This is a genomic window from Saccharopolyspora hattusasensis (assembly GCF_050972075.1).
GTDB classification, from domain to species: domain Bacteria; phylum Actinomycetota; class Actinomycetes; order Mycobacteriales; family Pseudonocardiaceae; genus Saccharopolyspora; species Saccharopolyspora hattusasensis.
On sequence record NZ_JBPCDC010000001.1, the window covers coordinates 6216289 to 6272688 of the forward strand.

52 protein-coding genes, 2 rRNA genes and 1 pseudogene (2 of these 55 cut by a window edge) are annotated in these 56400 nt (G+C 69.1%); 33 read left to right on the forward strand and 22 right to left on the reverse strand.

The annotated features are described in order from the left end of the window. The 6 genes from ACRXBZ_RS29800 to ACRXBZ_RS29825 all read left to right on the forward strand — a co-directional run. Nucleotides 1–1586 (forward strand): 23S ribosomal RNA (locus ACRXBZ_RS29800); it begins 1486 nt to the left of the window's first position. A gap of 120 nt (nt 1587–1706) precedes the next feature. Continuing rightward, a 5S ribosomal RNA gene (rrf, locus tag ACRXBZ_RS29805) occupies nt 1707–1823 on the forward strand. A 128-nt stretch (nt 1824–1951) separates the two neighbouring features. Next, complete coding sequence (locus ACRXBZ_RS29810) at nt 1952–2704, forward strand: type 1 glutamine amidotransferase (RefSeq protein ID WP_433884011.1); 753 nt, start codon at nt 1952–1954, stop codon at nt 2702–2704. 52 nt (nt 2705–2756) lie between these two features. Continuing rightward, the gene (locus tag ACRXBZ_RS29815) at nt 2757–5798 is read left to right on the forward strand and encodes a bifunctional [glutamine synthetase] adenylyltransferase/[glutamine synthetase]-adenylyl-L-tyrosine phosphorylase (RefSeq protein ID WP_433881891.1); all 3042 of its coding nucleotides are present in this window, start codon (nt 2757–2759) and stop codon (nt 5796–5798) included. Nucleotides 5799–5820: 22 nt separating this feature from the next. Further along, nucleotides 5821–6336 carry a GNAT family N-acetyltransferase gene (locus ACRXBZ_RS29820; RefSeq protein ID WP_433881892.1) on the forward strand — a complete coding sequence of 172 codons (516 nt, stop codon included), beginning with the start codon at nt 5821–5823 and terminating at the stop codon, nt 6334–6336. A gap of 226 nt (nt 6337–6562) precedes the next feature. Continuing rightward, nucleotides 6563–7423 carry an SMP-30/gluconolactonase/LRE family protein gene (locus tag ACRXBZ_RS29825; protein ID WP_433881893.1) on the forward strand — a complete coding sequence of 287 codons (861 nt, stop codon included), beginning with the start codon at nt 6563–6565 and terminating at the stop codon, nt 7421–7423. A gap of 84 nt (nt 7424–7507) precedes the next feature. On the opposite strand, the gene glnA is transcribed toward ACRXBZ_RS29825, so the two are convergent. Then, complete coding sequence (glnA, locus tag ACRXBZ_RS29830) at nt 7508–8932, reverse strand: type I glutamate--ammonia ligase (protein ID WP_168587241.1); 1425 nt, start codon at nt 8930–8932, stop codon at nt 7508–7510. Between the two features lie 219 nt (nt 8933–9151). On the opposite strand from glnA, the gene ACRXBZ_RS29835 reads away from it, so the two are divergent. Then, a complete protein-coding gene (locus ACRXBZ_RS29835; RefSeq protein ID WP_433881894.1) occupies nt 9152–9622 on the forward strand; it encodes an RDD family protein in 471 nt (156 codons plus the stop codon). A gap of 113 nt (nt 9623–9735) precedes the next feature. Here ACRXBZ_RS29835 and ACRXBZ_RS29840 read toward each other — a convergent pair whose 3' ends face one another. Both ACRXBZ_RS29840 and lipA read right to left on the reverse strand, forming a co-directional pair. After that, complete coding sequence (locus tag ACRXBZ_RS29840) at nt 9736–10464, reverse strand: DUF4191 domain-containing protein (RefSeq protein WP_433881895.1); 729 nt, start codon at nt 10462–10464, stop codon at nt 9736–9738. Between the two features lie 157 nt (nt 10465–10621). Then, nucleotides 10622–11623, reverse strand: coding sequence for a lipoyl synthase (gene lipA, locus ACRXBZ_RS29845; RefSeq protein WP_433881896.1), 1002 nt, complete (start codon nt 11621–11623; stop codon nt 10622–10624). Between the two features lie 115 nt (nt 11624–11738). Here lipA and ACRXBZ_RS29850 point away from each other — a divergent pair, with 115 nt between their 5' ends. The 3 genes and pseudogenes from ACRXBZ_RS29850 (at nt 11739) to ACRXBZ_RS29860 (ending at nt 13526) form a co-directional block, all read left to right on the forward strand. Continuing rightward, complete coding sequence (locus ACRXBZ_RS29850) at nt 11739–12188, forward strand: hypothetical protein (RefSeq protein WP_433881897.1); 450 nt, start codon at nt 11739–11741, stop codon at nt 12186–12188. 27 nt (nt 12189–12215) lie between these two features. Next, nucleotides 12216–12464, forward strand: a pseudogene (locus ACRXBZ_RS29855) (hypothetical protein); the annotation flags it as partial. A gap of 117 nt (nt 12465–12581) precedes the next feature. Further along, nucleotides 12582–13526, forward strand: coding sequence for an LLM class F420-dependent oxidoreductase (locus ACRXBZ_RS29860; RefSeq protein ID WP_433884012.1), 945 nt, complete (start codon nt 12582–12584; stop codon nt 13524–13526). 469 nt (nt 13527–13995) lie between these two features. Here ACRXBZ_RS29860 and lipB read toward each other — a convergent pair whose 3' ends face one another. The 4 genes from lipB to lpdA form a co-directional block, all read right to left on the reverse strand. Then, nucleotides 13996–14742, reverse strand: a complete 747-nt coding sequence (gene lipB, locus ACRXBZ_RS29865; RefSeq protein ID WP_168587246.1) for a lipoyl(octanoyl) transferase LipB — start codon at nt 14740–14742, stop codon at nt 13996–13998. Between the two features lie 43 nt (nt 14743–14785). Beyond that, nucleotides 14786–15673, reverse strand: coding sequence for a TIGR01777 family oxidoreductase (locus ACRXBZ_RS29870; protein WP_433881898.1), 888 nt, complete (start codon nt 15671–15673; stop codon nt 14786–14788). A 109-nt stretch (nt 15674–15782) separates the two neighbouring features. Continuing rightward, nucleotides 15783–17501, reverse strand: a complete 1719-nt coding sequence (gene sucB, locus ACRXBZ_RS29875; protein ID WP_433881899.1) for a 2-oxoglutarate dehydrogenase, E2 component, dihydrolipoamide succinyltransferase — start codon at nt 17499–17501, stop codon at nt 15783–15785. A 54-nt stretch (nt 17502–17555) separates the two neighbouring features. Further along, entirely contained in the window at nt 17556–18926 is a 1371-nt protein-coding gene (gene lpdA / locus ACRXBZ_RS29880; protein WP_433881900.1) for a dihydrolipoyl dehydrogenase, read from the reverse strand. A 264-nt stretch (nt 18927–19190) separates the two neighbouring features. On the opposite strand from lpdA, the gene ACRXBZ_RS29885 reads away from it, so the two are divergent. Next, nucleotides 19191–19535 (forward strand): oxidoreductase, encoded by a 345-nt coding sequence (locus ACRXBZ_RS29885; protein WP_433881901.1) that lies wholly within the window; start codon nt 19191–19193, stop codon nt 19533–19535. Between the two features lie 93 nt (nt 19536–19628). Here ACRXBZ_RS29885 and ACRXBZ_RS29890 read toward each other — a convergent pair whose 3' ends face one another. Together ACRXBZ_RS29890 and ACRXBZ_RS29895 are read right to left on the reverse strand one after the other, a co-directional pair. Beyond that, nucleotides 19629–20129, reverse strand: a complete 501-nt coding sequence (locus ACRXBZ_RS29890) for an OsmC family protein (protein WP_433881902.1) — start codon at nt 20127–20129, stop codon at nt 19629–19631. Nucleotides 20130–20479: 350 nt separating this feature from the next. After that, nucleotides 20480–21973 (reverse strand): leucyl aminopeptidase, encoded by a 1494-nt coding sequence (locus ACRXBZ_RS29895; protein ID WP_433881903.1) that lies wholly within the window; start codon nt 21971–21973, stop codon nt 20480–20482. 184 nt (nt 21974–22157) lie between these two features. Between ACRXBZ_RS29895 and ACRXBZ_RS29900 the strand changes: the two genes are divergently transcribed. Both ACRXBZ_RS29900 and ACRXBZ_RS29905 read left to right on the forward strand, forming a co-directional pair. Further along, the gene (locus ACRXBZ_RS29900; protein ID WP_433881904.1) at nt 22158–23405 is read left to right on the forward strand and encodes an APC family permease; all 1248 of its coding nucleotides are present in this window, start codon (nt 22158–22160) and stop codon (nt 23403–23405) included. Between the two features lie 8 nt (nt 23406–23413). Continuing rightward, nucleotides 23414–24088, forward strand: coding sequence for a ribonuclease FAU-1 family protein (locus ACRXBZ_RS29905; protein WP_433881905.1), 675 nt, complete (start codon nt 23414–23416; stop codon nt 24086–24088). 60 nt (nt 24089–24148) lie between these two features. Here the strand turns inward: ACRXBZ_RS29905 and ACRXBZ_RS29910 are convergent, their stop codons facing one another. After that, on the reverse strand, nt 24149–24445 hold the full coding sequence (locus ACRXBZ_RS29910; protein WP_433881906.1) for a hypothetical protein: 297 nt from the start codon (nt 24443–24445) through the stop codon (nt 24149–24151). A gap of 157 nt (nt 24446–24602) precedes the next feature. Between ACRXBZ_RS29910 and ACRXBZ_RS29915 the strand changes: the two genes are divergently transcribed. Continuing rightward, nucleotides 24603–25706, forward strand: a complete 1104-nt coding sequence (locus tag ACRXBZ_RS29915; RefSeq protein ID WP_433881907.1) for a branched-chain amino acid aminotransferase — start codon at nt 24603–24605, stop codon at nt 25704–25706. 142 nt (nt 25707–25848) lie between these two features. Here ACRXBZ_RS29915 and cobS read toward each other — a convergent pair whose 3' ends face one another. The 4 genes from cobS to ACRXBZ_RS29935 all read right to left on the reverse strand — a co-directional run bounded on the left by cobS (nt 25849) and on the right by ACRXBZ_RS29935 (nt 29020). After that, nucleotides 25849–26604: an adenosylcobinamide-GDP ribazoletransferase gene (gene cobS / locus ACRXBZ_RS29920; RefSeq protein WP_433881908.1), complete on the reverse strand. Its 756-nt coding sequence runs from the start codon at nt 26602–26604 to the stop codon at nt 25849–25851. Further along, nucleotides 26601–27695, reverse strand: coding sequence for a nicotinate-nucleotide--dimethylbenzimidazole phosphoribosyltransferase (cobT, locus tag ACRXBZ_RS29925; protein WP_433881909.1), 1095 nt, complete (start codon nt 27693–27695; stop codon nt 26601–26603). The genes cobS and cobT overlap by 4 nt, the downstream gene beginning before the upstream one ends. 33 nt (nt 27696–27728) lie before the next feature. Then, the gene (cobU, locus tag ACRXBZ_RS29930; protein ID WP_168587258.1) at nt 27729–28274 is read right to left on the reverse strand and encodes a bifunctional adenosylcobinamide kinase/adenosylcobinamide-phosphate guanylyltransferase; all 546 of its coding nucleotides are present in this window, start codon (nt 28272–28274) and stop codon (nt 27729–27731) included. Between the two features lie 107 nt (nt 28275–28381). Continuing rightward, nucleotides 28382–29020, reverse strand: coding sequence for a DUF3043 domain-containing protein (locus ACRXBZ_RS29935; protein WP_433881910.1), 639 nt, complete (start codon nt 29018–29020; stop codon nt 28382–28384). Between the two features lie 228 nt (nt 29021–29248). Between ACRXBZ_RS29935 and ACRXBZ_RS29940 the strand changes: the two genes are divergently transcribed. Beyond that, nucleotides 29249–29614: a HesB/IscA family protein gene (locus ACRXBZ_RS29940; protein WP_168587260.1), complete on the forward strand. Its 366-nt coding sequence runs from the start codon at nt 29249–29251 to the stop codon at nt 29612–29614. Between the two features lie 50 nt (nt 29615–29664). Further along, nucleotides 29665–30024: an amidohydrolase family protein gene (locus ACRXBZ_RS29945; protein WP_433881911.1), complete on the forward strand. Its 360-nt coding sequence runs from the start codon at nt 29665–29667 to the stop codon at nt 30022–30024. Nucleotides 30025–30138: 114 nt separating this feature from the next. Here ACRXBZ_RS29945 and ACRXBZ_RS29950 read toward each other — a convergent pair whose 3' ends face one another. Next, complete coding sequence (locus ACRXBZ_RS29950) at nt 30139–30351, reverse strand: RNA-binding S4 domain-containing protein (protein WP_433881912.1); 213 nt, start codon at nt 30349–30351, stop codon at nt 30139–30141. Between the two features lie 207 nt (nt 30352–30558). Here ACRXBZ_RS29950 and ACRXBZ_RS29955 point away from each other — a divergent pair, with 207 nt between their 5' ends. Continuing rightward, on the forward strand, nt 30559–31485 hold the full coding sequence (locus ACRXBZ_RS29955; RefSeq protein ID WP_168590215.1) for a carbohydrate kinase family protein: 927 nt from the start codon (nt 30559–30561) through the stop codon (nt 31483–31485). A gap of 356 nt (nt 31486–31841) precedes the next feature. Here ACRXBZ_RS29955 and mmuM read toward each other — a convergent pair whose 3' ends face one another. Both mmuM and asnB read right to left on the reverse strand, forming a co-directional pair. Next, nucleotides 31842–32741: a homocysteine S-methyltransferase gene (gene mmuM, locus ACRXBZ_RS29960; RefSeq protein ID WP_433881913.1), complete on the reverse strand. Its 900-nt coding sequence runs from the start codon at nt 32739–32741 to the stop codon at nt 31842–31844. Between the two features lie 208 nt (nt 32742–32949). Beyond that, nucleotides 32950–34878 carry an asparagine synthase (glutamine-hydrolyzing) gene (gene asnB / locus ACRXBZ_RS29965; RefSeq protein ID WP_168587262.1) on the reverse strand — a complete coding sequence of 643 codons (1929 nt, stop codon included), beginning with the start codon at nt 34876–34878 and terminating at the stop codon, nt 32950–32952. A 265-nt stretch (nt 34879–35143) separates the two neighbouring features. Here asnB and ctaC point away from each other — a divergent pair, with 265 nt between their 5' ends. The 3 genes from ctaC to ACRXBZ_RS29980 all read left to right on the forward strand — a co-directional run bounded on the left by ctaC (nt 35144) and on the right by ACRXBZ_RS29980 (nt 37121). Next, entirely contained in the window at nt 35144–36082 is a 939-nt protein-coding gene (gene ctaC / locus ACRXBZ_RS29970) for an aa3-type cytochrome oxidase subunit II (RefSeq protein WP_190817477.1), read from the forward strand. A gap of 42 nt (nt 36083–36124) precedes the next feature. Continuing rightward, a complete protein-coding gene (locus ACRXBZ_RS29975; RefSeq protein ID WP_010695317.1) occupies nt 36125–36523 on the forward strand; it encodes a cytochrome c oxidase subunit 4 in 399 nt (132 codons plus the stop codon). A gap of 313 nt (nt 36524–36836) precedes the next feature. Beyond that, the gene (locus ACRXBZ_RS29980; RefSeq protein WP_433881914.1) at nt 36837–37121 is read left to right on the forward strand and encodes an Lrp/AsnC family transcriptional regulator; all 285 of its coding nucleotides are present in this window, start codon (nt 36837–36839) and stop codon (nt 37119–37121) included. 124 nt (nt 37122–37245) lie between these two features. On the opposite strand, the gene trpD is transcribed toward ACRXBZ_RS29980, so the two are convergent. The 3 genes from trpD to ACRXBZ_RS29995 form a co-directional block, all read right to left on the reverse strand. Further along, on the reverse strand, nt 37246–38283 hold the full coding sequence (trpD, locus tag ACRXBZ_RS29985; protein WP_433881915.1) for an anthranilate phosphoribosyltransferase: 1038 nt from the start codon (nt 38281–38283) through the stop codon (nt 37246–37248). A 158-nt stretch (nt 38284–38441) separates the two neighbouring features. After that, nucleotides 38442–38849 carry a response regulator gene (locus tag ACRXBZ_RS29990; RefSeq protein WP_433881916.1) on the reverse strand — a complete coding sequence of 136 codons (408 nt, stop codon included), beginning with the start codon at nt 38847–38849 and terminating at the stop codon, nt 38442–38444. A 121-nt stretch (nt 38850–38970) separates the two neighbouring features. Beyond that, nucleotides 38971–39399, reverse strand: a complete 429-nt coding sequence (locus ACRXBZ_RS29995) for a hypothetical protein (protein ID WP_433884013.1) — start codon at nt 39397–39399, stop codon at nt 38971–38973. A 94-nt stretch (nt 39400–39493) separates the two neighbouring features. Here ACRXBZ_RS29995 and ctaE point away from each other — a divergent pair, with 94 nt between their 5' ends. The 5 genes from ctaE (at nt 39494) to ACRXBZ_RS30020 (ending at nt 44292) form a co-directional block, all read left to right on the forward strand. Next, nucleotides 39494–40105: an aa3-type cytochrome oxidase subunit III gene (gene ctaE / locus ACRXBZ_RS30000; protein WP_433881917.1), complete on the forward strand. Its 612-nt coding sequence runs from the start codon at nt 39494–39496 to the stop codon at nt 40103–40105. Between the two features lie 87 nt (nt 40106–40192). Beyond that, nucleotides 40193–40999 carry a cytochrome bc1 complex diheme cytochrome c subunit gene (gene qcrC / locus ACRXBZ_RS30005; RefSeq protein ID WP_168587267.1) on the forward strand — a complete coding sequence of 269 codons (807 nt, stop codon included), beginning with the start codon at nt 40193–40195 and terminating at the stop codon, nt 40997–40999. Then, on the forward strand, nt 40996–42123 hold the full coding sequence (gene qcrA, locus ACRXBZ_RS30010) for a cytochrome bc1 complex Rieske iron-sulfur subunit (RefSeq protein WP_168587268.1): 1128 nt from the start codon (nt 40996–40998) through the stop codon (nt 42121–42123). The genes qcrC and qcrA overlap by 4 nt, the downstream gene beginning before the upstream one ends. Next, nucleotides 42120–43772 carry a cytochrome bc1 complex cytochrome b subunit gene (gene qcrB / locus ACRXBZ_RS30015; protein ID WP_168587269.1) on the forward strand — a complete coding sequence of 551 codons (1653 nt, stop codon included), beginning with the start codon at nt 42120–42122 and terminating at the stop codon, nt 43770–43772. The genes qcrA and qcrB overlap by 4 nt, the downstream gene beginning before the upstream one ends. Nucleotides 43773–43866: 94 nt before the next feature. Next, nucleotides 43867–44292 carry a PPOX class F420-dependent oxidoreductase gene (locus tag ACRXBZ_RS30020; protein WP_168587270.1) on the forward strand — a complete coding sequence of 142 codons (426 nt, stop codon included), beginning with the start codon at nt 43867–43869 and terminating at the stop codon, nt 44290–44292. Nucleotides 44293–44335: 43 nt separating this feature from the next. Here the strand turns inward: ACRXBZ_RS30020 and ACRXBZ_RS30025 are convergent, their stop codons facing one another. Beyond that, nucleotides 44336–46054 (reverse strand): DEDD exonuclease domain-containing protein, encoded by a 1719-nt coding sequence (locus ACRXBZ_RS30025; protein WP_433881918.1) that lies wholly within the window; start codon nt 46052–46054, stop codon nt 44336–44338. A gap of 620 nt (nt 46055–46674) precedes the next feature. Between ACRXBZ_RS30025 and ACRXBZ_RS30030 the strand changes: the two genes are divergently transcribed. From ACRXBZ_RS30030 to ACRXBZ_RS30040, 3 genes are all read left to right on the forward strand, one after another. Next, the gene (locus ACRXBZ_RS30030) at nt 46675–47988 is read left to right on the forward strand and encodes an NYN domain-containing protein (protein ID WP_433881919.1); all 1314 of its coding nucleotides are present in this window, start codon (nt 46675–46677) and stop codon (nt 47986–47988) included. Nucleotides 47989–48359: 371 nt separating this feature from the next. After that, on the forward strand, nt 48360–49412 hold the full coding sequence (locus ACRXBZ_RS30035) for a C40 family peptidase (protein ID WP_433881920.1): 1053 nt from the start codon (nt 48360–48362) through the stop codon (nt 49410–49412). Between the two features lie 96 nt (nt 49413–49508). Continuing rightward, a complete protein-coding gene (locus tag ACRXBZ_RS30040) occupies nt 49509–50810 on the forward strand; it encodes a basic secretory protein-like protein (protein WP_433881921.1) in 1302 nt (433 codons plus the stop codon). Between the two features lie 185 nt (nt 50811–50995). On the opposite strand, the gene ACRXBZ_RS30045 is transcribed toward ACRXBZ_RS30040, so the two are convergent. Continuing rightward, nucleotides 50996–52807 carry an AMP-dependent synthetase/ligase gene (locus ACRXBZ_RS30045; protein WP_433881922.1) on the reverse strand — a complete coding sequence of 604 codons (1812 nt, stop codon included), beginning with the start codon at nt 52805–52807 and terminating at the stop codon, nt 50996–50998. 242 nt (nt 52808–53049) lie between these two features. Here ACRXBZ_RS30045 and ACRXBZ_RS30050 point away from each other — a divergent pair, with 242 nt between their 5' ends. From ACRXBZ_RS30050 to ACRXBZ_RS30070, 5 genes are all read left to right on the forward strand, one after another. Continuing rightward, complete coding sequence (locus ACRXBZ_RS30050) at nt 53050–53838, forward strand: metallophosphoesterase family protein (protein ID WP_433884014.1); 789 nt, start codon at nt 53050–53052, stop codon at nt 53836–53838. 63 nt (nt 53839–53901) lie between these two features. Next, the gene (locus tag ACRXBZ_RS30055) at nt 53902–54345 is read left to right on the forward strand and encodes an SRPBCC family protein (protein ID WP_168587273.1); all 444 of its coding nucleotides are present in this window, start codon (nt 53902–53904) and stop codon (nt 54343–54345) included. Between the two features lie 38 nt (nt 54346–54383). Next, nucleotides 54384–55601, forward strand: coding sequence for an ArsA family ATPase (locus ACRXBZ_RS30060; RefSeq protein WP_433881923.1), 1218 nt, complete (start codon nt 54384–54386; stop codon nt 55599–55601). 3 nt (nt 55602–55604) lie between these two features. Continuing rightward, the gene (locus ACRXBZ_RS30065; protein WP_433881924.1) at nt 55605–55976 is read left to right on the forward strand and encodes a hypothetical protein; all 372 of its coding nucleotides are present in this window, start codon (nt 55605–55607) and stop codon (nt 55974–55976) included. Beyond that, nucleotides 55970–56400: the beginning of an ROK family protein gene (locus ACRXBZ_RS30070; protein ID WP_433881925.1), read on the forward strand. The gene runs 502 nt beyond the window's last position; 431 of the gene's 933 nt are visible here — the first part of the coding sequence; it begins with the start codon at nt 55970–55972; its stop codon lies off the right edge, out of view. Before ACRXBZ_RS30065 ends, ACRXBZ_RS30070 begins: the two co-directional genes overlap by 7 nt.

Sequence of the window (56400 nt, forward strand, 5' to 3'; positions counted from 1 at the left end):
CGTGTTGATGCGTCCATAGCGAAACCTTTGATACTAACCATCTTGGTGTGTGTTGATCCTTTGGGTGATATGCGTGCTGGCATGGGACCTGATGGGGCGGTAGTTAAGTGATGGGGTGACGCAGGAGGGTAGCTCTGCCAGTGAGTGGTTGTACTGGTGTAAGCCTGTAGCCCGGTGTGTAGGTAAATCCGCATGCCTTGTGGGTGAGGGGTGATGCGTAGCCGTTGTGGCGATGTGAGTGATCCCATGCTGTCGAGAAAAGCCTCTAGCGAGTGTCTTCACGGCCCGTACCCGAAACCGACACAGGTGGTCAGGTAGAGAATACCGAGGCGGTCGGGTGAACTGTGGTTAAGGAATTCGGCAAATTGCCCCCGTAACTTTGGGAGAAGGGGGGCCACTGCTGGTGAACCGACGTGCTTGGGGAGCTGGTGGTGGTCGCAGAGGCCAGGGAGAAGCGACTGTTTACTAAAAACACAGGTCCATGCGAAGCCGTAAGGCGATGTATATGGACTGACGCCTGCCCGGTGCTGGAACGTTAAGAGGACCCGTGAACCCTTTGGGGTGTAGCGGAGAATTTAAGCGCCAGTAAACGGCGGTGGTAACTATAACCATCCTAAGGTAGCGAAATTCCTTGTCGGGTAAGTTCCGACCTGCACGAATGGCGTAACGACTTCTCCGCTGTCTCGACCACAGGCCCGGTGAAATTGCAGTACGAGTAAAGATGCTCGTTTCGCGCGGCAGGACGGAAAGACCCCGGGACCTTTACTATAGCTTGGTATTGGTGTTTGGTTCGGCTTGTGTAGGATAGGTGGGAGACTGTGAAGCATTCACGCTAGTGGGTGTGGAGTCGTTGGTGAAATACCACTCTGGTCGTTCCGGGCATCTAACTCGGGTCCGTGATCCGGATCGGGGACAGTGCCTGGTGGGTAGTTTAACTGGGGCGGTTGCCTCCTAAAGGGTAACGGAGGCGCCCAAAGGTTCCCTCAGCCTGGTTGGCAATCAGGTGTTGAGTGTAAGTGTATAAGGGAGCTTGACTGTGAGACTGACGGGTCGAGCAGGTGCGAAAGCAGGGACTAGTGATCCGGCACTGGCTGGTGGAAGCGGTGTCGCTCAACGGATAAAAGGTACCCCGGGGATAACAGGCTGATCTTGCCCAAGAGTCCATATCGACGGCATGGTTTGGCACCTCGATGTCGGCTCGTCGCATCCTGGGGCTGGAGTTGGTCCCAAGGGTTGGGCTGTTCGCCCATTAAAGCGGCACGCGAGCTGGGTTTAGAACGTCGTGAGACAGTTCGGTCCCTATCCGCCGCGCGCGTAGGAGACTTGCGGAAGGCTGTCCCTAGTACGAGAGGACCGGGACGGACGAACCTCTGGTGTGCCAGTCGTTCTGCCAAGGGCGTGGCTGGTTGGCTATGTTCGGGAGGGATAACCGCTGAAAGCATCTAAGCGGGAAGCCTGTTCCTAGATGAGGTCTCCCACCCGTTGTGGGTTAAGGCCCCCAAGAGATGATTGGGTTGACAGGCCAGATATGGAAGCACGGTAACGTGTGGAGTTGACTGGTGCTGATAGGCCGAGGACTTGCTCACAAAGATTGCTACGCACCCACTATACGGTTCTGGGGCAACAACCAGAACCTTTGATAATTGAACATGTGTCATTCGTGTTCTGACGCCTGGTTTCCCGTCGTTTACGGCGGGGTGAGGGTTGTCGGTGGCGATGGCGGGGAGGGTCCGCCCGGTCCCATTCCGAACCCGGTAGCTAAGCTCCCCAGCGCTGATGGTACTGCACTCGACAGGGTGTGGGAGAGTAAGACACCGCCGACACACTATTTGAAAGGGGCCCCTTCTTCCGGAACGGAAGAAGGGGCCCCTTCTCATTTCCAAGGCGATCCGTCCGGTCTGCCTGCAGAAGTCGGTGGGCGTTCGGATTGCTGGCACGTACCCTCACGGGCATGGGTGGTGTGCGGATTCTCGTTGTCCAGCCGTCGAAGTCGGATCCCCCGGGCGAGCTCGGCGAATGGCTTCTCGCCGCGGGTGCAGAACTCGACGTTGTGCTTCCGTCGGAGCAGCGGCTCCCGGACGGCTTCGACGGCCATCAGGGCGTGGTCGTGCTCGGCGGTGAAATGGGTGCGTACGACGACGCGGAAAACCCTTGGCTGGCTGGCGTTCGCGCGCTGCTGAGCAAGGCCGTGGGCGAGCGGGTTCCGGTGTTGGCGATCTGCTTGGGCGCTCAGCTGCTCGCCGCCGCTACCGGTGGCCAGGTGCATGCCGCTCGGAAGGGACCGGAGGTCGGCACCCTGTTGGTGGCGAAGCGGGATGCCGCGGCCGAGGATCCGCTGTTCGGCCCAGTACCGCTGACGCCTGACGTGTTGCAGTTCCACACCGACGAGATCACGGCCCTGCCGCCGTCTGCGCGGTTGCTCGCTTCGTCGCCGAAGTGCGACAACCAGGCCTTCCGGGTCGGGGACTGCGCGTACGGATTGCAGTTCAACATCGAGACGACCCCGGACACGGTGTTGGAGTGGGTCAGGATGTCGCCGGATGTCGCCGCCGCGGCCCGTCCGGGGCAGCTGGAACCCGAGCACCTGCGGGAGTTCCACGCCGATCTCGCCGAGACGTGGCAGCCGGTCGCCGAACGCTTCGTGCGGTTGGTCGCCATTCCCCCGGAGGAGCGCAGTACCAGCAGGTTCTTGCCCCTGGCGTGATTGTCGTCAGGTTGGGTCTTCACCGGCATCGGATGCGGACTACGGTTCGAACATGGCGAACAGCAACTCGTCCCGATCGGGTTCGGTGCCGTCCACCGCGCGTTACGGGTTCAGCGACGCGTCACGTGCCGAGGCCCAGTTGAGGCGAGTCGGCTGGTGGTCGGATGCCGGCCCGGTGCAAGCCGAGCCGATCGTCGCTGCGCTTTCCCGCGCACCAGATCCGGATCTCGCGCTGCTCGCCCTCGACCGCTTCCAGGAGTTCGCAGGCCCTTCCTGGGCGGAGTTGTCGCAGGCACTCGCGGACGACGTGGGGCTGCGCGGGCGTTTGTTCGGTGTGCTCGGCGATTCCACGGCATTCGCCGATCACCTGGTGGCGAATCCGGCGGACTGGCGTCGGCTGCGGTCGGATGCCGTCCAGCCGAGCACCCTAGAGGAGCGCACCTCGGTGCTGCTGACCTCGGTCGGAGCGGACGGTGACGGGGTGCCGGGCACACCGGGAGGCCCGGTTGCGCAGCTGCGCGGACCCGATGCGGTTAGCGCTCTGCGGAGCACTTACCGGGGGTTGTTGCTAGACGTCGCCGGCAACGATATGGCTAGCGTTTCGGAGCCGTCGTTGCCGGCGACGTCGTATGAGGACGTTGCTGCCGACCTGTCCGACGTGGCGGTCGCGGCGCTGCGGGCGGCGCTGGCGGTCGCCGTCGCGGAGCTGCCGCGGTCCGGCGTAGACGAGGTGCCGAGCCTCGCGGTGATAGCGATGGGCAAGTGCGGTGGGCGGGAGCTGAATTACGTCAGCGACGTCGACGTCGTGTTCGTCGCCGACAGCGAGTCGGATATCCCGGCCGCGACACGGTTGGCCAGCCTCATGATGCGTGTGGCGAGCCCAGCGTTCTTCGAGGTCGATGCAGCGCTGCGTCCGGAGGGCAAGGCCGGGGCCTTGGTGCGGACGCTTGATGGCCACCTCAGCTACTACCGGCGGTGGGCCCGAACCTGGGAGTTCCAGGCGTTGTTGAAGGCGCGCCCGGTGGCCGGGGACGAGGAGCTCGGTGCTCGCTACCTCGAAGCGGTGCAGCCGCTGGTGTGGACCGCCGCGGAGCGCGAGGGTTTCGTCTCGGATGTGCGATCGATGCGGCGGCGGGTCGAGGACCACGTTCCGTCGGAGTTGGTCGAGCGCGAGCTGAAGCTCGGCCGCGGGGGCTTGCGGGACGTCGAGTTCGCCGTGCAGCTGCTGCAAATGGTGCACGGTCGCAGCGACGACTCGCTCCGTTCGAAGTCCACATTGGATGCTTTGCTGGCGTTGGGCGAGGGCGGATACGTGGCCCGCACCGACGCCGCGGACCTGGTGGACTCCTACCGCTTCCTGCGCACGGTGGAGCACCGGCTGCAGCTGCGACAGCTGCGCCGCACCCATCTGTTCCCGCCCTTCGACGACAACGACGCGCTGACGGTGCTCGCCCGCGCGGTCGGCCTTCGCTCCAGCGGCCGGAACACTGCGGCCCAGGCCTTGGTCGCGGAGTTCCGCAGGCACGGCAACAGGGTTCGGCGCCTGCACGAGAAGCTCTTCTACCGCCCGCTGCTGGAAGCGGTCGCGAAGGTCCCCACCGCGGCACTGCGGTTGACCACCTCTGCCGCCGTCGCGCGACTGGCCGCGCTCGGCTACACCTCCCCGGAAGGGGCGTTGCGGCATATCGGGGCGTTGACGTCCGGGGTGTCGCGGCGGGCCAGCATTCAGGGCACCTTGCTGCCGATGCTGCTGGATCTGCTGGCGAACACGCCGGATCCCGATGGCGGGCTGCTCGCCTACCGCAAGGTGTCGGAGGCGTTGGCCGAAACCCCTTGGTACCTGCGGTTGCTGCGGGACGAGGGCGTGGTCGCCGAACGGCTGGCCCAGCTGCTGGGCACTTCGAAACTGGTTCCGGAATTGCTGGTGCGGGCGCCGGAAGTGCTGCGACTGCTCTCGGATACGGCAGCACTCGCCGAGCGCGATCCGATGGAGGCAGCAACATCGTTGCGCAGCGCGGTGGCGCGTTATTCGGAGCCGCAGCGGGCGGTCTCCGCGGCGCGTTCGTTGCGGCGGCACGAGCTGCTGCGCATCGCTTCCGGTGACCTGCTTGGCCTGATGGAACCGACCACCGTTTTCCGGGCGCTGTCGAACATCTGGGTCGCAGTGCTGGAATCCGCGTTGGATGTGTCCATGCGGGACGTGGCCAGCCGGTCGGAGGGCGAGATCCCGGCGCGGATCGCCGTGATCGGGCTGGGACGCCTGGGCGGCGCCGAGTTGGGTTATGGCTCCGATGCCGACGTGATGTTCGTGTGCGAACCCATCGACGGTGCCGACGAGCGGACTGCCGTCCGGTTCGCCACTTCCGTCGTCGAGCAGGTTCGCCGCTTGCTCGGTGCACCGAGCCAGGATCCGCCGTTGGAAGTCGACATCGACCTGCGGCCGGAGGGGCGGCAGGGCGCGCTGGTGCGGACCCTGGACTCTTACCTGGCGTACTACCGGCGTTGGGGCGAGGCATGGGAGGCGCAAGCCCTGCTGCGAGCGCAAGCCGTTGCGGGCGATCACGACCTGGGGGAGCGGTTTTGCCGGGCCATCGATTCGGTCCGCTATCCGGAAGGCGGGCTGGACGAGGCAAAGGTCAGGGAGATCCGCCGGATCAAGGCGAGGGTCGATTCCGAGCGGCTGCCGCGGGGGGCCGATCCCGCCACCCACACCAAGCTCGGGCGCGGCGGCCTGGCCGACGTGGAGTGGACGCTTCAGTTGCTTCAATTGCAGCATGCGCATGAGTTCGCCGAACTTCGAACCACATCGACGGTGGACGGGTTGCGCGCCGCGGCCTCGGTCGGTGTGCTGGAAGCCAGTGATACCGATGAGCTCGTCGAGGCGTGGACGCTGGCGATGCGCGTGCGCAACGCGGTGATGCTGGTGCGCGGCAAGCCCGATGACCAGCTTCCCAAGCACTCCCGGGAATTGAGCGCGGTGGCGGCGGCGTTGGGCTATCCGGCCGGAGTGGACACCGGTGAGGTCGTCGATGACTACTTGCGGGTGACCCGGCGCGCTCGCGCCGTCGTGGAACGGGTCTTCTACGGTTCCTGATCGTTGCGCCTAGGGTTGGGTCATGACCGATGGGTTGCGCCAGGCCGAAGAGACTGACCATCCGCGGATCGTGGCGGCGATCGAGTCGTGGTGGACGGATTCCAGAAGTCCGGCCGCAGCCCGTGAATTGTCCTTGTTGGTGCCGCGGTTGTTCTTGCAGCATTTCTCCGGTACGAGCCTCGTGGCCGAGCGGGGTGGTGAAATGCTGGGATTCCTGATCGGATTTCTGTCCGCCGACCGCCCCGAGGACGCCTACATCCACTTCGTCGGTGTAGATCCGGCGCGGCGCCGCGGCGGACTCGCGCGCCGGTTGTACGCCGAATTCTTCGATACCGCGTCCAGCGCCGGGCGCAGCCGGGTCCGCTGCATCACCTCCCCGGCCAACACCGGTTCTATCGCGTTTCACCGGCGCATGGGGTTCGAGCTCGTTCCCGGCGATACCGAAATCGACGGGATTCCAGTGCACCGGGATTACGACGGGCGCGGGCACGACCGGGTTTGCTTCGTCCGGGAAGTCTCGCCCGCTTCCGGTAGCTGATCGGACGACACATGCAATGTGGACTATTCGGGCCGCACCCGGCAGATTGTTCGATTGCGTGAATCGGCGGTAATCGAGTAGTCCGGATGACGTATCGCGGCGCAATGTGATCCGGCATCCTCATTGGACTTATTCCGGGGAAAACCCGGTCGGCGGTCCCGTATTGCCGAATTCGCCAGTAGCCTCGGCGAGCAGGGCAGGCGTGGTTCGGGATGGGGGACTTTCGATGTCCGAGGACTTCGAGCTGCTCGTCGACCGGCAGGCGCTGTGCGGGACGGGCCCGCTGTGGATGTCGGCGCTCAATTGCGTGCATTGGGTGGACTTGCTGCGCAACGAATTGCACACCTATCACCGGGATTCCGGTGCCGACGAAGTGCGGGTGCTGCCGGGCGTGGTGACGGCGCTGGGTGCTACCCGGCACGGGCAGTTGATCGCTGCCGCGGGGAACGGCTTCGCACGGGTGTACCTGGGGCGTGCCGCGCTGGAGCCGGTCGTGCAGGTGCGCAACGGCGACCGGATGAGCGTTGGTGCCTGCGACCCAGCCGGGCGATTCGTGGCCGGAACCCTGACGCACGCCCGCGACCTGCGCGCAAGCGCGCTGTACGTGCTCGACGGCGACCGGGCGCGGTTGCTGGTCGAGGGGGTGACCGGCGTCGGCGGCCTGGCGTGGAGCCCGGATGGTACCCGGATGTACCTGGTCGACACGCGCACCATCTGGGTCTACGACTACGACGTGGACAGCGCGCGGGCGGTGTCAGGGCGGCAGTGGGTGGTGTGCGCGGAGTCCGAGGGCAGCCCGGAGGGCATCGCGGTGGACGCCGAGGGATGCGTGTGGGTGGCGATGCACTGGACCGGGCGGATCCACCGGTACGCGCCCAGCGGGGACCTCGAAACCGTGCTGTGGGCACCGACCCGGCGGATCACCAGCCTCGCCTTCGGTGGTTCGCGGCTGGAGGAGATGTACGTGACTTCGGCGTGCTTCGGCTACGACGAGCTCGGGCTGCGCGAAGACCCCTACGCGGGCGCGCTGCTGCGCTTCAAGCCCGGCACCGTTGGCATGCGACTCCCGCCCTGGCAGGGAATCTGACCCCTGTCGCTAATAACAGCAGCAAAAGCGAAGCGGGGTGGGGACCGCGAAGTCCCCACCCCGCTTCACCGGGCTGTCAGTCGATCACACGTCGAAATACAGCGAGAACTCGTGCGGGTGCGGGCGCAGGCGGATCGGGTCGATCTCGTCCTCCCGCTTCAGGTTGATCCAGGTCTCGATCAGGTCGGGGGTGAACACGCCACCCTCCAGCAGGAAGTCGTGGTCGGCTTCCAGGTTGTCGATGACCTTGGCCAGGCTGTCCGGCACCTGCGGGACGTTCTTGGCCTCTTCCGGCGGGAGCTCGTAGAGGTCCTTGTCGATCGGCTCGGCCGGCTCGATCTTGTTCTTGATGCCGTCCAGGCCGGCCATCATCATCGCGGCGAACCCCAGGTACGGGTTGCCGGACGGGTCCGGGCAGCGGAACTCGACGCGCTTGGCCTTCGGGTTCGCACCGGTGATCGGGATGCGCATGCAGGCCGAGCGGTTGCGCTGCGAGTACACCAAGTTCACCGGGGCCTCGTAGCCCGGCACCAGGCGGTGGTAGGAGTTCACCGTCGGGTTGGTGAAGGCTAGCAGGCTCGGGGCGTGGTGCAGGATGCCGCCGATGTAGTAGCGCGCCATGTCCGACAGGCCGGCGTAGCCCGTCTCGTCGTAGAACAGCGGGCTGCCGTCCTTCCACAGCGACATGTGGCTGTGCATGCCGGAACCGTTGTCACCGAACAGCGGCTTGGGCATGAATGTCACGGTCTTGCCGTGCTGCCATGCGGTGTTCTTGATGACGTACTTGAACAGCTGCAAGTCGTCCGCCGCGTGCAGCAGGGTGTTGAACTTGTAGTTGATCTCGGCCTGGCCGCCGGTACCGACCTCGTGGTGCGCTCGCTCGATGGTGAAGCCCGAGCCGATCAGCTGCTTGACCATCTGGTCGCGCAGGTCCGCGAAGTGGTCGTACGGGGAGACCGGGAAGTAGCCGCCCTTCAGCCTGGTCTTGTAGCCCCGGTTGCCGCCTTCCTCGTCGCGGCCGGTGTTCCACCAGCCCTCGATCGAGTCGACCTCGGCGAAGCTCTTGTTGGGGGCCTCGCCGAACTTGACCGAGTCGAAGATGTAGAACTCGGCCTCGGCGCCGAAGAACGCGGTGTCGGCGATGCCGGATTCGTTCAGGTACTGCTCGGCCTTGCGCGCGATGTTGCGCGGGTCGCGGCTGTACGGCTCCAGCGTGAACGGGTCGTGCACGAAGAAGTTGAGGATCAACGTCTTCTCCGCGCGGAACGGGTCCAGCCGGGCGGTATAGGGGTCCGGCAGGAGCAGCATGTCCGACTCGTGGATCGACTGGAAGCCGCGCACGGACGAGCCGTCGAAGGCCAGTCCCTCGGTGAATGCATCCTGGTCGAACGCGGTGGCGGGCACCGTGAAGTGCTGCATCACGCCCGGTAGGTCGCAGAACCGGACATCTACGAACTTCACGTCCTCATCGGCGATGAAGCGCAGGACCTCGTCAGGATTCTTGAACAACCTCGGTGGCTCCTTCACGCACTCGTACAACTCACCGACGCAACGCCAAAAGTTTCCACCGCCGGCTCAGGGTCCACGTTATGCCAGGGGTGTTGCCCCGTCGTCACCTGAATGTTTCGTGGGCGTTAACTGCCGCCTGTTCGGGTGGCCGGCGTTGCGCGCACCGGCCGGGCGTGATGCTCCGCAGGCCGTACGGCAGGGGCACGTACCCTGGATGACGTGCGGAGAGTCATCGGTTCGTGGCTGGAGGGCCCGAAGAGCGCATTTAACCACGCGCGCGAGCAGGCCACCGAGGCGCGGCCCGACTGGCGCGGCGAGAAACTGGGCTTGCCCAAGGACGGCCCCGGTTCGGCGGCGCCGCCGGGCAAGCGCCTGCTGGCGTTCGTCATCGACATCCTGCTGGCGGCACTGATCACCGCCGCGTTCACCGCGCCGGAGTTCCCGGGCGACTGGAGCTTGCTGACCTGGTTCCTGATCACCGTCATCCCGGTGAGCTTTTTCGGCTTCACCCCAGGCATGGCGATGATGCGAATCTGGGTCGCCCGGATCGACGGCGCGGGGATGGTGGGGCCGCTGCGCGCGGTGCTGCGCTGCGGGCTGACGCTGCTGGTCATCCCGGCGGTGATGTGGAACTTCGACGGCCGCTCCTGGCACGACCGCGCCAGCAAGACCATCGTCCTCCGGCGCTGAGAACGACTGCGGACGACTGCGGACGGACGACTGCGGACGACTGCGGACGGACGACTGAGGGCGAAGAAAGCGGGCCCGGGGTTGCGCACCCGGGCCCGCTTTCTTCGTCTTGGTTACTTCGCGCGGCGGACGGCGCGTTGCACGTTCCGCATCTTGGCGCCCTGCGGCATGGGGCCCTTGGGCAGCGAGTTGCCGCGGCTGGCCAGCGCCGCCAGCCGGTTCTCGATCGCGTCGACCTGGCCCGGGCCGATGTTGCGCGGCAGCTTCATGATGCGCTGCTGCAGCTTGCTCAGCGGCACCTGGTCCTTCTCGTTGCCGACGGTGATCTCGTAGATCGGCGTCTCTCCGATCAGGCGGACGACGCGCTTCTTCTCCTGCGCCATCAGCGACTTGACCCGATGCGGGGAGCCCTCTCCGACTAGCACGACCCCGGGCCGCCCGATCAGCCGGTGCACGGCGTCGAGCTGGGCGGTGCCCGCCACGGCCTGGTTCAGCACCCAGCGGCCACGGAGGTTGTCCAGTGCCCACCCGGCGGCGCCGGGCTGGCCGTCGGCCTTGCGGTAGACGGTCGCCTGCACCCGCCGACCGAAGATGATCACCGCGGCCAGCAGGCCGAAGGCCAGGCCGACCGGGAGGAACACCCAGTGCAGCCCCCAGATGATGCCCAGCAGGAATACCACGACGGTCACGCCGAGGAACGCCCCGAGCATCAGCGGGAGGAGCAGCTTGTCCTCCCGGCGTTGCATCTTGAACGCCTCGAAGATCTGCTTGATGCGGCCCCGGGTTGCCTGGCGCCTTGCTTTGGCCGCCGCTTTCTTGGCGGCCTTGTCCTGCTTGGCCATGTTTTTCAGGATACGGCGCGGCCTCTGCCAGGTGCAGGTGCGGTCCGGGATGCGTCACCGACCCGTGAATTCCGCCCCGAAAAACGCGGTCGAGCGAAGCGCGAGGGCGCCGTCGACCGAGCAACTCGATCGACGGCGCCCCGCACCTCGGAGAGCATCACCGGGAGAGCAGGCTGGTGGCCTCTTGGGCGGCGGTGCCGGCCTTGGCTAGGTGGGCCAGGTTGTCCGGCAGCGGCATGCCACGGTGCACCGTGGCCTTGGCGTACAGGCGGCCGGCGCGGTAGCTGGAGCGCACCAGCGGGCCCGCCATCACACCGGGGAAGCCAATTTCCTCGGCGGCCTTGGTGTGCTCCACGAACTCCTCCGGCTTGACCCACCGGTCCACCGGGTGGTGCCGCGGGCTGGGCCGCAGGTATTGGGTGATGGTGATGATGTCGCAACCCGCGTCGTGCAGGTCCTGCAGCGCGGGGCGCACCTCCTCCGGGGTCTCGCCCATGCCCAGGATCAGGTTCGACTTGGTCACCAGCCCCGCCTCGCGGGCCTCGGCGATCACCTTCAGCGACCGCTCGTAGCGGAAGCCCGGCCGGATCCGGCGGAACACGCTCGGCACCGTCTCCAGGTTGTGCGCGAGCACCTCCGGGCGGGAGCTGAAGACCTCGGCCAGCTGGTCCGGCTTGGCGTTGAAGTCCGGGATGAGCAGCTCCACCCCGGTACCGGGGTTCAGCGCATGGATCTGCCGGACCGTCTCCGCGTACAGCCACGCGCCGCCGTCGGGCAGGTCATCGCGGGCGACGCCGGTGACGGTCGAGTAGCGCAGGCCCATCGCCTGCACCGACTCGGCGACGCGGCGCGGCTCCTCGACGTCCAGTTCGGCCGGCTTCCCGGTGTCGATCTGGCAGAAGTCGCAGCGACGCGTGCACTGGTCGCCACCGATGAGGAACGTTGCCTCCCGGTCCTCCCAGCACTCGAAGATGTTGGGGCACCCCGCCTCTTCGCAGACGGTGTGCAGGCCCTCGCGGCGAACGAGGCCCTTCAGCTCCGTGTATTCGGGTCCCATCCGTGCGCGGGTCTTGATCCACGACGGCTTCTTCTCGATCGGTGTCTGGCTGTTGCGGGCCTCCAGCCGCAGCAGCTTCCGACCCTCCGGCGCGACAGTCACGACGACAGGCTACGCCCCTGATCCCAGCCGGTCCGAAATGGTGAGAAGCGGTGCGGATTTGCCCAGTGGTCCGCCGGCCGGGGGAGGCATACTGCACAGCCGTGTCGGAAGATTCTTGGTCGGTCCACCTCCGGTGGGCGCCGCGCCTGCCCAGCCTGGTCCGGCGGGTGCCGGGGCCCGTCAGCCGAGCGCGTGGGCGCTCGGCCGGTGGTGCACGTACTCGATCACCGTGCTGTTGGCCCTGGCGGGCAGCCGGCGGCTGCAGGACTTGCTGGTGCCGGAGGAACGGTTCCTCTACGAGCCGTTCCTCCGGTTCCGGGCGCGCGCCGACCGGTTCCCCGGCGACGACGTCGTGGACCGGTTGCGGGAGCTGCGCCCCGACCTGGGGCACTGGTGGAGCTGCCGGGCGGTACGTGAGCTCGGCAGCTGGCCGGTCACGGTGCTGGTCGATGGCCGTCGATTGCGCTTCGAGTGCTCGCTGCTGCAGCCGGACGGGTCCGCATTGGTGCTGGTCGAGGCTCCGGCCGACGCGGCGACCCGGGAGTGGATGCAGCTACGCTCGTGACCGCTGGTTCGGGCATTTTGCTGCTCAATGCCGGTGAGTGCGTCGCGGTGCGACGGCACCCGGGAATGGTCGCGAGTGCTGGTCAGGCGGTATGCGTACCTAGAAGCTCGGGATGGGCTTGCGCAGCCGGCCACCGATGCACCGCCGGAACGGCTCCGGGGCGTGGTCGGGACGCTGGTCGATTCGGGGGAGATCGACCCGCTGCCGGTCGACGCGCTGACCCGCGTCGTGTTCGGCGCTCTGTTTGCGGGCGCCACCGCGATCGCCGGGCCGGGATCGCTTAAGCAGGCCCGCCTCGACATCGGCGAGTGCGTGGAACGGGTCCGCAACGGGTTGCGGCCCGATCGAGCGGGCGGTCGGCACGGCCCGAACCCCCTACTAGCCTCGGGGACCGTGAGCGAATACCTCAAGTTGCGGATCTTCACCGAGCCCCAGCAGGGCGCGACCTACGACGACTTGCTGCGCGTGGCCAAGCACGCGGAGCAGACCGGTTACGACGCGTTCTTCCGCTCCGACCACTACCTGAAGATGGGGTCGGTGTCGGGCGAGCCCGGCCCGACCGACGCCTGGGTGACGCTGGCCGGGTTGGCCCGCGAGACCAGCCGGGTGCGGCTGGGCACCCTGATGACGGCAGGCACGTTCCGGCTGCCCGGGCCGTTGGCGGTCGCGGTCGCGCAGGTTGACCAGATGTCCGGCGGGCGCGTCGAACTCGGCCTTGGCACGGGCTGGTACGAGGCGGAGCACACCGCCTACGGCATCCCGTTCCCGTCGCTTAAGGAGCGGTTCGACCGCTACGCCGAGCAGCTGGAGATCATCACCGGGCTGTGGGGCACCCCGGCCGGCGAGCACTTCCGGTACGACGGCGAGCACTACCAGCTGGCGGATTCGCCGGCGCTGCCCAAGCCGGTGCAGCAGCCCCGGCCGCCGCTGCTGATCGGCGGGCAGGGCAAGAAGCGGACGCCGGAGCTTGCCGCTCGCTTCGCCGACGAGTTCAACCTGCCGTTCGTCGACGTGGACACGGCCGCGAAGCAGTTCGAGCGGGTCGCCGAGGCGTGCACCGCGATCGGTCGGCCGCACCAGGAGATCGTGCGGTCCGCGGTTCTGGTGCTGTGCGTCGGCAAGAACGACGCGGAGCTCGCGCGCCGGGCCGACGCCATCGGCCGGGACGTCGAGGAGCTGCGCCTCAACGGCTTGGCCGGGACGCCGGACGAGGTCGTCGCCAAGATCGGGACGTGGCGGGAGCTTACCGGTATCACCCGCCTCTACCTCCAGGTCCTCGACCTCTCCGACCTGGACCACCTCGAGCTGGTCGCCGCCGAGGTGGCGCCCCAGCTCTGACTTCGCGGCGCAACGGGCGCCCCCGACCAGGCTCACACCCCCAACAGGTGGGTTCTTCCGCGATTTCAATGGAAATCGGAGGTCCAATTTCCATTGAAATCGCGGATCCCGATCGGATCGGATCGGATTCCAGTCGGATGACCTGTGAACGGGCACCTTTGCTCCGCCCGCCGCCCGACCGCTACCCCAGGGCGGCGGCCCGCGCCGCGGTGTCTTAGAAGCCGGGCACAGGTGTCCTTCGGTTCAGCGCGTTCCGAGTCGGCCGGCGATGTCGGAGGCAGCGGTGAGCACTGGTCAGCACCCGTGAGTGATTTTGGGTGCCATAGCGCCCGAAAACGCTCACGGCACCTGGCCAGCGGAAACGCTTATCCGAGGCGGCGGCCCAGGTAGTCGAGGGTCGAAGGGCCGGCCGGTGGAGCCCAGGACCGCCGCTTCCAGGAGTGAATTTCGATCTGTCAGCCGACCCCGATCAGCGCAGACTCGGGTCCAGCGAGAGCGTCACCCCGGCGGCGCTCGGCTGCTCGCGCGGGATGTTGCGCTCGCTGACCGGCAACTCGCCTTCAAGCGCGTCCAGCACGCCCTGCTGGACCAGCGGCATCGCCTCGGCGATGGCGACGGTCCGACCGGTCTCCGCGGTCAGCGAAGTGGTGCCCACGTCCCTGATGCCGCACGGCACGATCCGGTCGAAGTGGCTCAGGTCGGCGTTGCAGTTCAGCTCCAGCCCGTGCATCGTGATGCCCCGCTGCACCCGGATGCCGATAGCGGCGATCTTGCGCTCCGGAAGTCCGTCCGCTGCGGGCAGCCAGACGCCGCTGCGTCCCTCGACGCGGCCCGCCTCCAGCCCGAACTGGTCGCACACCCAGATCAGCGCCTGCTCCAGGCGGCGGACGTAGTCGACGACGTCGATCGGGTCGGCCAGCTTCAGGATCGGGTAGCCGACGATCTGCCCCGGGCCGTGCCAGGTGATCTTGCCGCCGCGGTCGACGTCGATGACCGGCGTCCCGTCCGTCGGGCGATCCTCCGGCGAGGTGCGCTTGCCCGCCGTGTAGACCGACGGGTGCTCCAGCAGCAGCAGGGTGTCCGGGTTCTGCTCCTCGGCGCGGCCGGTGGCCAGCTCGCGCTGCAGGTCCCAGGCGGAAAGGTAATCGATGGTTCCCAGGTCACGCACGGCCATCGGATCGGCGGATGCGCGGCACGAAGTATTGGCACGACTCACGCGGCCAGGCTACGCCCCGGGCCCAGCGACAACGGCCCAAGGCTCACCCCGAGACGGCCGCCGCCAGCGCCGCCCCGATAGACGGGTGCTGGAAGGTGAACCCATGCGCCTCCAGCACCGTCGGCACCGCGCGTTGCCCACCGAGGACCTGGTCGGCGAGCTCCCCGAGGACGATCCGGAGCGCGAAGCCCGGCACGATCCACGGCGCGGGCCGGCCCAGCGCCTCGCCCAGCGCGCGAGTGAACTCCGCGTTGGTGACCGGTGCCGGCCCGGTCAGGTTCACCGGACCGGAAACCTCGGGCCGCTCCAGCACGAACCGGATCGCGGCGACCTCGTCGTCCAGCGAGATCCACGGGAAGTACTGGCTGCCGTCGCCGAGCCGGCCGCCGAGCAGCAGCGAGAACAGCGGCCGGAGCTGCCCGAGCAGCCCACCGGACGGGGCGAGCACCAGCCCGCTGCGCAGCAGCACCACCCGGGCACCGGCCCGCGCGGCCGCGCCGGTGGCAGCCTCCCATTGGCGGCATAGGCCGGCCAGGAAGTCCGTGCCGGGCGCGGAGGTCTCGGTCACCGGTTTCGAGCCGGTATCGCCGTAGAAACCCACCGCAGACCCGTTCGCAAGCACCGGGACGCCCTTCGCGGCGATGGCCTCGGCGAGCACTTGCGTCGGCCGCACCCGGGAGTGCACGAGCAGCCGCTTGCGCTCCGGCGTCCACCGCTTGTCGCCGATACCGGCTCCGCAGAGGTTCACGACCGCGTCGGCACCGTCCAGCGCATCCGCGTCGAGCTGCCCGGTCTCCGGCTCCCAGCCCCGCTCGTCGGGGGCTTGGGGGAGGCGGCGGACCAGCCGGACCACGTCGTGCCCGGCCTGCCGCAACCCGGCGACCAGGGACGTGCCGATCAAACCGGACGAACCGGCGACAACCACGCGCATGCCCGGCATCGTCTCGCACCGGTCGGCGCGGTGCGAGCCGCCTGGAACTGGAACGAGTGAAAGGGGTCGCCCACCGATCGGTGGGCGACCCCTTTCACTCGTCGCTAGGTCACAGACCCAGGTCGGCCTCGAACGCGCCTTCCTCCAGCCGCTGCTTGAGCGTGGCCAGGAAGCGGGCGGCGTCCGCGCCGTCGACCAGCCGGTGGTCGTAGGTCAGCGCCAGGTAGGCCATCGAGCGGATCGCGATGGTGTCGCCACCGTTCTCGTCGCCGACCACCACCGGGCGCTTCACCACCGAGCCGGTGCCGAGCATGCCCACCTGCGGCGGGTTCAGGATTGGCGTGTCGAACAACGCGCCGCGGCTACCGGTGTTGGTGATGGTGAAGGTGCCACCGGACAGCTCGTCCGGCTTGATCTTGTTGTTGCGGGTCCGCGCCGCCAGGTCGGCGATCTTGCGGGCCAGCCCGCCGAGGTTGAGGTCCCCGGCGTCGTGGATCACCGGCGAGACCAGTCCGCGCTCGGTGTCCACCGCGATCGACAGGTGCTCGGCGCCGTGGTAGGTGACCTGCTTGCTCTCGTCGTCGATCGAGGCGTTCAGCTTCGGGTGCAGCTTCAGCGCTTCGGCGGCGGCCTTCGCGAAGAACGGCAGGAACGAGAGCTTGACGCCTTCGGATGCCTCGAAGTTCGCCTTGGCGCGCTCCCGCAGCCGGGCGATCCGGGTCACGTCGACCTCGATCACCGTCGTCAGCTGCGCCGCGGTCTGCAGCGACTCCACCATCCGGCGGGCCAGCAGCTGGCGCAGGCGGGACATCTTCTGCGTGGTGCCGCGCAGCGCCTTGGCCTCCGCCGACGGCTCCGCCACCGGCGCCGGAGCGCTCGGCGCCGCCGCAGCGGGAGCGGCCGGGGCGGTGGGCGCCGGGGCCTGCTTCGTGTCGATCGCGGCCTGCACGTCCTGCTTGCGGATCCGGCCGCCGACACCGCTGCCCTTGATCGCGGACAGGTCGATGCCGTGCTCGTTGGCCAGCTTGCGGACCAGCGGTGTCACGTACGGCGTGCCGGTGGTCGCCGTCGGCTCGGCCGGAGCCGCCGGGGCCGCGGGCGGGGCAGCCGGGGCAGGGGCGGGCGGCGCAGCCGGAGCAGGGGCCGGGGGAGCCGTCGGAGCAGGGGCCGGGGGAGCCGCGGGCGGCGCGGGCGGGGCAGCCGGGGCGGGAGCCGCGCCGGCTGCGCCGATCACGGCCAGCTTGGCGCCGACCTCGACGGTGTCGTCCTCACCTGCGGCGATCTCCAACAGGGTGCCGGCCACCGGCGATGGGATCTCGGTGTCGACCTTGTCGGTGGAGACCTCCAGCAGGGGCTCGTCGACCTCGACGGTGTCGCCGACCTGCTTGAGCCACCGGGTCACGGTGCCCTCGGTGACGCTCTCGCCGAGCGCCGGCATGTTGACGTCCGTGCCTGCCGCGCCACCAGCCGGAGCGGTCGAGGCAGCGGCGGGGGCCGTAGCCGCCGGCTGCGGCGGGGCGGGCTGCTCGGCGGCGGGCTCGGCCGGGGCCGCGGGTGCGGCCGGGGCCGGAGCGGGGGCCGCTGCTTCGCTGCTGTCGGCGATCACGGCGAGCTCGGCACCGATCTCGACGGTGTCGTCTTCCTGGGCGATGATGCGCTGGAGCACACCGGCGGCGGGCGATGGGATCTCGGTGTCGACCTTGTCGGTGGAGACCTCCAGCAGGGGCTCGTCGACCTCGACGGTCTCGCCCTCCTGCTTGAGCCACCGGGTGATCGTTCCCTCGGTGACGCTCTCGCCGAGTGCCGGCATCTGAACGGAGAAGGCCATGTCTTGCTGACTCCTCGTGGTGTGGCGGGGTGCTGGCTGACTGCGGAGCCGACGTCAGCCGTGCACGTGCAGCGGCTTGCCGGCCAGGGCGAGGTGCGCCTCGCCCAGGGCTTCGGTCTGGGTGGGATGGGCGTGCACCAGCGGAGCGACGTCCTCCGGCAGCGCCTCCCAGTTGTAGATCAGCTGCGCCTCGCCGATGAGCTCACCGACGCGGTCGCCGACCAGGTGCAGGCCGACCACCGGGCCGTCCGTGGCGCGGACCAGCTTGACCGCGCCCTGGGTCTTGAGGATCTGGCTCTTGCCGTTGCCGGCCAGGTCGTAGGTGAAGGTCTCCACCGAGCCGTACTGTTCCTTCGCCGCGGCCTCCGTCAGGCCCACCGAGGCGACCTCGGGGTGGCAGTAGGTCACGCGCGGGATGCCGGCCTCGTCGATCGTCTGCGGGTTGAGCCCGGCGATGTCCTCGGCGATGAAGATGCCCTGCTGGAAACCGCGGTGCGCCAGCTGCAGGCCGGGCACGATGTCGCCGACGGCGTAGACGCCCGGCAGGTTGGTGCGCAGCCGCTCGTCGGTAGGGACGAAGCCGCGCTCCATGTGCACCCCGGCGGCCTCGAAGCCGTGCCCTGCGGTGTTCGGGCCGCGGCCGACGGCGACCAGCAGCAGGTCGGCGTCGTAGGTCTCGCCGTTCTCCAGGCTCACCGAGACGCCGGAGGCGGTCTGGGTCGCGCCGGTGAACTTGACGCCGGTCTTGAACTTGATGCCGCGCTTGCGGAAGGCGCGCTCCAGGCGCTTGGAGGCGAACTCGTCCTCGTTGGGCACCAGGTGCGGGAGGGCTTCGACGATGGTCACGTCGGCGCCGAAGGAACGCCACACGCTGGCGAACTCCACGCCGATCACGCCGCCGCCGAGCACCACGACCTTCTCCGGGATGAAGTCGAGGTTCAGTGCCTGTTCGCTGGCGATGACCTTGCCGCCCAGCTCCAGGCCCGGCAGCGTCTTGGAGTAGGACCCGGTGGCCAGGACGACGTTCTTGCCGGTGTACCGGGTGCCGTTGACCTCGACGGTCTTGGCGTCGACCAACGTGCCGGCGCCCTCGACCAGGGTTACCTTGTGCGCCTTGGCCAGGCCCTGCAGGCCCTTGTACAGGCCGGCGACGATGCCGTCCTTGTACTTGTTGACGCCGTCGATGTCGATGCCTTCAAGGGCGGCGCGGACGCCGAACTGGTCGGCATCGCGGGTGGAGTCGGCGACCTCGGCGGCGTGCAGCAGCGCCTTGGTCGGGATGCAGCCTCGGTGCAGGCACGTCCCACCGAGCTTGTCCTTTTCGATAAGGACGACGGACAGGCCTAGCTCGGCCGCGCGGAAGGCGCAGGCGTAGCCGCCCGAACCGCCGCCGAGAATGACCAGATCGGCGGACGTGTCGGTCACTTCGCACTCCTCGACAGGCATCGTTGACTAGCTGATGGCGTCGCCGGAACGGGGGGTTCACGGTCGCCTGACAGCCATCTTGTCACCACACGACGGGCGTACGCGACGTGGGCTGGGTGATCTGTGCTGCACTGCCGAGGATCACAGCGACACCGTTGGAGCCGAGTGGCTGGAGTGAATGTTTTTCACGCGCACCCCATGCCGCCGGTGGCATCATCGAAAACAGCTGCTGTTCGACATCCGCTGCGACGGGAGGCGAGTCTGGTGGGCCTGTTCGCTCGGTTTCGTGGGAAGCGCTCGGGCGGGTTGCGCGGCGCGAGTTCGGCGGACGCCGAGCACTTGATCAACTGGGCCGCGCAGCGCCGAGGCGTCGAGGGATACCTGGAACCGCGCACGACGGTGACCGAGACGACGCTGATGCTCATCGCGCACGACGGCGAGTGGACCCGGCGGCGGGTGGACGGCCCGTCAGCCGCGCACCGGCTGACCCGCAAGATCGGCATCCCGCTCTACGAGGTGTCGAAGGTCGGCTACCCGCAGCGGATGCGGGACTACCAGGCCCGCCAGCGCATCCTCCGCGACCAGGCCCGCAGAGCAGCCGACGGCTAGGAGCGGCTCGAAGCCGCCGGTGTACGGGTGTCTCTTCGGAGCGGCGAAGCCGCTCGCCCCGGGGCGAGTTGAACCCGGAACAGTGTCGAATCGTCAGTTCGCGATGCGGGTGGTCGGGGTGCAGTTGACCGGGAAGGTCACCGACTTCGCGATGTAGCAGAGCTCGTGGGCACGTTCGTGCAGGGCTTCGGCCACGTCCACGCTCGCCCGGTCGGCCACCGTGACCTGGGGCGCGAGCCGCACCTCTTCGAACTGGCCGGAGCCGTCCGGGTTCTCGGTGAGGATGCCGCGCGCCTGGTCGTGGTAGCCGGTGACCACGACACCGCAGTCCGCGGCCAGGTGCAGGAACCAGAGCATGTGGCACTGCGACAGCGATGCGACCAGCAGTTCTTCCGGGTTGTAGCGGTCCGCGTCGCCGAGGAAGACCGGGTCCGCGGAGGCGTCGATGGCGTCCTTGCCCGCTGCGCGCACCTCGTGGGTGCGTTCGTAGCTGTGGTACGAGCTGGTGCCCTGCCCGGTGTTGCCGGTCCACACCACGTCGACCTTGTATCCGTGCCGTGCCGCGCTGGGCGCGGTCGGTGTCGTTTCGGTCATCGACCCATCGTGGCACTCCGGCACCGTGCTGTGGTGATCTTTTTGAGGTTCAGATCACAAATACGCCACTTCGGCGGAGTAGAACTACGCCCCGAGCGGGGGCCGTGAATCCGGCGGGCGGCTGTTGCAGGACGAAGGACTCACGGCCCCGGTCAGAGCCTGTTGGTGAATGGTCTGGGTGGGTGGTCGCTTAGCGGAACCTGAGAGAGTGCTCACCTGCCGGCGGCTACCAGACCCGAGTCTGCCCCACGGCCGACTCACGACTCATTAGGCTCCCCGGACTGCGGGTGCCCCTCCTTATGCATGTCCACGCGGACGGGATTCGCCGACAGGCTCCCAGGAAATTGTGCTCAGCCCCGGTCGGCGATGTCGGCCAGCACCGCCGCCATGGTGCGGACCGGGACGCCGGTGCCGCCCTTCGGGGTGTAGCCCCACGGCGCGCTCGTGTTGTAGGACGGGCCCGCGATGTCCACGTGCGCCCACTGCACGTCGTCGGCGACGAACTCCTCGATGAAGATGCCTGCCGCGAGCATGCCGCCCCAGCGGTGCCCGGTGATGTTGGCGAGGTCGGCGAGCTTGGAGTCCAGGTCACCGCGCAGCTCCTCGGGCAGCGGCATCGGCCAGCCGCCCTCGCCGACGGCCTGCGACAGCCGCGCCACCCGGTCGCGGAACTCCCCGCTGCCCATCACGCCGGGGGTGCGCTTGCCCAGCGCCACGACCTGCGCACCGGTCAGCGTGGACGTCTCGATCAGGTAGTCCGGCTCGTCCTCGCAGGCCCGCGTGATGGCGTCGACAAGGATCAGCCGGCCCTCGGCATCGGTGTTGAGCACCTCGACGGTCTTGCCGCCGTACATGGTCAGCACATCGCCGGGGCGGTAGGCGGTGCCCGACGGCATGTTCTCGGCCATCGGGACGGTCGCGGTGATGTCCAGCGGGTAGTTGAGCCGCGCGGCCAGCAGCATGGTGGCGATTACGGCGGCGGCCCCGGACATGTCTGAGGTCATGTCCTCCATGCTCGCGGCGGGCTTGATCGAGATGCCTCCCGTGTCGAACGTGACGCCCTTGCCGATCAGCGCGACCTTCTTGGCCGCCTTCGGGCCCTTGTGCCGCAGCCGCACCAGGCGCGGCGGGCGGGCGGAACCGGCGCCGACGCCGAGGATGCCGCCGAAGCCCTGCTTGCGCAGCGCGTTGTCGTCGAGAACCTCGACCTCCAGGCCCGCGGCGCGCCCGAGTTCGGCGGCGCGCTCGGCGAAGGACGCCGGGTACAGGTCGTTGGGCGGGGTGTTGATCAGGTCGCGGGCGGTGTTGACCGCCTCGCCAATCGCGGTGGCGCCCTTCAGCGCGTGCGCGTTCGCATCCGCCTTGGCATCGCCGACCACGAAGTCCACCTTGGACAGCGGGCCGTCGCCGGACTGCGACTTGTACGAGGTGAACGCGTAGGCGCCCATCACCGTGCCCTGCACCGCCGCCGACAGGTCCACAGCGGACAGCGTGGTGGCGGCCTGCTCGACGCCGCTCAGCGACCGGGCCGCAGCGCCGGAGGCCCGGCGCACCGCCTCGCCGGACACCCCGCCGTTCGCCGCGGGCTTGCCCAGCCCGACGGCGACCAGCACGTCGGCCCGCAGCTTTCCGCCAGCGGGCAGCTTGACGACCTCGTCCGCCTTGCCCGTCGCGCCCAGCGAGGTGAGCACCTTCGCCAGGTCTCCGTCGTACGCGGTGGCGACCTGGTCGGCACCGGGCGCGAGCTGCAGGCCGTCGGCGCCCTGGACGGTTCCGACGACGAGCGCGTTCGCGGTCAGCTTGGCCACCGTTGTGTCGGTCAGGGCGAGTTTCGGGGTCGTCACGTGGTCATCCTCCGGGTCACTGCGTCAACGCTGCGGTGTCAGCAAAGCTTCTTCGCACTCTAGAACGCTCGGCAACTGCGAATTCGCTCGGAGTGGCGGTCCGTTCGGGCTCTCGCCCCTGCCTACCTGTGCGTCAGCCGACAGGCGGCTGCACGCATCGACATTCGTCTGTAAGGGTGGTGCCGTGCCCCAAGAGGTTGAATCGCGCGGTCGGCTCGCGTCTGGCAGTGACGGCATCCCGCTCGCGCTCGGCGGGATGCTCGGTGCCGGCGTGTTCGTGGGGCCGGCGCCCGCCGCCGCGGCAGCCGGGCCGTGGCTGCCGCTCGGGCTGCTGGTCGCGTTCTTGGCCGCGGCATGTGCCGCGTCGGCGACCGCGCACCAGTCCGAGGCCTACTGGGGCCCAGGCGCGGCTTACGCGTGCGTGCGGGCGTGGGTGGGCGTGCTGCCGGCGCGGATCGGGGCCAGCGCGCACCTCGCCGGACAGGTCGCCGGGATGGCCGTGATCGCGCGGGTGCTGGGCGATTTCTTCCTGCCGGCCGCCGCTCCGCAGGTCGCCGCGGTGGCGCTGCTGCTGGTCGTGCTCGCGGCGACGGTGGGGTTGCGGATCAGGGGCGGTGCCGCCTGGATCTGGCTCGCGCTGACCGTCGCGGTGCTCGGGCTCGTGGTGGTCACCTGCTTCGCGATAGAACCGGTGCCGCCTATCCCGACCGGGCGCCCGCTGGCCGACAGCGCGGTGGGCATCACCGGGGCGGCCGGCGTGCTGTTCTTCGCTTTCATTGGCTTCGAACGGCTGACCGCGCCTGCCGTCGAGCAGGACCGGTTCGCCTGGTCGGCGATGAAGCGCGGCACCGTGGTCTCGCTGGTCGCACTCGCGGTGGCGTTATCGGTGGTGACCGCGGCGCTGGTCTACCAGCTGGGATGGTCGCGGCTGGCGCTTTCACCAACGCCGATCCGCGAGGTGCTGACCGCCGCCGCGGCCGCGAACCTCGCACCGCTGGTGGGCGTCGGCGCGGCGGTGGCGCTGCTGCCGGTGCTGCTGGGTGCGCTGGAGTCGTTCCGGTCGACGGCGCTGGCGCTCGTGCAGGACCGGGACTTGCCGCGCTTCATGGGGCGCACCAGCAGCGCCGGGACGCCCTATGTGCTCGATATGGCCGCTGGTGTCGCCGCTGTGGCGGTCGCGGTGCTGGTCGAGCCGGTTCCGGCGATGGCCTTCGCGGCCTGCTGCCTGCTCGTCCACTACGCATTCACGAATGCCGGTGCGCGACTGCTGCTTTCGGAGGGGCACATCTGGCCGATGCGCGCAGCGTGCCTGGGCATGGGGTTGTCGGTTTTACTCGCAATGAGCATGCCGATTTCTGCGATGCTTGCGACGCTTGTTGTCGTTGTTGTCGGTCCTTTGGCGACGGGAGGGGTGTCCCGTCGCTGGAGATGAGGCGGGTCATGCTCAAGACGAGTGTTGCCAACATTCCCCTGAAATCCACTGGTGAGTCCCTGGCGTGGGAGCCCGGCGAGGAAGTGCTCTACAGCTTCTGGCGGCTGGACGGATCGCTGGGCACCGTCCATCCGGCACGGGTGGTCGAGGACGACGGAGACCACCTGCTGTGCTGGGTCCTGGACGGCACACCGATCCGGATCACCACCTCCCCGGACGGCCGGTCGCCGCGCCAGATGCCGTTGTCCGAACGCTTCAACGGGCCCCGGGTCCCCGCGAAGTCGACCTGGCGCGGTACCTCGACGCTGCGCCTGGTGTTCGAGAACTGCTGGGCGTCGGTCTGGTGGTTTTTCGAGCCCGAGGGCACTTTCCGCAACTGGTACGTCAACCTCGAAGTCCCGCTGGGCAGGGATGCGACCGGCGTCCGGCGTGTCGACGGGGTGCTCGACGTCGAGGTGTACCCCGACGGGTGCTGGTCCTGGAAGGACGAGAACGAGGTGGCCGATGCGTTGGCCGCCGGCCGGTTCGACGAGCGCCACCTGACCCGACTGCAGGCCGAGGGCGAACGCATGATCGCCTTGGCCGAGGCGGGTCGGTTCCCGTTCGACGGCACCTACTGCGATGCCCAGCCCGATCCGAAGTGGGCACTTCCGTCCCTCCCGGAGGGACTGCTGCTCATCTGAGGAGCCGGGGCCGTGAGTCCGTCGGCAGCCCGAAGGACTCACGGCCCCGTGCTGCCAGGGTCAGAGCGAGACGAAAAGCAGGAAGACGATGACGGCGACGATCCCGCCGATCCCGCCGACCGAGCCACCGCGCAGGTCCTTGGGGAAGAACGTCTTGTGCTTGTTGCGCCACCAGAACGCCCATCCGGCGGCACCGGCCAGGCCCAGGATCGCGCCGAAGATTCCGATCCACGCGTAGCCGAGCATCACCAGCAGGCCGCCGCCCAGCGGCATCAGCGCCGCCAGGGTTGCGGCCAGCGCGTCCTGCGACGTCGTCGTGGGCCCCGCGGGGACCGGGGTGTTGTGGGCGTACGTCATGGTCACATCATAAGGGGGGAATCGTCCGGATCCACCCGCTTCGGGTCACGAACGGTGGCGTTCGTTCAACGTTTAGTAAGCGGATGACAGATATTTGGACGACCAAGTTCTGGAGATCGGGTTTCCACTGCTCCGAAGCGCGCGATACGGTACGCGCATGACTGGAGCGCTGTCTTTCACCCGGACCCCCAACCCGCAACCGGCCAGCGACGAGCGCCGTGCGGAAGTATTGGCGAATCCGGGCTTCGGACGGTACTTCACCGACCACATGGTGACCATCAAGTGGACCGACGACCGCGGCTGGCACGACGCCGCGGTGGAGCCCTACCACTCGCTGGAGCTGGACCCGGCGACATCGGTCCTGCACTACGCGCAAGCGATCTTCGAGGGACTCAAGGCGTACCGCCAGCCGGACGGCTCGATCGCCGCGTTCCGGCCGGAGGCGAACGCACAGCGGTTCCAGCGCTCGGCGCAGCGGATCGCGATGGCCCAGCTGCCGGAGGAACTGTTCATCGAGTCGCTGCGCGAGCTGATCGCGGTGGACGCCGACTGGGTGCCGAGCGCCGAGGAGAGCTCGCTGTACCTGCGGCCGTTCATGATCTCGACCGAGATCGGGCTCGGCGTCAACCACCCGTCCAACGCCTACCTGTACGCGCTGATCGCCTCCCCGGCCGGCTCGTACTTCGCCAGCGGCGTCAAGCCGGTCACCGTGTGGCTGAGCCACGAGTACGTGCGGGCGGCGCCCGGCGGCACCGGTGCGGCGAAGTTCGCGGGCAACTACGCCGCGTCGTTCCTCGCGCAGGCCGAGGCCGTTGAGCAGGGCTGCGATCAGGTCGTGTGGCTGGACGCGTGCGAGCGGCACGTGGTCGAAGAAATGGGCGGCATGAACCTGTTCTTCGTGTTCGGCTCCGGCTCGGACGCGCGCCTGGTGACCCCGGCGCTCAGCGGCAGCCTGCTGCCGGGCGTGACCCGCTCGTCACTGCTGGAGCTGGGCAAGGAGCTCGGCATGCAGGTCGAGGAGCGGCGGATCACCGTCGAGGAGTGGGAGAAGAAGGCCACCGCCGGTGAGCTCACCGAGGTCTTCGCCTGCGGCACCGCCGCGGTGATCACCCCGGTCGGCCACGTCAAGCACCGCGACGGGGAGTTCGGCATCGCCGACGGCCAGCCGGGCGAGGTGACGATGAAGCTGCGCGAGCGCCTCACCGCCATCCAGCACGGCACGGCCGCCGACACCCACGGCTGGATGACCAAGCTCAGCTGACCGCCAGGGGTGTCCGCAATTTCAATGGAAATTGCGGAAGTTATCCACAACCTTCGGCGTGTCGGGGTGCCGACACGCCGAAGGGCCGCAATTTCCATTGAAATCGAACCTCAGATTTCAATGGAAATTGCGGTGGACTTGGTCAGGCGATGGCCGTGGTGGCGAGGACCGCCGTGGTCGCGAGGACTGTTGTGGTCGCGAGTTCGGAGGCGGCACCTAGGACGTCTCCGGTGATTCCGCCGAAGCGGCGTCGGGTGTGCCAGGTGAGGGCGAGTAGCAGGGCTGCGGCGAGGACCACGGCGATCGCCGCGTGCCAGCCGAAGCCGACGGCGGCCACCGCCAGCAGGGCGAGCCACCAGGCGGCGACGAGCCAGGTCGGCTGGCTGCCCGCTACCAGCGCACCCATGCCTTCCGGGCGTGCCGCCGGCACTCCGGTCCGGCAGCACAGCACGAATCCCGCGCGGCCCACCGCACATGCGAGGACGACCGTCAGCGGCACGTTCGCCAGTTCGGCGAGGCTTGCCGCCTGGATGCCGAGCACGAGGATCAAAGCGACCACCGCGAACGGCCCCGCGCCGCCGTCGCGCATCACGCTCAGCGCGCGCTCCGGTGGTCCGTAGCAACCGAGACCGTCCACCGTGTCCGCCAGGCCGTCGACGTGCATACCCCGTGTGACCAGCACCAACATGGCGACGGTGAGCAGCCCGGCCAACAGCGGGGGAGATCCGAGCGCGGTCAGGGCCCAGAGCGCGGCGGTGCCGAAGGCACCGACCAGCGCGCCAACCAGGGGCGCGAACGAGATCGCCTGGCGGCAGGCGCGGTCGTCGACGCGCCGGGCGGGCACCGGCAGCACGCTCAGCCACGAAACCGCCAGGCGCAGACCGTCCAGCACCGTCACGCCGTCGGGCCGGTCGCCCCGGCTCCGGTCGGGCCGCCGACACCGGCTTCGGCGAAGGTCGCCATCTCACCGAGCACCCGCACCGCGGCGGTGACCACCGGCAGCGCCGTGAGCGCACCGGAGCCCTCGCCGAGCCGCATCCCCAGGTCGAGGACCGGGGTGAGGTCGAGGTGGTCGAGCACCAGCGGCCCGCCCGGTTCGGCGGAGCGGTGACCGGCCAGCCACCACTGCCGGGCGCCGGGCGCGAGCTCCTCGGCGACGAGCGCCGCCGCACCCACCACGACCCCGTCCAGCAGCACCGGGGTGCGCCGAACCGCGGCCTGCGCGAGGAACCCGGTCAGCGCGGCGATGTCGGCCCCCGCCGAGGTCCGCAGCAGTGCCACCGGGTCGTTCAGCACCTTGCGGGCGCGGCGCAGCGCATCCCGGATCGCGGCGGTCTTGCGCATCCAGGCGTTGTCGTCGATGCCGGTGCCGCGGCCGACCACCGCTACCGGTTCGGTCCCGGTCAGCGCGGCGATCAGCACCGCCGCCGGGGTGGTGTTGCCGATGCCCATGTCGCCGGCGATGAGCAGGTCGGCACCGGAGTCCACTTCCTCGTCGGCGATGGTGCGCCCGGCGTTGACAGCGGCGTCCACCTCGTCGGCGGTGAGGGCGTCCTCCCGGTCGATCGCACCCGACCCGCGCCGCACCTTGTGCGCGCTGACCACCGGCGGGGTGTCGGTGTTGACCGCCATGTCCACCACCCGCACCGTCGCGCCGGCGTTGGTGGCCAGCACGTTCACCGCCGCGCCGCCGCTTAGGAAATTGCTGACCATCTGGCCGGTCACGTCGCTGGGGTAGGCCGAGACGCCGTGCGCCGCGATGCCGTGGTCCCCGGCGAAGACGACCACGCGGGGGCGGGTGAAGGGGCGCGGCGGGCTGCTGCCCTGCCGGGATGCGACCCAGACGCCGATTTCTTCCAGCCGCCCCAGCGATCCGGCGGGCTTGGTCAACTGCTCGTGCCGGGCGACCGCCTGCCGCCGGGCCTGCTCGTCGGGCGCCGGTACCGCCGGGAACCCGATCGGGCCGGACTGGTTCTGGTCGGTGGACAAGCGAAAACCTCCGTTTGTTCGGCGCGTCTGGGGTCAGCGGATGCGGAGCGGAAGTCCGGCCACGAGCAGGACTACCTCGTCGGACACGTCAGCCAGCCGGGCGTTGAGTGAGCCGAGCTCGTCCCGGAACAGCCTTCCAGACCTGGTCGCCGGGACGACCCCGAGGCCCACTTCGGCGGAAACGACCACCAACCGGGCCCGGCACCCGGCGACGGCCCCGACCAACCGGGCGCAGTGCCCGGCCACCACGTCGAGTGCGCCGGGGTCGCGATCCCACGCACCGGCGTCGTCGAGCACGCCGGTCAGCCAGGTGGCCAGGTCATCCACCAGCACGGTCGCCCCGGGGCCGGCATCGGCCAGCACGCGGAGCAGCGAATCGGCATCGCCGGCCTCCACGGTCCGCCAGGTGCCGGGGCGCCGCGAGACGTGCAGGGCGATCCGCTCGGCCCACTCGGCGTCGTCGGGATCGCGCCGCGCGGTCGCGGCGTAGGTGACCGGGGAGGATTCCGAGACCAAACCCTCGGCATGCGCGGATTTGCCGGAACGAGCCCCACCGAGCACCAACGTGCGCACAGCCACCCGACGAAACCTCCGGTCCCCTTACCAACGACGTCGCAGCGACGCTACCCGGATCGATCAGATGACCGCGGTCGGTGTGACAGCCGTCGCCGAGACGAGCGCTGGGATCAGCCGATCTTGGCGATGTCCTTGGGGGTGTAGCGGGGGCGGGGGACCCGGAGCTTGCGGATCTGCATGGCCCGGGTGAAGGCGTACCAGCCCAGGGAGAACGGGCGGTCCTTGTGGTCCGGGTACTTCGCACGCACGCGCTTGTTCACGTACCGGCCCAGCAGGGTGCCCTCGACGACCATCATCGCGAGCAGCGCCATGCACGCCAGCGTCGCGTACTGCTGGACGACCAGGTTCTGCGCCAGCGTGGTGGCGAACACGATCAGCACCAGCGGCATGAACAGGCCCATCAGATGCCGCCGGGTGTCCACCAGGTCGCGTACGTAGGCGCGCACCGGACCCTTGTCGCGGGGCATCAGGTAGCGGTCGTCGCCCTGCATCATCCGCTCGCGGCGCTCCCGCGCGGCCTGCCGACGCTCATCCTTGTTGCCGCGGGCCCGTTTGATCGCCTCGCGCTGGGTCTTCGGCGGCGGCGGGACCGGGCCGCGCCGCTTGCTCTCCGCGTCCCGGCGCTTCGGCGTCGGCTTCCCCTTCTTGGGGGTGTGGTTGGTGGCATGTTCCGCCGCAGCCTGACCGGTCTCCGCATCGGACTCGGTGGTGGCGGTCTGCTCAGCGCTGCTACGGCGAAGGAACCTCACTCCAACAGGGTATTCGACGCCCCGGTCGGGGCTGCAGCAGACCGGACACCAGCGGGCGGATCCGAGATCGGGAAGCCACATCACACCAGCTTGGCGGGTAACTGTGCCACCATAGATTCAGGAGACAAAACGTAGTTCCCCCGGGCGGCGCCCGCGGGAATAGCGCGACTCCGGCTGTGGTTGCACCTCACGCCGGAATCGGACGAGCGAGACCTCTAGGGAGAGTCCATGACCGCCCCGAACACCACGACCGACGCCGAGGCGCCTGCCCACGGTGTCACGTTGACCGACGCGGCGGCCCAGAAGGCCAAGGCCCTGCTCGACCAAGAGGGCCGCGACGACATGCACCTGCGCATCGCCGTCCAGCCGGGTGGCTGTGCGGGCCTGCGCTACCAGCTCTTCTTCGACGAGCGCGCCCTCGACGGCGACGCTCGGCGAGACTTCGAGGGCCTGGGCGTGGTCGTCGACCGGATGAGCGCTCCGTACCTGCAGGGCGCGGTGATCGACTTCGTCGACTCCATCGAGAAGCAGGGCTTCACCATCGACAACCCGAACGCGGGCGGGTCGTGCGCCTGCGGCGACTCGTTCCACTGATCGAGCAAGCCGATCTGGCATGAGGCCGGTGCCCGCGGGCGCCGGCCTTCTTGCTGTCCAGGGTCCCGGGGCTGCGATCATCCTGGCGGGCGTGCCCATCCGCAGCCGGTTTCCGCCGGGGGCGCGCAGTTCGATTTCGCGCGCCCACGGGGGGCGTCTTCTGCCTGGACGCCGAACGCGTCCGCGACGGCATCGACGTCGCGAATGCGGAGGTAGACCAACGTGTCGGTCCGGACCAGGCGCTTTCCGCCGGGCAGGTGCTCGCCGGGTACACCACCGAAGCCGCCGACGGCGCCGGCGGGGAGCAGGTGGCCGCGCGCATCCGGGTTGGCGTGCGAGCGGATCTGGCGGTCGTCGACGGCGACCCGCTCACCTGCGCGCCGGACGACTGCCAGACCTCGCGTGCATGATCGTCGGCGGCCGCATGTCCACGAGGCGCTCTGACGGGAACCGGTGTCAGGTGAGGGCGCACACGGTTTCTCGGGCACGGTTTCTCAGGCACGGTTACTCGGGCACGGTGCCTCTCACAGGATGACCACTCGGACGACCTCGTTTCCGAGGACCACCTCGTCGCCTTCGACCAGTTGTTTGCCGCGGCGGGTTTCGACCGCGCCGTTGACCTCGACCTGGCCGTCCTCCAGCAGCGCCTTCGCCTCCGCTCCGTGCTCGACGAGGCCCGCCAGCTTCAACAGCTGCCCGAGCCGGATCATGTCGTCCCGGATCTCCACTTCGCGCATACCGCCATTGTCCGCCGCGCGCCTGGCACGCCGCCGAACCGGGCAGGGCGGTGCCGCTCGGTGCGCGCGCGATCACCCGCAGCCACGTTCGGTGAGTCGCGAGGACCGTTCCGGCGTGCTGTATTGACTGCGGGCCCAGCCGCGCGAACCACCAGGAGTTGTGCCGTGCAAGTCGCCGTCACCGGAAGCATCGCCACCGACCACCTGATGCACTTCCCTGGCCGGTTCACCGAGCAGCTCGTCGCCGACAGCCTGGAGCAGGTGTCGCTGAGCTTCCTGGTGGACGGGCTCGTGGTCCGGCGCGGCGGCGCCGCGGCCAATATCGCCTTCGCGCTGGGCGTCCTGCGGCAACGGCCGGTGCTGGTCGGCGCGGTCGGCGACGACTTCGCCGACTACCGCTCCTGGCTGCAGCGCCACGGCGTGGACTGCTCGGGCGTGCACGTTTCGGAGGTCGCGCACACCGCTCGGTTCGTGTGCACCACCGACGACGAGTTCAACCAGATCGCGTCCTTCTACGCAGGTGCGATGTCGGAGGCCCGCAACATCGAGCTGGCCCCGGTGATCAGCTCCACCGGTGCCAACCTGGTGCTGATCAGCCCGAACGACCCGCAGGCCATGCTTCGGCACGCCGACGAGTGCCGGCACCGCGGCTACCGGTTCGCCAGCGACCCGTCGCAGCAGCTCGCCCGGCTCAGCGGGGAGCAGGTGCGCCGGGTGGTCGAAGGCGCGCACTACCTTTTCACCAACGAGTACGAATGGGGCCTGCTGCGGCAGAAGACCGGATGGACCGATGCGGAGGTGCGGCAGCTGGTCGGCACCCGGCTCACCACCCTCGGCGCGAGCGGGGTGGAGGTCGTCACCGGCGGCGAGCGGCTGCTGGTGCCCGCGGTCGCGGAGCGGGAGAAGGTCGACCCGACCGGGGTGGGCGACGGTTTCCGGGCGGGCTTCCTCGCTGGTGTCCAAACAGGACTGTCTTTGGAGCGTGCCGCGCAGCTGGGGTCGTTGATCGCCGTGCACGTCCTGGAGGTGACCGGGACGCAGGAGTGGACCCTCGACCACGGGCGCGCCCAGCAGCGCTTCGCCGACGCCTTCGGCGCCGAAGCGGCGGCGGAGGTCGCCCCGCTGCTCGGCTGAGCGATGCTTCGGCTGGTCAGGCCCGTGAGTGCTGCTCGCGGCTGTTGAGCCTGTTTAGGAACTCGTTCTGCCTGGAGGTTCCGGTGGCTGCCCCGGCGGGAGCGGTGTGGTTCTGCCTTGCCAATTTGTGTGAGGCGAACGGCCTGTACACCACCGTAGGCGGCACGAACGATCCGTTCGCTTCAACCAGCGCATTCCAGAACATGCTCTGCGGCACCCGAAGGCGTTCCCGGGCGATCAGCTGCGGAAACGTCATCCAGGGATGGCCGGGGCCGTGTCCATGTCGGACAAGACCAAGTGATTCTGCAAATATCCGGTAAATGTTTGGCCTCGGTGGCGGACGGCGCACCGCCCGATCAGGCAGCCGGATCAGTCAGCGCGTCCGCCACCGCCGTGATGTCCTCCGGGCGCACCCGGCAGCAGCCACCGATGACGTGGGCGCCCGCCGCGCGCCAGCCGCGGGCCTGCTCCGCCGACAGCCGGGCGCGGCCCGTCCACGCGCGCCGCTGCGCGTCCCAGCCCTCTCCGCTGTTGGGGTAGACGACGATCGGCTTTTCCACCGCGGCGCGGGCGGTCTCGATCGCGGTCAGCACGTCGTCCGGCGCCGAGCAGTTGACCCCGACCGCGATGATCGCGTCGCTGTCCGCCGCCACGGCGAACGCTTCCGCCAGGGGCTGGCCGGCCCGGGTCTGCTCGCCGCTGATCGTGAACGACAGCCAGGCCGGGACGTCCAGGTCGGCGACCGCGTCCACCAGCGCTTCCGCCTCGTCCACGTCCGGAACGGTCTCCAGGGCGAAGACGTCCGGGCGAGACTCCGCGAGCACCTCCAGCCGCGGCCGGTGGAAGTCGTGCAGCTCGCGCTTCGTCAGGCCGTACCGGCCCCGGTACTCCGAGCCGTCTGCCAGCATCGCGCCGTACGGGCCGATCGACGCCGCCACCCAGCGGTGCCGGCCCGGCTCCACTTCGCCGGCCAGCCGGGCCAGTTCCACGCTCCGCCGCATCAGCTTCGCCGCCTCGGCGCGCTCGATGCCGTGCTCCGCGAACCCCTCGAAGCTCGCCTGGTAGCTCGCGGTCGTCGCGATCTCCGCGCCCGCCCGGAAGAACGCGGCATGCGCCGCGACGATCTCCTCCGGCGCATCCGCCAGCAGGCGCGCCGACCACAACGCATCGGAGAGGTCGTGGCCCTGCGCTTCCAGCTCAGTGGCCAGGCCGCCGTCCAGGATCATCGGTGCGCCGCTGAGGCTGAACGCGTTCATGCGCTCAGCGTAGTCGCGCACGGTGCTGGCCGGTTGTGCACAAGGTCGCTACTCGACTCGTCCGCGACAACCAAGTGGTCGTGATTGAAGACCTCTCCGTGAACAGCTCCAACAAGAACAACTGCGTGGTGACGATGCCGACCAGGAACGCGAACGGCCCGTTCGCCTCGGTAGGTGAGGTGAACGGGCCGGTCGCTGCGGTGAGCCGTCAAAGGCGGACCGGGTAATGGGGCTCAGGAACCTCGGGGGACAGGCGTCCCTCGACGAAGATCCCGTGCCACAGCATGAACACCAGCAGCGCCCAAAGGCGGCGGCTGTGGTCCAGCACACCGGAGCGGTGCTCCTCCAGCAGCTGCAGCACCGCGGTGCGGTTGAGCAGGTGGTCAGTCTGGGACTGCTGGATGATGTTGCGCGCCCAGTCGTGCATCTCGTCGCGCAGCCAGTGCTTGATCGGCACCGGGAACCCGAGCTTGCGGCGGTTGATCACGTGCGCGGGCACCACCTGGTACATCGCCTGGCGCAGCGCGTACTTGGTGGTCTCCTTGGTGATCTTCTGCTCCAGCGGGATGCCGCTGGCGACCCGGAACACCTCCGTGTCCAGGAACGGCACCCGCAGCTCCAGCGAGTTGGCCATCGTCACCTTGTCGGCCTTGACCAGGATGTCGCCGCGCAGCCAGGTGAACAGGTCCACGTGCTGCATCCGGGTCACCGGGTCCCAGCTCGCCGACTGCCGGTACGGGCCGGCCGTGACGTCCTTGTGGGACACGCCCGGGTCGAAGCTGCGCATCACGCCGCGCAGCTGGTCGTCGCGGAAGATGCGCGCGTTGCCGTAGTAGCGCTCCTCCAGGCTCAATGCGCCGCGGCGCAGCAGGTCCTTGCCCCGCACGCCTTCCGGGATGGCGGTCGACACGCGGCCCATCGCCTTGCGCAGCGCCCCCGGCACCTTCTCGAACGGCGCCAGCGACAGCGGCTCCCGGTAGATCGTGTAGCCGCCGAACAGCTCGTCGGCGCCCTCGCCGGAGAGCACCACCTTGACGTGCTGACGGGCCTCTCGTGCGATGAACCACAGCGGCACCAGCGCCGGGTCGGCCACTGGGTCGTCCAGGTACCAGATGATCAGCGGCAGCGTCTCCATCATCTCCTCGGCGGAGACGGTGCGGACGACGTGCTTGACGCCGATCGCCGCGGCCGACTCGGCGGCCACGTCCACCTCCGAGTAGCCCTGCCGCTCGAAACCGGTGGTGAAGGTGATCAGGTTCGGGTTGTGCTCCTTGGCCAGCGCCGCGATCGCCGTGGAGTCGATGCCGCCGGAGAGGAACGAACCAACGGTGACGTCCGCGCGCATGTGCTTGGCGACCGAGTCGCGCATCACGTTGACGATCTCGTCGTGCAGCCGTCGCGCGTCGGCGTCGGTGTTGACCGGCCGCGAGTGGAAGTTCGGCTGGAAGTACCGCTCGGTGACCAGCTGGCCGCCCGGGGAGACGGTGAACGAGGTCCCCGACTCGATGCGGCGGATCTGCCGGTGCAACGACTCCGGCTCCGGCACGTACTGCAGCACCAGGTAGTGCTGCAGCGCCTTGTGGTCCAGCTCCTCGCCGATGCGCAGCGTGCTCGCCAGGCTCAGCAGGCTCTTCTTCTCGCTGGCGAACGCCACGCCACCCGGCCCGGCCGCGTAGAACAGCGGCTTGATGCCGAACGGGTCGCGCGCGCCGAAGACCACCTTGCGCTCGTTGTCCCAGATCAGGAACGCGAACATGCCGCGCAGCCGGCCGACCACCGAAGTGCCCAGGTAGTGATAGGCGGCGACGATCACTTCGGTGTCGCCGTCGGTGCTGAACCGGGCGCCGAAGCGCTCGATCAGCTCGGCGCGGAGCTCCAGGTAGTTGTAGATCTCACCGTTGAAGTTGATGGTGTAGCGCCGCGGGGTCTCCGGCGGGCCCCACGTCAACGGCTGGTGGGAGTGCTCCAGGTCGATGATCGACAGCCGGTTGAAGCCGAAGACGACCTCACCGCCGTGCCAGGTGTCGCTTTCGTCCGGGCCCCGGTGTCGTTGACACGGCAGCGCGTTGGCCACCGCGTTAACGGCGAAGCCGGCGTTCTCTTCGGTGGGACAAACAAGTCCAAGCAGGCCGCACACGCGTCTGGTGCACCTCTTCGAGTCGGCGGTGTCGTCTTTCCAGCCCCCCACAGCTCGCCCCAGTATGCCGTCCGCTCGCCCGCGCGCTGCACGCGCGGGGCGGCAATCCGGGCCTGGCCGCGATCTACGCCCCCGGAGCAGTATCGCGGCTACACCTGGGCTACGCTCTGCGCAGGATTCCGGCGGCAGATCTCCGGCTTCGTCCGCGGACGGACGGCGATCACCAGGCCGCAGCGGTGAGTTTTGCACGAGGAGGCGTCGCGCAGTGGGCCTGAAGGAGGGGACCCGAGTGCCACGGCTGGTCAAGGTCGCTGGTCTGATCGGCCTGGTTGGTGTCGCGGCCACGGGCTGCACGACCGACGAGGTCCTGCGGTTCGGCTGGCCGGAGGGGGTCACCCCGCAGGCCGAGGCGATGCGGAACCTGTGGACCTGGTCGGTCATCGCGGCACTCGCGGTGGGTGTGATGGTGTGGGGGCTGATCTTCTGGACGGTCGCCTTCCACCGCAAGAAGAAGGGTGACGAGGAGCTGCCCCGGCAGTTCCAGTACAACCTGCCGCTGGAGCTGATCTACACGGCGATCCCGTTCGTGATGGTGGTCGTCCTGTTCTACTTCACGGCCGTCACCCAGAACACCGTGCTGGCCAAGCCGGCCAACCCGGACCAGCGGGTGAACGTGGTCGCGTTCCAGTGGAATTGGGAGTTCAACTACCCCGGTTACAAGACCCCGGACGGGCAGCCGGTCCGCACCATCGGTAGCAGCAGCGAAATCCCGCTGCTGGTCGTACCGGTCGGCCAGCGCGTCGAGTACAACATTCGCGCGACCGACGTGATCCACTCGTTCTTCGTGCCGGAATGGCACTTCAAGCGGGACACCTTCCCGGACCCGGAGAAGAACAACCAGGACAACGTCTTCCAGAACACCGTCGAGCGCGAAGGTTCGTTCGTCGGCCGGTGCGCCGAGCTGTGCGGCACCTACCACTCGATGATGAACTTCGAGGTCCGGGCGCTGTCGACGGACAAGTTCGACCGGTACATGCAACTGCGGACGCAGGTCAACCCGCAGACCGGCCAGCCGTACACCACCGCCGAGGCGCTGGGCGCCATGAACTGCGGTGAGCTGTGCACCCCGCACGCGGTCACCGGTGTTCCGTTCAACACCGACCGCACCGGCGGAGTGCCCTCCGGGCAGAGCGGGACCAAGTAGGGGTGCCCTCGGCAGGGCGTACGGCGTGAGAGCGAGGACTCCATGAAGGTCGAATCCAAGATCTTCAACTACATCACCATCTTCTTCTTCCTGTCCGCGATCGTGTACGGGGTCTGGGCCAAGGAGCCGGTCGGCACCGTGGCGCTGATCCTGGTCGGCGGGCTGTCCCTGATCATCGGCAGCTACTTCTCGTTCGTGGCGCGCCGCATCGAGGACCGGCCCGAGGACAACCCGGACGCGGAGATCAGCGACGGTGCCGGTGAGCTGGGCTTCTTCAGCCCGGGCAGCTACTGGCCGGTGGGCCTGGCGGCCTCCGCCGCCTTCGCCGGTCTGGCCCTGGCGTTCTTCCACGTGTGGATGATCGTCATTGCCGTCGGCTTCGTGCTGATCATGGTGGCCGGGCTGGTGTTCGAGTACCACACCGGTCAGAGCCACCACTGACGACGACACCGAGCGCAGGCCCCCGAGTCCACCGGACCCGGGGGCCTGCGCGGTTTAAGAGCCTGTCGGCGAATGCCGTCCGCGCCTTTGGAAGCGGCGTAGCCGCTTGCATTCACCTTGCCAAGACGACCATCGGCGGGTTCTGAGAGGTTTTCTGGCGAGGACGGCCCCTCCGCCGCGTATTGGACATACATCAGGAGGGGCACCCGCAGTCCAGGGAACCTCTCTCAGGTTCCGCTAAGCGACCACCCACCCAGACCATTCACCACCCGACCTAAGATCTTCCAGTACCGCTGCAGCAGGAGGTTTTGCCGTGATCACCGCGATCGTGCTGATCCAGACCGCCGCCGATCGCCTCGCCGAGGCGGCCCAGGAGATCGCCGACCTGGACGGCGTCGACGAGGTCTACTCCTGCGCGGGCGACGTGGACCTGATCGCCATGCTGCGGGTGTCCCGCCACGAGGACCTGGCCGAGATCGTGCCCGGCCGGATCAACAAGGTCGAGGGCGTCCTCGACACGGACACCCACATCGCGTTTCGCTCCTACTCCCGCAGGGACACCGAAGCGGCGTTTTCCATCGGCATCGAAGAGGAGTGACCTCGCAGTTTCGATTGAAACTGCGCTTGAAGGAGCCTGACGGACCACAGTTTCAATTGAGACTGTGGTCCACCGAAGTGGTGGCATGGCTTCAATTGAAACTGTGATCTGGTCCGGCACCAGGTCAGGCGCGGAGGGCTGTGGAGCGCGCAGCCCAGCGGTCCAGGAGGTCTGCGGCGGCACCGGAGTCGATCGCGTTCGCCGCGCGCTCCAATCCGGCGTTGAGCTGGTCGCTGAGGTTCGTTCCGGGGCCGTCGTAGGCCGCCGCCGCGCCGGCCGCGTTCAGCAGCACAGCGTCCCGCACCGGGCCCGTGGCGCCGCCCAGGAGATCGCGGACCGCTTTCGCGTTGACCGTCGCGTCGCCGCCCTGAAGGTCCTCCGGGCGGCTGCGGGCGATGCCGAACTCCTGCGGGTCGATCCGGTCCTCGCGGACCGCGCCGTCGTGCACCACCCACACCGTGCTGCCGGCAGTGGTGGTGATCTCGTCCATGCCGTCGTCGCCGCGCACCACCAGCGCGGAATTGCCGCGGGAGGCGAACACCTCGGCCACCACCGGTGCCATCCGGGAGTCGGCGCAGCCGATCAGGCCCGCCGCCGGGAGCGCCGGGTTGGTCAGCGGCCCGAGCACGTTGAACGCCGTCGGAATGCCGATCTCGCGCCGCGCGCCGCCCGCGTGCTTGAACGCGGGGTGGAACACGGGCGCGAAGCAGAACCCGATGCCGATCTCCTCGACGCAGCGCCGCACGCCCTCGGGCGGAAGGTCGATGGCCACGCCGAGCTCCTCCAGCACGTCCGCGGTGCCGCACTTCGACGACGCGGCCCGGTTGCCGTGCTTGACGACCGTGATGCCGGACGCGGCGAGCACGATCGAAGCCATTGTGGAGATGTTCACGCTGCCGGATCGGTCACCGCCGGTGCCGACGATGTCCACCGAGCGCTGCGTGATCTCCAACCGCCGGGCGTGCGCGAGCATCGCGTCGGCCATCCCGCGCACCTCGGCGGGCGTCTCGCCCTTGGCGCGGAGCGCGACCACGAAGGCCGCGACCCGCGCGGGCGAGGCCTCCCCGGACATGATCAGGTCCATCGCCCAGGCGGTTTCCTCCGCGGAGAGATCCTCACCCGCGACCAGGCTGCCCAGCAGTCCTGCCCAGTTTCCCGCCATGGTTTCCACGTTCTTCACTCCGTCTTCAACAAGCGGCGGCGGTCCCGACGCGGTGCAACGGACACTCCACGAGCCGCGCACCCAAGGACGCAGCGCCGGTGCCTCCCGAAAGGGGAGCGCGGACCGCGCCGCTGCGCCAATCATCCCGCAACGTCAGGTCAGGCGGGTACCGGCTTGCCCTGCGAACGCAGGACCTCGGCGACGGTCTCGGCCGCGGCCAGCGGGTCCAGCGGGTGCACCAGGACCGCGTCGGCCTGCGACCAGGTCGCCAGCCATCGGTCGTCCTTGCGGCGCACAGCGACCACCACCGGCGGGCACTGCGCGATCTCGTTCTTCAGCTGCCGGGACACGCCCATGCCGCCGGTCGGCTGCGCCTCGCCATCCAGGATCACCAGGTCCGCGTGGCCCGCGTCGACCTCGCTGAGCACGTCCGCCACGGTCCCGGTCTCGATGTAGTGCAGCCTGGCGAGATCCGGGGCCGGTCGGCGCCCGATCGCCGTGATGATCGCCTCCCGGATCTCGGGGCGATGGCTGAACACGAGAACGTTCGTGGTCGGTGTGCTCATCACTAGCTCCTCGCGGGTCGGCGCAGGATGGGGCGGTGGGACCGCCGTACATCTCCGGATGCTATCCGCCCGACCGGGGCGAACAGTAGTCGCCCAGGCAAATCGATCAACCAGAAGTCGATCAGTTCGGGTCGGGTTGCAGGGCGTCCCAGCCGAAGGACTGACCGCCGTGGCGCTGGGCGAGCCCGGCCATCCGGGAACTCTCCTGTGAGCAATGCAACGCGTCGAGTCGCTGGACACGCAGCGCGACCAACGCGGTCAGGCCTGGCGCGGCGAGCTCGCTACCCCGCCCACCTGGGCGAAGTTCCCAGCCGTCGGCGTCCAGCAGGACCCGGGCGGCCTCGATCGAGCACTCCGGAAGGGCCAGGTGGTGGCGCAAGACCGCAGGTAGTTCGGGCTGCCAGCGCTCGGCGCGGGCGAGGGCGGCCGAGGCGGCCTCGGTTTCGTCGAACGCGGTCACGACGACCTCCAGCGCGGGATCGTCGACGCTGGTCACGGGCCTGCTGCGGGCCCTGCGGGCGGCCCAGAAGGCCGACCACCGTGCGTGGATGCTTTTCACAGTGCGTTACCTCCGGGGTGCAATCCGACCACCCTGCGGCTGACGGCCGGACCCGAAGGCGCGAGGGGAAAACGTGCAAGACATAATGCGTCGCGTGACAACGGCAGCGCCCTCAATCAGTCAACGCGTGCACTCGCTGAACCGGCCGAACATGGTCAGCGTAGGCACCATCGTTTGGTTGGCCAGCGAGCTGATGTTCTTCGCTGGGCTCTTCGCCATGTTCTTCACGGTGAAGGCGCAGAACGAGGGCGAGTGGCCACCACCGCCCACTCACCTGAACCTCCCGTACGCCCTCCCGTTCACGATCATCCTGGTGGCGTCCTCGTTCACCTGTCAGTGGGGCGTGTTCGCGGCGGAACGGGGTGACGTCTTCGGCCTCCGCCGGTGGTACGTGATCACGCTGATCATGGGCACGTTCTTCGTGCTCGGGCAGGCCGGTGAGTACTACACGTTGGTCACCGAGCACGCGACCACGATCGCGTCGTCGGCCTACGGGACGGTCTTCTACATGACGACCGGCTTCCACGGGCTGCACGTCATCGGCGGGCTGATCGCCTTCATCTTCCTGATCATCCGGACGAAGCTCAGCAAGTTCACGCCGGCCCAGGCCATCGCCGCCATCGTGGTGTCGTACTACTGGCACTTCGTGGACATCGTGTGGGTCGGCCTGTTCGCCGTGATCTACCTCGTCCCATGACGGCTGAAGCAGGGTCCCATTGATCGGCTTTTTCTCACGAGGTCGAAACCGAACACCCCGAACCGGACAGCAAGGGTTGCCGCTCTCATGACCACCAACAAGAAACGGAACCGCGCGGGCTCGCAGCTCAAGCGGCGGATCTCCGGTGTACTGGCGTTGGGCATCGCGCTGGTGGGTGCCGGCGGGTTGTACACCGTCGTGACTCCCGAGCCGCAGACCGCGCACGCCGCTGCGGACCCGGCTCTGGTGAGGCAGGGCGAGCAGCTCTACAACAACGCCTGCATCTCCTGCCACGGTTCGAACCTGCAGGGCGTCCAGGACCGCGGACCGAGCCTGGTCGGCGTCGGCGAGGCCGCCGTGCACTTCCAGGTCGCCACCGGCCGGATGCCGATGGTGCGCCAGGAAGCGCAGGCGATGCGCAAGCCGCCGAAGTTCAACCCGGAAGAGATCGACGCGCTGGCCGCCTACGTGCAGACCTACGGCGGTGGGCCGGAGTCGCCGAAGAAGACCGGCGAGGCGCTGCAGGGCAGCAATACCGCGCGCGGCGGCGAGCTCTTCCGGCTCAACTGCGCGTCCTGCCACAACTTCACCGGCCGCGGCATCGCGATGTCCTCCGGCAAGTTCGCGCCGAACCTGGCACCGGCCACTGAGCAGGAGATCTACGAGGCGATGCTCACCGGCCCGCAGAACATGCCGAAGTTCTCGGACCGGCAGCTGACGCCGGAGGAGAAGCAGGACATCATCGGCTACGTCAAGTCGGTCACCAACGGCAACAACAACCCGGGTGGTAACGACCTGGGCGGCTACGGGCCCGGGCCGGAGGGTGTCATCGCCTGGGTGGTCGGGCTCGGCGCGCTGATCGGCCTCACCCTGTGGATCGGAGCCAGGGCATGAGTGAGCACAACAAGACGGAATACACCGACGCCGAACTGGCCGAGATGAGCCGCGACGAGAAGGTCCGGCTCGGCCTGACGCTCGACGACGTCGAACTCGTCGAGTACCGGGACAACTGGCCCGTGCCGGGCACCCGCGCGGAGCGCCGGGCGGAGCGGGTGGTCGCCGCCTGGTTCACCCTCGCCGGCCTGTCGGCGCTGGCCTTCATCGCGGTCTTCGTGTTCTGGCCGTGGGGTTACGTGCCGCCGTCGGACGAGCGCGCGCACTTCATCTACTCGCTGTACAACCCGCTGATCGGTTTCTTCTTCGGCCTGGCGATCCTGGCCGTCGGCATCGCCGTCGTGCAGTACCAGAAGAAGTTCATCCCGCACGAGGTCGCGGTCCAGCAGCGGCACGACGGCCATGGCTCCGACGAGGTCGACCGGCAGACCACCGCCGCGCTGCTCGCCGACGCGGGCAACCGCAGCGGCATCACCCGCCGGTCGATGATCCGCCGCACCGCAGGCTTCGGTGCTGGTGCCTTCGGCGTCGGCGCGGGCGTGTTCGCGATCGGCGGTCTGGTCCGCAACCCGTGGGCGACCGAGGGGCCGGAGTCCCTGAAGCACACCGGGTGGCTGTCGGAGAACGGCGAGAAGACCTACCTGCGCCGCAACACCGGCGATCCGCACGAGATCTCCCTGCTGCGGCCGGAGGACATCGACGCGGGCGGCTTCGAGACCGTCTTCCCGTTCCGGGAGTCGATGCGGCACGACGAGCACGAGCTCGAAGCCTCGATGCGCAAGGGTGACGCGCCGGTCATGCTGATCCGGCTGCGCCCCGGCAGCAAGCCGGTCAAGCGCAAGGGCCAGGAAGACTTCAACTACGGCGACTACTACGCCTACTCGAAGATCTGCACCCACGTCGGCTGCCCGACCTCCCTGTTCGAGCAGCAGACCGGGCGCCTGCTCTGCCCCTGCCACCAGTCTCAGTTCGACGTGGTCAACACCTACGCCAAGCCGGTGTTCGGTCCGGCCACGCGGGCGCTGCCGCAGCTTCCGATCATGGTGGACGAGGACGGCTATTTCGTGGCCAAGGGCGACTTCATCGAACCGGTCGGCCCGGCGTACTGGGAGCGTAATTCATGAGTTCGATCACTCGACCGACAAAGGCGGAGAGCGCCACGTACCGCAAGGTGGCCACCGCCGCCGACGAGCTCGACTCGCGGTACCAGCTCGCCAAGGGTATGCGGCGCCAGCTGAACAAGGTCTTCCCCACGCACTGGTCGTTCCTGCTCGGGGAGATCGCGCTCTACACGTTCATCATCCTGATCGTGACGGGCGTCTACCTGACGCTGTTCTTCGACCCCTCGATGGAGGAGGTCGTCTACAACGGCGTCTACCAGAACCTCCAGGGCGTCCCGATGTCCCGGGCGTTCGAGACGACGCTGAACATCTCGTTCGAGGTGCGCGGCGGTCTGTTCATCCGGCAGCTCCACCACTGGGCGGCGCTGCTGTTCGTCGCGGCCATGGCGGCGCACATGTTCCGGGTGTTCTTCACCGGTGCGTTCCGCCGCCCGCGCGAGAGCAACTGGACCATCGGCGCCCTGCTGTTCATGCTGGGCATGTTCGAGGGCTTCTTCGGCTACTCGCTGCCGGACGACCTGCTTTCCGGCACCGGTATCCGGGCCACCCTGTCCGGCATCGTGCTGTCGATCCCGGTACTCGGCACCTGGATCCACTGGGCGCTGTTCGGCGGTGAGTTCCCGGGCACGGAGATCATCCCGCGGCTGTACGTGCTGCACGTGCTGGTGATCCCGGGCATCATGCTCGGGCTGGTCGCGGTGCACCTGGCGCTGGTCTGGTACCAGAAGCACACCCAGTTCCCCGGGGTGCGGCGCAAGGAGAACAACGTCGTCGGCGTCCGGATCATGCCGGTCTTCGCGCTCAAGGGCGGTGCGTTCTTCGCGCTGGTCACCGGCGTGTGCGCGATCCTGGCCGGTGTCTTCCAGATCAACGGGGTCTGGAACCTCGGCCCGTACAACGCGTCCCAGGTGTCGGCGGCCTCGCAGCCCGACTGGTACCTGATCTGGGCGGACGGCATCCTGCGGATCTGGCCCGCCTGGGAGCTCTACATCGGCAAGTACACCGTGCCGCCGGTGTTCTTCGCGGGTGTCATCGGCATGGGCATCCTGTTCACCCTGCTGATGACCTACCCGTTGATCGAGCGCAAGCTCAGCAAGGACAACGCGCACCACAACCTGCTTCAGCGGCCGCGTGATGCGCCGGTCCGGACCGGTCTCGGTGCGATGGCGTTGACGCTCTTCGGCGTGCTGATGATCTCCGGTGCGAACGACATCGTCGCGTTCGAGTTCAACATCTCGCTGAACGCGATGACCTGGGCCGGCCGCGTCGGCCTGCTGATCCTGCCGCCGATCGCCTACTACATCACCTACCGGGTCTGCCTGGGCCTCCAGCGCAGCGACCGCGAGGTGCTGGAGCACGGTGTGGAGACCGGCATCATCAAGCGCCTGCCGCACGGCGAGTTCATCGAGGTCCACCAGCCGCTCGGCCCGGTGGACGACCACGGCCACCCGGAGCCGCTGCCGTACCAGGGCGCTCCGGTGCCGAAGAAGATGAACAAGCTCGGCGCGGCCGGCAGCCCGGTGGCGGGCAGCCTGCTCACCCCGGACCCGATCGAGGAGACCGCGGCGCTGGAGCGGGCGCGGCACGAGGACGAGGTCCAGCAGGCGGAGCGCGAGCTGACCGCTGGCAAGCCGCAGCAGCCCACCGAGTAAGCGCAGTTCGATCGAGGCCCGGCCCCCGAGGGGTGCCGGGCCTCGTCGTTTTCCGAGATCGCGAGGTGGTGGCGGGCCCACTACGGTTGCCCGCGTGACATCGATCAACGATCCGGAGATACGGGGCTTCCTCGAAGCGGGCACCCGCACCGGCATGCTCGGCTTCACCGCGAGCGACGGGCGACCGCTGGTCGCGCCGGTGTGGTTCGTGCTGGACGGCGGCGACGTGGTGTTCAACACCGGCAAGAACACCGCGAAGGGCCGCGCGATCGCCCGCGATCCGCGGGTCGCGCTCTGCGCGGACCTGCCCGAGCCGCCGTTCGCGTTCGTGCAGGTGCAGGGCATCGCGGAGATCTCGGAGGACCCCGCCGAGCTGCTGCGCACGGCGACCGAGATCGGCGGCCGCTACATGGGACGGGACCGGGCCGCGGAGTTCGGCCGCCGCAACGGGGTGCCGGGGGAGCTGGTGGTCCGGATCCGGCCGACCAAGGTGATCGCGAGCCTCGACATGACGGGCTGACGACTCCAGGCGCGGTGGTTCCGCGGGCAGGTGGCCACGATCTTCAGTTGATCGCGGCATAGGGGGTGCGGCCAGTGGTCGCCTTCTCCAACCAGGCGCGCCAGGAACCCGCGGCGTTCGCCGGTTCGGCCCATGGGATGCTGCAGCGGACCATGCGGGTGCCGCCGGTGGTCAGCCAGCGGTAGACGACCCGTGCCTCGTCGGCGGTCGTGCCGTGCAGCGGTCCCGCACCGGGGATCACGGTCTCCGCCGACGCCTGCAGCAGATCCACGATCGGCATCGGCGGGACGCCGCGCCGGGCGGTGCCCGCGGCGGCGAGTCGCCCGTGCCGGATCACCGACAGGTGCCAGCCGCCTCGGCCGTCCGGCCGGGCGGCTACGAGCTCGGGCACGCTGGTCAGGGCGGCCAGGCGTTGCCCGCGGTCCAGCGAGCGTACGAGCGTTGCCAGTTGGTCGCGGTGCACGGCGGCGTCTTCGAAGCGTTGCGCGGCGGACAGCCGGTCGAGCTCGTCGCGCAGCCGATCCAGCAGATCGGCGCTGCGGCCGCGGATGACGTCCCGGATGGAGATCACTGCGGGCTCGTACTCCTCGGCGCTCTGACGGCCCGCACAGGGCGCGCCGCAGCGCTTCAGCTCGTACAGGGCGCAAGGCCGGCCGCTGGGTTCGCGCGCCGGGATGCGTTCAGCGCACCGCCGCACGGTCGTGGCGGACTGGAGCGCCTCGACGGCGTCGGCGGCGGCTTGGCGGGAGCTGAACGGACCCAGCGCATCGGGTTTCGCGATCCGGACCACCGACAGGCGCGGGAATGGTTCGTCGGTCAGCACCACCCACCAGGCGCGCTGCGGGAACTTCGAACGCCGGTTGTAGCGCGGCTGGTGCGCGGCGAGCAGCCGCAGTTCCCGGACCTCCGCCTCCAGCGGGTGGGCGCACACCACGTGGTCGACCCGCTCGGAGATCGTCACCATCTCCTTGATCCTGCTGCGCCGCTCCCCGGCGGTGAAGTACTGCCGGACCCGCCGCCGCAGGTCGGTCGCGGTGCCGACGTAGAGCACCTCATCCTTCGGGCCGCGGAACAGGTAGACGCCCGGCGAGTTCGGCAGACCGTCGGCGAGGCCGCGCTTGCGCCGCTGCTGCGGCGTGACGTCCGGCAGGTGGCCGAGCAGGTCTTCCAGCGTTCGCACCCCGAGCGGACCGACGCGCTCCAGCAGGGCGTGCAGCACGTCGACCGTGGCGCGAGCGTCGTCCAGCGCGCGGTGCACGGGAACGGTGCGGGCGTTGAGCACCCGCGCCAGCGTGCCGAGCTTGTGGTTGGGCGTCTCGTCGCGGGTCAGCACCCGGCGGGACAGCCGAACGGTGTCCACCACCTGTGGCTTCGGCCACCGCAGGCCGAGCCGATCGCAGTTGGCGCGGAGGAACCCGATGTCGAACGGGGCGTTGTGCGCCACCAGCACGCTGCCGCGGCAGAACTCCAGGAAGACCGGCAGCACGGCGTCGAAGCGGGGCGCGTCGACGACCATCGCCTCGGTGATGCCGGTGATCGACACGATCGAGGGCGGAATGCCGCGATCCGGGTTCACCAGCGTGGCGAACTCGCCGAGCACTTCACCGCCGCGGACCTTGACGGCACCGATCTCGGTGACCGCGTCCCCGTTGCGGTCACCACCGGTGGTCTCCAGGTCGACGACGACGAAGGTCACCTCGTGCAGCGGGACTTCCTCGGTGGTGAGGAGCTCGTCGAAGGACAGTTGCGGGTGCGCGGACATCGGCGCTCAAGTTACGGCCCGCTACCGACAAGACCGGTGATCGCCCCGGTCTTCAGTTAGTTGGTGAATGGTCTGGGTGGGTGGTCGCTTAGCGGAACCTGAGAGCTTCCCTGGACTGCGGGTGCCCCTCCTGACGTATGACCAAATACGCGGCGGAGGGGCCGTCCTCGCCAGAAAACCTCTCAGAACCCGCCGATGGTCGTCTTGGCAAGGTGAATTCAAGCGGCTACGCCGCTTCCAAAGGCGCGGAAGGCTTCGCCGACAGGCTCTCAGGCCAGGGAGGAAACGCGTCAAGTCTGTGCACGAGGTGACCAGGCGATTCGGTCGGGTCATCGGCGCGCTGAGCGAGAATCAAGCCAGCACAACAACCTTTGCCTTTTTGGGGAACCGGGCTGGTTCCAACCGGCCGGCGTTGATCGCGGAAGACCAGGCTGCTCGCCGAGCGGCCGGGCAGCGATAGCGAGGAATCCCCCCATTCATGCGGGGGAGGGTTCGAGTTGCGTCCCGCTACCGCGACAGGGTCGGTGGATGCGGGATTCCGGGACCCCGGCCGTTAGCCTGTGGGGGTGGTACCGCCGAAGCCGGGGTCAGCCGACACCCCCACCCCCGACGAGTCTGCTGTGGACAGTGCGCAGCAGGCCGGTGGCCCGTTGATCGACTGGGACGCGCTGCCCGGCCCGCTTCGACTCCGGCTGGCGGAACTCGCTGCCGGCGCACTGGACGAGATGCGCGCGTCGGACGTGCCGGCGCAGCTTCGCCCGGTGGGCCGCTTCGCCCCCGCCAAGCGGGCCAAGCTGGGCCAACCTGTGCTGATCGCCGCGCTGCGCGACTCCGGGGTGTTCCACACCGCCGTTGTGGACTGGTGCCGCAACCACCGCCCCGGGGCACTCGCCTTCGACGACGCCGACCCGGTCGCGGTCGCCGCGGCCGCCGTGCTGCTCGGCTCGCCGATCGCGCCGCACTACGTGGAACTGATCGCGTTCCGCACCGAACAGGGCCAGCTGCGCGCCGAACGCGACTCCGCGACGGCGCGAGTCGAACGGCTGAACGCCGACGTCGAGCGGCTGCGCGGCGAACTCACCGAAGCCAAGCAGATCGCCGACCGGGTAGGTGGCGAGAGCAGCGCGGAGGCGGACCGGCTGCGCAAGCGCCTGCGGGAGCAGGGCGTGCGTCTCAAGGAAGCCAAGGACGCCGCGGAGCACGCGCGCAGCGAGCTGGAGAAGGTCCGCGCGGAGCGCGAGGCTGCGCTCGGCGAGATCGCTGCGGAGCGGGACCGCGAGCGGACGCGAGCGCAGGACGAGCGACGGCGCGCGGAGCGCGCGAGCGCCGAGGTGGAGGTGGCGCGGCAGTCCGCCCGAGAAGCCCGTCAGGGCGACGAGGTGCGGCTGGCGCTGCTGCTGGAGACGCTGGAGGGCGCCGTAGGCGGCCTGCGGCGCGAGCTCGGGGCGAGCGGGAGCGGGCCGCGGCCCGCGGACGTCGTGCAGCGGGTGCGGGCTCATTCCGGCGCGACCGGCGAGGTGCCGGACGTCGCCGCGTTGGACCGGTTGCTGGCGTTGCCCGCCGTGCATCTGATCGTCGACGGCTACAACGTGACCAAGACCGGGTATCCGGAATTGCCGCTTTCCGATCAGCGGGATCGGTTGGCGCACCAGTTGGCCGCGTTGTCGGCGCGGACTGGCGCGGAGGTCACCGTGGTCTTCGACGGCGCCGACGTGCTGGCGGTGCCGACCGCCGGGCCGCGCGGGGTCCGGGTGTTGTTCAGCGAGGCCGGGGTGCAGGCCGACGACGTCATCCGGGATCTCGTCTCCGCCGAGCCGAAGGGGCGTCAAGTCGTGGTGGCGACCTCGGACCGGGCCGTGGTCACCTCCGTCCGCCGGCGTGGCGCTTATGCCGTTTCGTCTGCGATGTTGCTGGCCCGGCTGAACCGGGTCTAGCAGCTTGCCGATGCAACCGACCGCCTGGCGAATCGGTGGGTGCGTGGCCGATCTCATAATCGATCACCCAGGTGTCCCAGATCTCCCTATCGGGTGGATTTTTCCGTCGCTATTCCAGGTAGTTAAGCCGCAAGATTCGTCACCGTGAGCGCACGACTCTCCTCCGTTAGAGGTCTTGTGCATGGATGCACAAATTTTTCGACCCGCTTCTGGACGTTGCGGCTCACCTTTCGTAACCTACTCGGGACCTCGTGGCGATCAGTTGCCCAGACCGGGCGGCCCGCGGGGCACCGCTACATCGACTTGTCGGGGAGTCGGGCCGCACCGGGCAGGGGGCAACCGGGCGGTAAGCGGGTGGAGACGAAGGAGCAGTGCGCGACGTGGAGTCGCACCGACTTAAGCGCTCTTTGCGAGGTGCCCTGGCCGCAACCGCGGTCGCAGCCGTCGTTGGTATGACCTCCGGGCCGGCGCTCGCAGACCCGCAACTCCCGAACAACGCCTCAGACGCGGCCAAGCAGGTGCAGGAGCTCCAGCACCAGGCCGAACAGCTCACCGAGGACGCCAAGAAGGCCGAAGACGACCACAACGCCAAGAAGGACGAGCTCGACCGGGCGAACCAGGAGGCCGGCCAGGCCGAGCAGGTCGCCAACCAGGCCCGCGCCGAGGAAGGGCGGTTCCGCGGCCAGGTCGACCAGCTCACCCACGCGTCCTACCAGGGTGCCCGGCTGAACAAGCTGTCGGCGCTGCTGGTGAGCGAAACCCCGGACGACTTCCTGGACCGCGCGTCCGCGCTGGATGTGCTGGCCAAGGACAACAATGACGCGATCAAGGCGCTGACCTCGGCGCGGCAGCAGGCCGAAACCGCCGAGCGCGCCGCGCAGGATGCCCGCAACCGCGCCGTGCAGGCCGAAACGGATGCCGCGCGCATCGCCGAAGACCTGGACCAGAAGACCAAGGCGATGCAGGACCAGATCGCCAAGGCCAGGCAGCGCTACAACGAGCTCAGCAGTGCGGACCGCGACTCGCTGAAGTCCGACGGCGAGACGGGCGTGGGCTCGATCGCCGGCGCCGGTGCGGCGGTCGCCGCGGTGAACGCCGCGCTGGGCAAGCAGGGCTCGGACTACGTGTGGGGCGCGAAGGGTCCGTCGACCTTCGACTGCTCCGGGTTGACCTACTGGGCCTACAAGCAGGCCGGCGTGACCATCGGCGGCTCGACCAAGACCCAGGTCGGCGAGGGCCGCAGCGTCTCCGCCAGCGACCTCAAGCCGGGCGACCTGATCTTCTACTACAGCCCGGTCAGCCATGTCTCCATGTACATCGGCAACGGCAAGGCGGTGCACGCCCCCACCGAGGGCGACGTCGTCAAGGTGGCCGACTACAAGACGATCGGCCCGATTACGGCCATCCGCCGCATCGCGGGCTGAGCCTGCACCACTTGACTTCCGGGGCCGGCACCACGAAGTGCCGGCCCCGAAAGTGTGGCGGGGGGCCACGGGTCCACCGATGTGACCGGGAATACCATGCGCCCTGTGCCTGCGCCGGGGACGTATCGGGGGTGGCTGGCGGCTGCCGCCGCCGGCGCCGTGCTGGCCGGGGTTTCCTTGCTTTCGCTGCCGTCGCCGGAACTTCCGCGCAGCGCGCCGGTGCAGGTGTCCGGGCGGGCTGGGTTCACCGTCGCGACGTCGCCGCCGGAGGTGGCTGTGCGGCGCCTGCTGGAGCAGCGGGCCACCGCGGTCCGGTCCGGCGACGAGTCGGCGTTCGCGGCCACGGTGGACCCGAAGTCGCCGCCGGATTTCCAGCGGCGACAGCACGAACTCTTCCGGAACCTCGCGACGATCCCGGTCACCGAGTGGGCCTACCAGTTGGACGGCGCGACGGGGGACCGGCCCCCGGTGCCCGAAGCTGACGAGACCTGGGCGCCGCGGGTGGTGCTGCGCTACGCGCTGACCGATGTGGACATCGTGCCCACCCAGCGCCCGCTCGGCTACGTGTTCGCCCGGCGCGGCGGTTCCTGGTACCTCGCGGGCGACGAGGGCGCGCACGGGAACGCTTGGCGCGGCCCGTGGGACTTCGGGCTGTGCCAGGTGCGCCGCACCGCCACCGGAATGGTCATCGGCCACCGCCGGCAGCCGGTGGAGCGGGTGGCCCGGCAGCTGGACGCCGCCGTGGCCGACGTGACGCGGATTTGGGGCTCGGGCTGGTCCCAGCGGGTCGGCGTGGTGCTGCCGGAGTCCCGGGAGGAGCTGCGGTCGCTGGTGGGGCCGGAATTCGCGGTGGACGAGATCGCGGCGGTGGCGGTGGCCGATCGGGTGGACGTCGCGGCTCGCCGGGTGGAGGGCCCGCGCGTGGTGCTCAACCCGAAGGCGGCGAGCGAGCTCTCCGACACCGCCCTGAGAGTGGTGCTGCGGCACGAGATCACGCACACCGCGGCCCGCACGGACACAGTGGACGGTGCGCCGATGTGGATGCTGGAGGGCTTCGCGGACTACGTCGGCTACCGCGGGAGCGGGGTGGCGCCCAAGTACATCGCCCCGGACCTGGTCCGCCAACTACGCGAGACCGGGCTGCCGGCGAAACTGCCCGACGACGGCGACTTCCACCAGGGCGGACGACGCCTGGACCTGGCGTACCAGCAATCCTGGTCGGTGGTCCGCCACCTCGCCGAACGCCTCGGCGAACGACGCCTCGTGGACCTCTACCGCCGCGTCGCGGCCTCGAACTCACCGACCACAGTGGACAAAGCTCTCCGCGAGACTACGGGCCTCACCAAGGACCAGCTGGTCGCCGACTGGCGAGCGGATCTCCCCAACACCTTCGGCTGACTCTTTCGAGGCGACGGGCACCTTCGGACGGGCAAGTCGCTTGAAACTTCCCTTCACCGGCTCAGTGAGCTCGCGAGGTCACGCGCACGAACGCACCGCGGCGATCACGAAGCGCGACGATGCCCCGTCACCCGGGGTGGGCGCAATTTCTCGCGAAATTGGCGGCCCTGCGAGGACGAGCGCTCCTACTTGGAGTAGATGGCCTCGATCTCGGTCGCGTGGTTCTCGGCCACCTTGTTGCGCTTGAGCTTCATGCTCGGCGTCAGCTCGCCGGTCGCCTCCGTGAAGTCCTGCGACAGGATGCGGAACTGCTTGATCTGTTCCGCGCGGGACACCGCCTTGTTGGCCTCGTCGACCGCCTTCTGCACCTCGGCGCGCAGGTCCGGGTCGTCGATCAGCTCGGACGCCGCGGTGTTCTCCGGGCGGGAGTTGTTCGCCAGCCAGGACGGCAGGAACTCCGGGTCGAGGGTGATCAGCGCGCCGATGAACGGCTTCTGGTCGCCGACCACCATGCATTGGCTGATCAGCGGGTGCGCCCGCAGCGCGTCCTCCAGCACCGCCGGGGCGACGTTCTTGCCACCCGCAGTGACGATGATCTCCTTCTTGCGGCCGGTGATCTTGAGGAAGCCCTCGTCGTCCAGCGAGCCGAGGTCGCCGGTGTGGAACCAGCCGTCCTTGAGGGACTCCTCGGTGGCGATCGGGTTGTTCCAGTACTCCCGGAACACGACGTCGCCCTTGATCAGCACCTCGCCGTCCTCGGCGATGCGCACCGACGTGCCGGCCACCGGCTTGCCGACGGTGCCGACCTTGAACGCGCACTCCACGTTCACCGCAGCGGCGGCGGTGGTCTCGGTGAGCCCGTAGCCCTCCAGCACCGGTACGCCTACGCCGCGGAAGAAGTGCGTGAGCCGTTCGCCCAGCGGCGCGCCACCGGAGACCGCCGCGATGCAGCGACCGCCGAGCGCTGCCCGGAGCTTGCCGTACACGAGCTTGTCGAACAGGGTGTGCTTGAGCTTCAGCCCCAGGCCGACGCCGCCGCCGTCCACGGCCCGGCTGTAGGCGACCGCGGTGTCCTCGGCGAGGTCGAAGATCCGGCCCTTGCCGCTGCCGTGCGCCTTCTGCTTGGCGGTGTTGTAGACCTTCTCGAACACCCGCGGCACGGCCAGCACGAAGGTCGGCCGGAACGAGCTGAGGTCGGTGACGAGGTCCTTGACGTCGCTGGTATGACCGAGGGTGGCCCTGCCGTACACACACATCACGCTGATCGCGCGGGCCAGCACGTGAGCCATCGGCAGGAACATCAGCATCGAGTTGCCCGGCCGGGTCAGCTGCGGGAACGCCTCGATGTCCGCGCGCACCTCGGCGAGCATGTTGCGGTGCGTGAGGACACAGCCCTTGGGGCGACCGGTGGTGCCCGAGGTGTAGATCAGTGTCGCGAGGTCCTCGGCGCGCACCGCGCGGCGGCGCAGATGCAGGTCCCGGTCTTCGACCTCCGCGCCGAGCGCGGTCAGCTCGTCGACCACGCCGGCGGCTCCGCCGCTGGTCGGGCCCTCGATCTGCCAGACGTGGGAGACCTCGGAGAGCCGGTCGATGACCTTGTCCACCTCGGCGCGGTGCGCCGCGGTCTCCACGATCACGGCCTTGGCGCCGGAGTCGTTGAGCATCCACTCCACCTGGTCGGCGGAGGAGGTTTCGTAGATCGGCACCGTGACGCAGCCGGCCGTCCAGATCGCGAAGTCCAGCAGGCTCCACTCGTACCGGGTCCGCGACATCAGCCCGACCCGGTCACCGGCCTGCAGGCCGGTGGCGACGAGGCCCTTGGCCACGGCCAGCACCTGCGCAGCGAAGTCGGCGGCGGTGACGTCGACCCAGGTGCCCTCCACTCGGCGTCGGAAGCTCACGGTGCTCCCGAAGCGCTCCGCGTTGGCCCACACCATGTCGGTGAGGTTCTCGTCCTCGGCCACAGTCGTTGTGGCGGGTGCGCTGAACTCTCGCACGTCGAAACCTCCGAAAACACACCAGTCAGTGGGGCACAACCTAACGCCGATAGTTACTGAGCGGTAGTCCTGCGGGGTCTCCCGCTGCAGTCAGCACAGCGTAGTCGTCACGGCGATCAGCGCGGTGCCGCCGGTCGGCGGCCTGCGCTTTCTGGCGGGACACACGCCGGCAACCGGCGTTCCACCGCGGTACCGGAACGGATTAGGTTCGAGGTAGGAGTTGTCGGCGGATGGGAGTTGAGTTGCGCGTCCACGTCGTTTCGGACGTCCATGGCAACGTCGAGGCCCTCAAGCGCGCGGGGGACGGCGCGGACGCGTTGGTGGTGCTCGGCGACCTGATCGACTTCGTCGACTACCACGACCACGGCAAGGGCATCCTGGGGCGGGTTTTCGGCCCGGAGAAGGTGGCGCGGTTCGCCGAACTGAGGCGCAGCCGCCGCGGGCCCGAGTTCGGGGCTTACGTGCGTTCGTTGTGGGCGGGGCTGACCGATCCGGCGGCAGTGGTCGAGGAAGCCGTCCGCGAGCAGTACGACGAGCTGTTCGGCGCGATGAACGCGCCCGCCTACGCCACCCCCGGCAACGTCGACGCGCCCCGCCTGTGGCCGGATTTCGCCCGCGACGGCATCCACGTGCTGGACGGCGAGAGCGTCGAGCTCGGCGGCCTGACCTTCGGTTTCGTCGGTGGCACCCTGCTGCCGCCGGGTGCGACGCTGCGCCGTCACGCTGCCTGGGTGCCGTACCTCAGGCCGGAGGACGAGTACAACGCCGCCGTCGCGGCGCTGCCCGGAGTGGACGTCCTGTGCACCCACTTGCCGCCCGCCCTTCCGGAGTTGGTCTACGACGTGGTGGCGCGGCGGCCCGAGGACGGCTCGACCGCCCTGGTGGAGCGGATCGCCGCCGACCAGCCGCGGTGGTCGCTGTTCGGGCACGTGCACCAGCCGCTGGCGCAGCGCATGCGCATCGGGCGCACCGAGTGCGTCAACGTCGGGCATTTCAAGCGCACCGGGCGGCCGTACGTGATCCAGTGGTGAAGGTGAGGAAAACCCGGCTCCTCCGTGCCGCTGCCGCCGCTCGCACCCGGTAACCTGCGGCGCATGGTCGATCAGTCCACCCAGTCCATCGTGATCGAGGCCCCCGCCGGGCAGATCATGGCAGCCATCGCGGATTTCGCCGCCTACCCGGAGTGGGCGGAAGCGGTGAAGGAGACCGAGGTGCTCTCGCACACCTCGGACGGCGACGCGGCGAAGGTCCGCTTCGTGCTGGACGCCGGGGTGGTCAAGGACACGTACGTCAACGTCTACGACTGGGCGGCCGACGGGCTGTCGGTGAGCTGGGAGCTCGTCGAAGGGGGCGTGCAGAAGGCGCAGCAGGGCAGCTACCGGCTGAACCCGCTGCCGGACGACCGCACCGAGGTGACCTACAGCCTGGCCGTGGACCTGGCGATCCCGATGATCGGCCTGTTCAAGCGCAAGGCCGAGAAGATGATCATGGACACGGCGTTGAAGGAGCTCAAGCGCCGCGTCGAAGGCGCGAAGTAGGGCGCCGGCCGAAGCCCGACCGAGACCGAGACGATCCGTTGCGAATCCTGCTGTTCACCGGAAAAGGCGGGGTGGGCAAGACCACCCTCGCGGCAGCCACCGCCGCCCGCGTCGCCGGGCACGGCGGCAAGGTGCTCGTCGTCTCCACCGACCCGGCGCACTCGCTGGCCGATGCGCTCGACGCAGACCTCGGCGCGCATCCGCGCGAAGTTCGGCTGGACGGTTCGCGCGCCATGCTGCACGCGGCCGAGGTGCAGACCCGCGAACTGGTCGACGGCACCTGGCGCGAACTGCGCGAACATCTGCGGACCATGCTGCAGGGCGCGGGCGTCGACGACGTCGACGCGGAAGAGCTCACGGTGCTGCCCGGGGTGGAGGACCTGCTGGCGCTCACCGAGGTGCACCGGCTCGCCGCGAGCGGGCTGTGGGACACCTTGATCGTCGACTGCGGCCCGACCGCCGAGACGCTGCGGCTGCTCGCGCTGCCAGAATCGCTGGCCGGCTACCTGGAACGGCTGTTCCCGGCGCACCGCCGGGCCGTGCGCGGCCTGCTGGCCGGCATCGCCGGCAGCGAGCAGGTCGAGCGCTGGGACTCCGTCGCCGACGGACTGGGGCGGCTCGCGGAACGGCTGGCAGGGCTCAAGGGCATGCTCGGCGACGAAGGCACCAGCGTCCGGCTGGTGCTCACCCCGGAGTCGGTGGTGGCCGCCGAAACCCGCCGGACACTGACCGCCCTGGCGCTGCAGCAGATCCGGGTGGACGGCCTGGTGGCCAACCGCGTGGTGCCGCACCCGGGAGCGGCGCGCGGCGCCGCGGCCGGGTGGCTGCGCACCCGTCGCCGTGAGCAGGAGAAGGTGCTCGACACGCTGCGGGGCGCGACGGATCTTCCGCTTCGGGTGGTCGAGCACCGCGCCGCGGAGCCGGTCGGTGCGGAGGCGCTGCTGGCGCTCGGCGACGAGCTCTATGCCGAGGTGAACCCGCTGGAGAACCTGTCGGGCACGCCGTCCATGCAGGTCACCGGCGGTGGACGCGGCTTGGATGCGGAGTACGCCCTGCGGATCGCGCTGCCGCTGCACCCGTCGGCCGACCTGGAACTGGCCCGGATCGGCGCCGAGCTGGCGATCACCGTCGACGGCCGCCGGCGGCTTTTCGCGCTGCCCGCGGTGCTCCAGCGGTGCATCGTGATCTCGGCGGTCGCCGGCGACGACGGGCTGACCGTGCGGTTCCGGCCCGACCCCGAGTTGTGGATGCGGTGAGAGATGCGCGACGAATCCCGGCACGACCAGCTCTTCGAGGAACTCCGCCTGCTGCTCGACGCGGCCGCCGGAAAGGCCGAGGAATACCTGCGTGGCTGCGATCAGGACGCCGACTCCGGCGGTAAGGCCGGCTGCGGTTGGTGTCCACTGTGTGCAGCGGTGGCGCTGCTGCGCGGCCCTCGATCGGAGGTCAACGACCAGCTCGTCGGGATCGTTCAGGCGCTGCGGCAGATGCTGGCCGATCAGTGTCCGGCGGCGGAGCCCGAGGAGTCCGAAGAGGACGTTCCGGTGGTGTCGAAGGTCCAGCGGATCCGGGTCCAGCGGGTCGACGGCACGGTGCTGGCCGACGAACCCGAGGCCGTGTCGCGGTGCTGACCATCGGAGTGGACGTCGGCGGGACCAGCGTGCGGGCCGGCGTGGTGGATCAGCACGGCGAGATCCTGGAAATCCACCGCGTTCCGACGCCGGCCACCAGCACCGAGCTGAACGCGGCGGTCGCGGACACCGTCCGCGCGTTGTCCGACCGGTACCCGGTCGCCGGGGTCGGCCTGGCAGTCGCCGGGTTCGTCAGCGAGGACCGCCGGGTGGTGCGCTTCGCGCCGCACCTGGCGTGGCGGCACGTCGCGGTCGCCGACGAACTCGCCGACCGGCTCGGGCTGCCGGTGGTCCTGGAGCACGACGCGAACGCCGCCGCCGTCGCGGAGCAGCGCTTCGGCGCGGCAGCGGGAGCGCTGGTGGCCGCGCTGGTGGCCATCGGCACCGGCATCGGCAGCGCGCTGGTGATCAACGGCGAGGTGTT

Bases quoted from the DNA above. Each gene is read 5' to 3' on its own strand.
- ACRXBZ_RS30065 (WP_433881924.1), top strand. From the start codon at position 55,605: ATGCGCGACGAATCCCGGCACGACCAGCTCTTCGAGGAACTCCGCCTG.
- ACRXBZ_RS29955 (WP_168590215.1), top strand. From the start codon at position 30,559: ATGCACTTCCCTGGCCGGTTCACCGAGCAGCTCGTCGCCGACAGCCTG.
- ACRXBZ_RS29915 (WP_433881907.1), top strand. From the start codon at position 24,603: ATGACTGGAGCGCTGTCTTTCACCCGGACCCCCAACCCGCAACCGGCC.
- ACRXBZ_RS30040 (WP_433881921.1), top strand. From the start codon at position 49,509: ATGCGCCCTGTGCCTGCGCCGGGGACGTATCGGGGGTGGCTGGCGGCT.
- qcrA (WP_168587268.1), top strand. From the start codon at position 40,996: ATGAGTGAGCACAACAAGACGGAATACACCGACGCCGAACTGGCCGAG.
- ACRXBZ_RS29825 (WP_433881893.1), top strand. From the start codon at position 6,563: ATGTCCGAGGACTTCGAGCTGCTCGTCGACCGGCAGGCGCTGTGCGGG.
- qcrB (WP_168587269.1), top strand. From the start codon at position 42,120: ATGAGTTCGATCACTCGACCGACAAAGGCGGAGAGCGCCACGTACCGC.
- ACRXBZ_RS29910 (WP_433881906.1), bottom strand. From the start codon at position 24,445: ATGACGTACGCCCACAACACCCCGGTCCCCGCGGGGCCCACGACGACG.
- sucB (WP_433881899.1), bottom strand. From the start codon at position 17,501: ATGGCCTTCTCCGTTCAGATGCCGGCACTCGGCGAGAGCGTCACCGAG.
- ACRXBZ_RS29820 (WP_433881892.1), top strand. From the start codon at position 5,821: ATGACCGATGGGTTGCGCCAGGCCGAAGAGACTGACCATCCGCGGATC.
- ACRXBZ_RS29840 (WP_433881895.1), bottom strand. From the start codon at position 10,464: ATGGCCAAGCAGGACAAGGCCGCCAAGAAAGCGGCGGCCAAAGCAAGG.
- ACRXBZ_RS29890 (WP_433881902.1), bottom strand. From the start codon at position 20,129: ATGACCGAAACGACACCGACCGCGCCCAGCGCGGCACGGCACGGATAC.
- qcrC (WP_168587267.1), top strand. From the start codon at position 40,193: ATGACCACCAACAAGAAACGGAACCGCGCGGGCTCGCAGCTCAAGCGG.
- ACRXBZ_RS29815 (WP_433881891.1), top strand. From the start codon at position 2,757: ATGGCGAACAGCAACTCGTCCCGATCGGGTTCGGTGCCGTCCACCGCG.
- ACRXBZ_RS29990 (WP_433881916.1), bottom strand. From the start codon at position 38,849: ATGAGCACACCGACCACGAACGTTCTCGTGTTCAGCCATCGCCCCGAG.
- ACRXBZ_RS29975 (WP_010695317.1), top strand. From the start codon at position 36,125: ATGAAGGTCGAATCCAAGATCTTCAACTACATCACCATCTTCTTCTTC.
- trpD (WP_433881915.1), bottom strand. From the start codon at position 38,283: ATGGCGGGAAACTGGGCAGGACTGCTGGGCAGCCTGGTCGCGGGTGAG.
- ACRXBZ_RS29870 (WP_433881898.1), bottom strand. From the start codon at position 15,673: ATGCGCGTGGTTGTCGCCGGTTCGTCCGGTTTGATCGGCACGTCCCTG.
- ACRXBZ_RS29940 (WP_168587260.1), top strand. From the start codon at position 29,249: ATGACCGCCCCGAACACCACGACCGACGCCGAGGCGCCTGCCCACGGT.
- mmuM (WP_433881913.1), bottom strand. From the start codon at position 32,741: ATGAACGCGTTCAGCCTCAGCGGCGCACCGATGATCCTGGACGGCGGC.
- ctaE (WP_433881917.1), top strand. From the start codon at position 39,494: ATGCGTCGCGTGACAACGGCAGCGCCCTCAATCAGTCAACGCGTGCAC.
- ACRXBZ_RS30055 (WP_168587273.1), top strand. From the start codon at position 53,902: ATGGTCGATCAGTCCACCCAGTCCATCGTGATCGAGGCCCCCGCCGGG.
- ACRXBZ_RS29810 (WP_433884011.1), top strand. From the start codon at position 1,952: ATGGGTGGTGTGCGGATTCTCGTTGTCCAGCCGTCGAAGTCGGATCCC.
- ACRXBZ_RS29950 (WP_433881912.1), bottom strand. From the start codon at position 30,351: ATGCGCGAAGTGGAGATCCGGGACGACATGATCCGGCTCGGGCAGCTG.
- ACRXBZ_RS30025 (WP_433881918.1), bottom strand. From the start codon at position 46,054: ATGTCCGCGCACCCGCAACTGTCCTTCGACGAGCTCCTCACCACCGAG.
- ACRXBZ_RS29905 (WP_433881905.1), top strand. From the start codon at position 23,414: ATGCTCAAGACGAGTGTTGCCAACATTCCCCTGAAATCCACTGGTGAG.